Raw genomic sequence first — 47,187 nt, 5'->3', positions numbered from 1 at the left:
GGCCGTTCGTCGTTCCGACTTGAAGCGATAGGTCCGCGACCGACTAGCTTCTTTGTGGATGCGGCTGTCAAGCTGCGCCGGGTGGACGGGTACGTACGGCATGTCAAGGCAACCGTTCCGCCAAGTCGTACGGCGGAGTTGGCTGCGGTCGATCAATTGGCTGGTCGACTGTTCAGGCACATCGAGGAGACTCGGGACGAATTGGCCCGCATCCACGTTCACGGGGCGAAGAGCAAGTCGATCCAAGATCACTTTCAGCAACTGTTGTGCCGAGATCTCGGGTTCAAAGAAGAAATAGTGCTGACGCCTCAGATGGGTTTGGTAACCCAAGCGCGTCCGGACTTCTTCTATCGGATGGACGACGGCCGGGGGATCGTTGCCGAGGTTGAGAGGGGCGGCACGATCACAAACAACCACGACCTGAAGGACCTCTGGAAGGCGCATGTGGCTCCCGACGCCCATCACTTGTTTCTCGTCGTCCCGTGGAAAAACTGGCGCGAGGACGGCACTCCGCGGGAGCGTCCTTTCCAGACAGTCGCACGCCGGCTCGGGGCCTTCTTCGGAGACCCACGTCGGGAAATCGACGTGCTGAGCGCTCACGTCTTCGCCTACTGACGAGCCGCGCATTCTGGCTGACCCTCGGTGGCCTTCCGAGGGCGGAGGGGCCGAGTCTGCAGAGCGGAGGCAGGATGTCGCCCATGGCCGACGAGCAGCACGGACTGGTGTTCCCGAGCGACGACGAAGGTCGGCGCAGCACGACCGCGGTGGGGCGGGCGGTGGTGGCCGATGCGCTGAACGCCGCCGACCCGGTGGGGGCGCGGGCGGCGGAGCGGGAGACGGCGTGGCGGTCGGAGTACGTCGACTACTTCCGGCGGCTCGTCGAGGCCGGGCTCGGGGCTCCCGAGGACGCGCTCGGGATCGCGCGGGCGGGGCTCGACTCGCTGCACGGACGGATGCGGGTGCTAGGCGCCGGCGGCGAGGTGCCGCTGGCCGAGTGGCCGACGGCCGCCGAGGAGACCACGGGCTTCGAGCAGGTCGAGGTGGCCGGCACGGCCGACCCGGTCGAGGAGCTGGTGCTGCCGTACCGGGGTGACCGGCTGCGTGGCGACGAGATCAGGCGGCAGGTCGACCGGTGGGTCGAGGCGGGCGTGGTCGAGCCGTCGGTGGCCGAGGCGGTCGGCGCGGTGCTGGACAACCCCGACTGGCTGCGGCTCGAGGGGCACACGGTCGCGGTCATCGGCGCGGCGTCGGAGATGGGGCCGCTGCAGGCGCTGACCCGGTGGGGCGCGCGGGTGGCGGCGGTCGACCTGCCGAAGGCGGGGCTCTGGGACCGGGTGGCCGAGACGGCGAGCGCCGGCGCAGGCACGGTCGTCGCGCCGGTGGCCGGCGGGACGGGGGAGACGCCGGGGGCCGACCTGCTCGCCGACGTACCGGCCCTGGCGCAGTGGCTGGGGGCGCAGCCGGGGACGCTGGTGGTCGGCAACTACGTCTACGCCGACGGCGCGACCAACGTCCGCGTCAGCACGGCCGTCGACGAGCTGAGCCGCCGCCTGCTGAGCAGCCGGGACGACGTGGCGCTGGCGTTCCTCGCCACGCCGACCGACGTGTTCGGGGTGCCGTCGGACGCGGTGGCGCAGGCGACCGAGCGGTACGAGACGCGGTCGCGGACGAGCAAGACGCTCGGCCGGCCGCTGCGCGCGGCGTCGGGCGGTCGGCTGCTCCGCCGGCCCTACGCGCCGGGGTCCGAGCCGGGGATCAACGACTCGCTGGTGCCGCAGCAGGGCCCCAACTACGCGCTGGCCAAGCGGCTGCAGCGCTGGCGGGCGACGGTGGCCTGCCACGAGGGCGCGACGGTGTCGATGAACGTCGCGCCGCCGACCCGCACCCGCTCGGTGGTCAAGAACCGCGCGCTCGCCGCGGCGTACGCCGGCGCCCACCGCTTCGGCGTCGAGGTCTTCGACCCCTCGACCTCGAACGTGCTGATGGCCGCGCTGCTCGTCCACGACCTCCACACCGGCGGAGGGCCGCGCCACGAGCACCCCTGGCAGGACGAGGCGTACGCCGCGGCGCACGGCGGGCTGTGGCGCACGGCGTACGCCCCGCGCAGCGCGCTCGGGCTGGCCGCGCTGCTGGGGATGGGAGCGGCCCGGGGCTGAGCGGTGGCGGCCGCGGGGACGCGCCGCTGCGGCTGTCGGGGGACCCGTTCGCAGTGCGTCGCCGGCCGGTCACCGCGCCGCCACCCACGGCTCATCCACGGCTCACCACGGGCTCACCGGCGCCCGACAGCGTGAGGGCCATGAATCCTCTCGGGCAGGACCTCCCTCGTCGTTCGTTCCTCCGCTCCGGTGCCGTCGGCGCGGCCGCGCTCGCCGGCGCCGCCGGCCTCGACCTCCGGACGGCCACGGCCGCCACGGCGGCCCCGGGAGCGCCGGTCGCCACGCCGCTGGTGCGCGCCGGGCGACGTACGCCGATGGCGGTGGCCACCGGCGACGTGACGTCGCGCTCGGCGGTGCTTTGGGCGCGGGCGCAGCGCCCGGGCCGGCTGGTCGCGGAGGTCATGAGCGGTCGGCGCACCCGTCGGGTCCGCGGCCCGTGGGCGACGCCCGACAGCGACCTGACCGCCAAGATCGCGCTCGACGGGCTGGGCCCGGGTCGGGAGCACGAGGTGCGGCTGGCGTTCGAGGACGAGGACGGCCACCTCGGCGGCGCGATGCGGGCGAGCTTCCGCACCGCCAGCCTTCACGAGGCGGCGACGAGCTTCGTGTGGGCCGGCGACACCTGCGGGCAGGGCTGGGGGATCAACCCCGACCTCGGCGGCCTGGTCGGCTACCGCGCGATGCACGAGACCCGCCCCGACTTCTTCGTCCACGCCGGCGACACCATCTACGCCGACGGCCCGATCCAGGAGTCGGTCACCGAGCCCGACGGGCAGGTATGGCGCAACCTGGTCATCCCCGAGGTCGCCAAGGTCGCCGAGACGCTCGCGGAGTTCCGCGGCCGCCACCGCTACACGCTGCTGGACCAGAACGTGCGGGCGATGTACGCCGAGGTCCCGGTCATCGCGCAGTGGGACGACCACGAGACCACCAACAACTGGTGGCCCGGTGAGGTGCTCGAGGACCCGCGCTACACCCAGGAGCGGCGCGTCGACGTGCTGGCGGCGCGGGGGCGGCGGGCCTGGCAGGAGTACATGCCGATCGCCGACCCGCGCTCCCGCGGCGGCCGCGACCGGGCCGCCGACGACCGCGGCCACGGGTTCGCGCCGGCCCGGATCTACCGCAAGATCGAGCGGGGCGCGCACCTGGACGTCTTCTGCCTCGACATGCGCACCTTCAAGGACCCGAACACCCCGGGCCTGGAGCAGGAGCGCACCTCGATCCTCGGCACCGAGCAGGTCGACTGGCTGATCCGGGAGGTACGCCGCTCGAAGGCGACCTGGAAGGTCATCTCCGCCGACCTGCCGATCGGCGTCGTCGTCCCGGACGGCCCCGTCGACCAGGAGAGCCTGGCCAACCGCGACCCCGGGCAGCCGCTCGGCAAGGAGCAGGAGATCGCCGCGGTCCTCTCGGCGTTCAAGCGGCACGGGGTCCGCAACACCGTGTGGATCACCGCCGACGTGCACTACTGCGCGGCCCACCACTACTCCCCGGAGCGCGCCGGCTTCACCGACTTCGACCCGTTCTGGGAGCTCGTGGCCGGGCCGATCGCCGCCGGCACCTTCGGCCCCAACGAGCTCGACGGCACCTTCGGCCCCGAGGTGGTCTTCCAGAAGCACGCCGCGGCCCCCAACGAGTCGCCGCGGGCCGGCAACCAGTTCTTCGGCCACGTCGCCATCGACGGGGACGGCCTGCTCACTGCCAGCCTGCGCGACCTCACCGGCGCGGTGCTGTGGAGCAAGGACCTGGAGCCCGAGCGGACGCGCTGACCTGGCGGGGCGGTCAGCGCGGGCGGACGTCCGCGACGACCGCCTTGCTCCGCGCGGCTCGCACGCACCCGGCGACGAGGCGGGGGAGGTCCGCCGGGTCGACGAGGGCGCCGAGCCGCTCGGGCGCGACGGGCAGCCCGAGACGGTCGGCGCCCCGCGCGGCCAGCCCGTCGACGTACGGCGCGACGTCGGGCCAGACGCCCTGCACCTCGCGGACGAAGATCGCCGCGCCGGCCGGGCCGATGCCGGTGAACTCCTGCAGCGCCGCCTCCAGCGCCGGCACGTCGTCACTCTGCTCGTGCATCCGGCGCAGGTCCCCGGACCAGTCGTCGAGCACCTTCGCGGCGAGCTCGCCGAGCTGGGTCGAGGTGCGCTCGTCGTAGCGGCGGTAGCCGCCCCGCCCGAGGGCGGCCACGAGGGTCCGGCGCGCGGTGTCCCGCGTCCGCTGGGGCGTGGTGCAGCCGGCGGCGAACAGCTCGCGGGCGGCCGCCACGGCGACCTCGGACCGGATCCGCGCCGACAGCAGCAGGGTCAGCACGAGCAGCTGCCACAACGGCGCCGGCTCGTCGGCCAGCGCGATCCCGGCGTCCTCGGCGTACGTCACGCCGTGCCGGTCGAGGAGCGCCCGGACGGTCGAGCGGGGTACGTCGGGGGCGGCCATGCCGGAGCGGTACCCCGCACGCGGACCAGGGCGGCGACCGATCGGTCGCCGCCCTGGTGCGTGGGGCTGGAGCGGGTCAGCGGCGCTTGCGCACGGTAAGCGTGACCTTGTCCGAGGAGGCGCGGACGCCGGCCTTGCCGACGTACGTCACGACGAGCCGGTGCTTGCCGACGCCGAGCGGCTTCAGGGTGACGACGCCACGGCCGGCGCCGTTCAGCCGGACCGAGCCGACCGTCGCGCCGCGCTCGGTCACGCGGACCCGGCCCGTCGGGACGGTGGAGCCGGCCGCCACGGCGACGCGCACCTTGCCGCGCTGGCCCGTGCGGACCTGCTCGCGCACCAGCGTGGCGAGGGTGACGCTGCGCGCGGGCGTGTCGACCTCGGTCGGCTCGTCGCAGGACGCGGCGGAGTCGGGGTGCGCGAGCGGCGTGCAGGCGAAGGCGGTCGGGTTGATCTCCTCCGGCGCGCGCCAGACGTCGGCGGCCGCCTCGTAGTCGGAGGCGAACCCGATCAGCTTCTGCTCGGTGTAGGGGGCGCCGAGGAAGGTGATCGCCACCGGGCGACGGTTCGCGGGCGTGTAGCCGGCGGGCAGGGTGAGCGACGGGTAGCCGGCGCGCGCGCCGATCCCCGTCGTGCCGGCGTTGCTGACGATGGCCTCGACGTCGTTGCTCTCGAGCACCGCGTCGATCGCGGCCCGGGTCTCGGTGAGGCCCTGCTCGCGCGCCGCCTCGTACGCCGCCGCGGTGGCCGGGTCGGCGAGGTCGACGTCCTGGGAGGCGGTCAGGAGGGTCTGGCCGAACTTCAGCGCGACCGCGGCGTGCTCGGAGTTGTACTCGATGATGTCGGCCAGCGACGTCATCGGTGCGTCGGCGGGCAGCCGGGACAGGTAGGCGTTCAGGTCGCGGCGGAACTCGTAGGTGAGGATGCCGGGCGCGGTCGTGTTCGCCGGCGCGGTGACCTCGACCAGCTCGGCGCCCTGCGCGCGCAGCACGTCGAGCGCGGCGAGGTAGGTCTCGTTGGTGGAGGCGATGTACCCGAGGCGGACCCCCGTGAGGGCGGTGTCGTCGATGCTCGCGGTGTAGTCGACGTCGTCGTACGTCTCCGACACCTCGTCCTGGGTGGCCGGGTCCTCGGGGTCGGCGCCGGTGGTGAGGCCGGTGAGGACGGCGGCGGCGTCGTACACCGAGCGCGTCATCGGGCCGGCGGTGTCCTGGGACGCCGAGATCGGGATGACGCCGGTGCGGCTGATCAGCCCGACGGTCGGCTTGATGCCGACCAGCGAGTTGGCGTTGGACGGGCTGAGGATGGAGCCGGAGGTCTCGGTGCCGACCGTCGCCGCCGCCATCGCGGTCGACGCGGCGACGCCCGAGCCGGCGCTGGACCCGCTCGGGGTCTGGGACAGGTCGTAGGCGTTGAGCACCTGGCCGCCCAGCGAGCTGTAGCCCGCCGGCATCCCGCTGGTCATGTAGTTGGCGAACTCGGTGAGGTTCAGCTTGCCGAGGATGATCGCGCCGGCCTCCTCCAGCGAGGCGGCAAGCGGCGCGTCGGCGGCGGGGTAGGAGTTGGCGAGCGCCACGTTGCCGGCCGTGGTCGGCAGGCCGGCGACGTCGATGTTGTCCTTGACGAGGATCGGGATCCCGAACAGAGGACCCTCCGCCTGACCGGCCGCCCGCGCCCGGTCGGCGGCCTCCGCCTGGGCGAGCGCGGTGCTGGACAGCTGGCGGACGGCGTTGAGCCGCGGGCCGTGGTAGTTGATCGCGTCGATCCGCGCGAGGTAGGCCTCGACCAGGTCGACGGAGGTGAACGCGCCGGCGGTGAGGCCGGCCTGGAGGTCCTCGATGCTCGCCGTGGAGAGCTCCAGCCCGCCCGGCAGCGTGGTCGGGGACGCCGCGGCCACCGCCGTGGTCGGGGCGGGGGCGGCGCCGGTCGCGGCGGTGGGCGCGAGCAGCGCGGTGGTGGACAGGGACGCCGCGACGGCGGCGGCGCCGGCGACGCGGACGAGACGGGAGTGCTGCCGGAGACGGGACCGGCGGGGCAGAGTCGACATGGTGTCCTTCGAGACGAGGGGAGCGGCCTCCCTCGAGGCGGGGGCCGCGGCCGAAGTCGACCTGCGCCGTGTTTCCGCCAGGTCACGACGCCCGGGACCGCTCACCCGTTCGGGGGTGGCTCGCCCTCCGCGTCACCGGAGGATCCGTCGTCGATCGGGCCAGTTTTCGTGGTGAGGTCCGCTTGGAGCGGCCTGCGCCGCAGGAATTCCTTTACCTGCTGTTGACCCGCCGGACGACCGTGGCCGCTGAGGGGGCCGTCAGGGGGCCGTGGTCGGGCTGGGGACGGGGACGCTCGGCTCGGCGGGCGGGGTCGGCGTCGGGGCCTCGGGGGTCGGCTCGTCCGACGGCTCCTCGGCCGGCTCCTCGGTCGGCGCCGCGTCGGTCGGCTCGCCGGAGGGGGTCGCGCCGTCGGTCGGCTCGACGCCGTCGCTCGGCTCGCCCGGGCCCGGGGCCTCGTCGCGGTCCGGGGCGTCGTCGGACGACCCGCCGCCGGTGATCCGGGTGATCGAGGTGCCGCCGTCGGAGTCCGAGCCGCCGGTGTAGGAGGAGACCGTGCGGCCGGTGAGCGCCTCGAAGAGGCTGATCACCACCACGACGAGCAGGAACAGGCCGCCGGCGACGAGGGCGATCCGCTTCCACGGGAGCACGGCGAGCCGCTCCCGCCACGACGGGGTGGCCGCCTCGGCCGGGGTCTCCTCGTCCGAGGGGTCGAGCGCGTCGGCGGCCTCGGCCAACCGGGCCTCGGCCCGCGGCAACCGCGAGGCGTCCCCGCGCCGGGCGGCACGGCGCACCTCCTCCTGCGCCGCGCCCACCTTGTGCAACGCCTGCTCCTGGACGGCGGCGAGCCGCGCCTTCGAGCGGGCGAGCCCCTGGCTGTAGACGGCGGTGCCGACGGTCGCCGCGACCGAGCCCAGTGCGGCGCCGATGAGCGTGCCGGCGGCGCCGAGGGTCGAGAGCAGGACGGCCGTCGTGATCGCGGCGAGCGCGCCGGCGATCGTCTTGAGCCAGTCGATGTCGAGCCCGGGATCGGGTCTGGTGGTGTCCTCGTCAGCCATCCCTCTCGACGGTACCGACCCTCCCTGGGCGCCTCCGCGGCCGCCCCGCGGAGCCCTCGGGTGAGGGACGTCACGGGCGCGGCGGCTTGGTGAGAGACCTCTTGGCTGTGACCGTGGTGGGCGCCGTCCGCAGGCTCGAGCCGGGTCGGCCGCACCACGAACCTGGACCGCGCCGAGGCCCGTCACGTCGCCAGGAACCATCGACACAGGAAGCAGAGACGGGCGCGGGAGACCCGAGCAGGACGCCCACCACCGCCGCGGCGGGGGAGGGCTTGGGGTGAAGCCGAGCAGCGCTCGGCCGGGCACGGCGCCCGAATCCGACAGGACCACTTCCGCAGGCGATCGCCGAGGAACGACCCCGTGAACCATGCCTTCACCGGCACGCTGCTGCGTGCCCGCCTGCTATTCGTCGCCCTGACCGCCGCGCTGACCCTCAGCCTCGCCGTCGGCGTCAGCCCGCTCTCGCCGACGGCGAACGCCGCCCCCTCCGGCGCGTCCACGAGCGACGGCTCGAAGCTCGACGGCCAGCGCACCACCGAGCGCCAGCGCAAGACCCGCCCCACCCGCGGCGAGCGGCTCATGCGCATCGTCCGCCGCCAGAACGGCGACCCGTACTCCTACGGCGCCGCCGGCCCGCACCGCTTCGACTGCTCCGGCCTGACCCAGTTCGTCTACCGCGTCGCGATCGGCGAGCGGCTCCCGCACAACTCCGGCGCGCAGGTCGGTCGCACCCGCCGGATCAGCCGCGCGGCCGCCCGCCCCGGCGACCTGGTGTTCTTCCACGACGGCGGCAGCGTCTACCACGTCGCGGTGTACGCCGGCGGCAACCGCATCTGGCACGCGCCCGGCTCCGGCAAGCGCGTCACCCGGGCGCAGATCTGGACCCGCAGCCACTTCTTCGGCCGGGTCCGCTGACCCGCTCCTGACCGCCGGACGTACCGAACCTCCTCGACGCGCCTCCGCCCCTGCGGGGACGCGCCGCTCGGTGGCACCTCGGTACGTCCGGCGGTCGCGGCCTCGCCCGAAAGGGCGGATGCGGTCCGGCCGCACCCTGGGGTAGAGGCCGGTGTGACACCGGCACGCCGTCGGTCTCGAATGCGTAACGAACCGCCTCCGAAACCTCCGCAGTCCTTCCGGCCGGGGCCTCCCGGGTGGTCGGTGATCGCCGGTCGTGCCCCCGCGCGACCGTCTCGGAACCATCTCGGAGGAACACGTGAACCGACGCATCACCAGCGTCTTCGGCGTGGCCGCGGCCCTCGGGCTCGCGGCCACGGTCGTCCCCGGAGCAGCCACGGCGACCCCGGCGGCCCATCCCGACGCCACCACCCTGCACACGGCGGACCAGGCTCCCGGCAGCGCGCCCGGGAAGACCGGCAAGGTCAAGCCCGACGACCGCACCGACGCGCGCGAGGACAAGCGCCGGGCCGCCAAGGCTCGGGTCGCCGAGCTCGTCGCCACCGGCAAGATCAAGCCCCAGGACCGGGGCGGCTCGGACTCGGTCAAGGTCGCGCCCGGCCAGTGGGTCGAGTACGGCACCCAGGAGACCGCGCAGCTGCTCTCCTTCCTCGTCGACTTCGGCGACCAGGTCGACCCGCGCTACCCGGCCGAGCCCGCCGGGCCGCGCCACGACCAGATCGAGGAGCCGGGGGAGGGCGACAACAGCACCTACTGGCGTCCGACCTTCGACCGCTCGCACTTCATGGACATGTTCTTCCACGGCATGCCCGAGGAGGGTGGCGCGTCGTTCCGCCAGGCGTACGACGAGATGTCGTCGGGCCGCTTCGACGTCGAGGGCGACGTGAGCGACTGGGTGACGGTGCCCTACAGCTCGGCCAGCTACGGCCAGACCGAGTCCAACCGCGACATGACCCGCTTCATCAGCGACTCCGCCACCGCCTGGGTGCAGGCGCAGAAGGCCGCCGGCAAGACCGACGCCGACCTGAAGGCCTACCTCCAGCGCTTCGACGTCTGGGACCGCTTCGACCACGACGGTGACGGCGACTTCGCCGAGCCCGACGGCTACATCGACCACTTCCAGGCGATCCACGCCGGCGAGGGCGAGGAGGCCGGCGCCCCGGAGTCGGCCATCTGGTCCCACCGCTGGGCCGCCAACCCGAGCGGCCGCGTCGGCCCCGAGGGCGCCAAGCAGGGCGGCGTGCAGATCGGGAACACCGGCCTGTGGATCCGCGACTACACCACCGAGCCGGAGAACGGCGGCCTCGGCGTCTTCGCGCACGAGTTCGCCCACGACCTCGGCCTGCCGGACTTCTACGACACCGAGGGTGGGGAGAACGGCACCGCGTTCTGGACCCTGATGAGCTCCGGCTCGTGGCTCAGCCGTGAGGAGCACGGCGCGATCGGCACGCTCCCGAACTCCATGGGCCCGCACGAGAAGCTGTTCCTCGGCTGGCTCGACCACGCCACCGTCGACGCCGGCGCCACGCGCGAGCTCAAGCTCGGCCCGGCCCACCACGCCACGAAGAACCCGCAGGCGGTCGTGGTCAACCTGCCCAACGGCACGCAGGAGAACGAGATCGGCGACGCCGCCACCGGGTCGCGGTACCTCTACTCGGGCAACGGCGACGACCGGACCGCCACCGCCACCAGCCCGTCCTTCACGGTGCCGGAGGCGGGCACGCTGAGCGCGAAGGTCGACTACGCGATCGAGGAAGACTGGGACTACGCCTACGCGGAGATCTCCACCGACGGTGGTGCGACGTTCACCCCGCTGGCGACCAACCTGTCGACCGACACCGACCCCAACGCGCAGAACGACGGCCACGGGATCACCGGCAGCTCGGCGGGCCAGTGGGTCGAGCTGACGGCCGACCTGGCGGCGTACGCCGGGAAGCAGGCGCAGGTCCGGTTCCGCATGGTCAACGACGCCGGCGTGCACGAGCTCGGCCTCAAGGTCGACGACGTCGCGGTGGGCTCGGCCCTGCAGACCTCGTTCGAGGACGGCGAGACCGCGTGGACGCTCGACGGCTGGACGACGGTCGTGGACGGCAGCTACACGACGGAGTACACGCACTACTACATCGCCGAGAACCGCCAGTACGCCGGCTACGACACCACCCTCGCGGAGGGCCCGTACAACTTCGGCTGGGGCGTCACGGCGCCTGACCGGGTGGAGCGCTTCCCGTACCAGAACGGCATGCTCGTCTGGTACGTCAACAGCCTCTTCGGCGACAACAACACCAGCTCGCACCCCGGTGGCGGCCAGGCCCTCCCGGTCGACGCCGACGCCGCGGCGCTGCGCTGGTCGGACGGCACCATCGCCCGCAACCGGATCGGCTCGTTCGACGCCACCTTCGGCCTCGAGCGCACCGACGCCCTCTCGCTGCACCGCGAGACGGCTGCGGGGATGACCACCCTCGAGGTGCCCTCGGTCCAGCAGTCGCCGGTCTTCGACGACAGCGATCCGAACCGCTACTACGACGTCGCGAACCCGCAGGGCAGCGTCGTCGTCGGTGGCACCGGCACCGCCATCCGCGTGGTCAACAGCAACACCAAGCAGGGGTTCATGACGGTCCGGGTCAACTGACCCGACACCGCTCCGCACCAGGAGGGACCCGGCGCGAGGTTCGCGCCGGGCCCCTCCTGCGTTGCCGCCCGCCTGCGTGACGCGGCCTGCCGGCTGATCCTGGTCCAGACCAGTCGGAGGTCCATGTAACGGGGACCGGGGGTGGCGACAGGTGACGATCGATACACCTTCCGGAACGCCGCCCGGCCTCGGTCCCCCCTGTGGGGCCGGACGGCGATCCTCACGGAACAGCCGGCCCGCCCTCGGTCCCCCTGGAGGGCGGGCCGGCGTCGTTCCTGCCCGGGTCGCGCCGGGTCGGACGGGAACAACCGGCGCTCGGAGGCGTTGAGACCTGAGCGCCGCGGACCGTGCGCGGGCGTCGTCCACAGGGCGCGCCCGCCGATCGCGCTGGTGTCGGCGCCTCGCGGCATGATCGTCGCGACGAAGGCCGAGACCACGACGCGACAGGAGGGGCCGTGTCCCAGACGCCACTGCCGGACCTCGACGAGTCGATGGTGCTGCGCTCCTTCGACCGCGGGACGGTCGACCGGGCGCTGGCCTACGTCGCCGAGGGTCGCGTCGAGGACATCGTGCTGCGCGCGGACGACCCGGAGGAGGTCGTGCTCACCGCGAACGTCGTCGGCACGGCGCAGCGGCCCTACGAGGTCGAGCTCTGCGCGGTGCGCGCACCGGACCGGTGGGAGCTCTACAGCGACTGCACGTGCCCCGTCGGCGTCGGCTGCAAGCACGGCGCGGCGCTGGCGCTGACGGTCAGCCAGCAGCGCGAGGAGGACGTCGCACCGCAGAAGGCGCCGCTGTGGACCGCCCGGCTGGAGCGGGTGCTCGACGAGCTCGACGCCGGGCCGGCGGGCGGCCGCGCCCAGACGCTCGGGCTCGAGGTCTCCCTCGACAGCCCCGGCGGGCCGGAGCAGCCCGCCGGCGCGGGGCACCGGCGGGCGCCGTCGTGGCAGGTCCAGGCGAGCCGGGCCTCGCTGCGGATGCGTCCGCTCGCGGCCGGGGCGCGGGGGACGTGGGTCCGCCGCGGCGTCGGGTGGAGCGACCTGACCAAGGTGTCCTACTCCCGCACCTACGAGCCCGACCAGCTCGCCCCGCTCCTCGAGCTCTCCGGCGCCCGGCGCTCGCCGACCTACTACAGCGCGGGCGACTCGCCGCTCGACGACTTCGGCCCGGGCCTGTGGGCGATGCTCGAGCGGGCCCGCGCCGCGGGCGTCCCGCTCGTCGGCGGTGCCGGGATCTCCTCGGTCACGCTGCTGGACCGGCCGCTCTCCCTGACCGCCGAGCTGCGCGCCGAGCAGCCCGGTGGCTCCGCCCGGCTCGCCGTCGGCGTCTGGCACGACGATCGCTGGTGGAGCGGCGAGGAGCTGCTCGTGGTCGGCCAGCGCGGCCACGGCATCGGCCTGCTGGACGCCTCGACCCAGGAGCTCGTCCTCGCGCAGCTGGACCGGTTGGTGCCCGAGCCGGTGCGCCGGCTCCTCGAGACCCCCGACCCGCTGCTGATCCCGGCCGAGGAGGGCGAGCTCTTCGTCACGACCCACCTGCCGCGGTTGCGCCGGCACCTCCCGGTCGCCTCGACGGACGGCTCGGTGCCGGTGCCGGAGGAGCAGCCGCCGGCCCTCGTCCTCACCATCGCGTGGAAGGGCCCGGGCACGGCCGAGGTCAGCTGGGGCTGGTGCTACCGCACCGGCGAGCACGAGGTGCGCACCGGGCTCGACCCGGCCGCGGCGTCGCCCGGCGGCGTACGTCGCCACGACCGGGAGCGCGCGCACCTCGCCCGCCTCGACCTCGGCGCCACCGGCGACGAGCTGCTGCGCGGGGAGGACGGCGCGCTCGTCGGCCGCCGCCTGCTGCGCGGCAACCGCCTCCTCACGCTGGTCGGCGAGGTGCTGCCCGCCCTGCGCGAGGACCCGCTCGTCGAGGTCGAGGACGTCGGCATCCAGCCCGACCACCGGGCGGCCGAGAGCGAGCCGGAGATCCGGTTCGAGCTGGACGAGAACGCCGGCGAGGGGCGCGTCGACTGGCTGAACCTGCGGGTCGTGATCGACGTCGACGGCGAGCAGGTGCCGCTGTCGTACCTCATCGAGGCGCTGACCGACGCCTCCCGCCACGGCGAGGAGCTGGTCTTCCTGCCGAGCGGTCGCCACCTGCCGGCCGCCCACCCGGCCCTGGCCCGGCTCGCCGACGCGGTGCGCGCCGCCGAGGAGCTCGTCGAGCGCACCGACGAGGACCGGATCGGGGTCGGCACGGGTGACCTCGGGCTGTGGGGCGAGCTCGCCGAGATCGGCGTCGTCGACTCCCAGGCCGCCCAGTGGGTCGAGGCGGCGCAGGCGTTGCGCGGGCTCACCACCCTGCCCGAGGTGGACCCGCTGGGGATGGCGAGCACGCTGCGCGAGTACCAGCTCGAGGGCTTCCGCTGGCTGGCGTTCCTCCACGACGCCGGGCTCGGCGGGATCCTCGCCGACGACATGGGCCTGGGCAAGACGCTGCAGACCCTGGCCCTGATCAGCCACGCCCGCGCGCGCGGCTCCGAGCCGTTCCTCGTCGTCGCGCCCACCAGCGTGGTCCCCGGATGGGTGCGTGAGGCGGCCACCCACGTGCCCGGCCTGGACGTCCGGGCGGTCACCGCCGGTCGCCGGCGCCGCGGGCAGGAGCTCAAGGAGGTCGTCGCGGGCGCGGACGTGGTCGTGACGACGTACACCCTGCTCCGCCTCGAGGCCGACGACTACGCCGCGATGCCCTGGGGCGGGCTGGTGCTCGACGAGGCGCAGCAGGTCAAGAACCACCAGGGCAAGACCTACCAGGCGGTGCGGCTGGTCGAGGCGCCGTTCCGTCTCGCGCTGACCGGCACGCCGTTCGAGAACCGGCTGATGGAGCTGTGGTCGCTGCTGTCGATCGTCGCGCCCGGCCTCTACCCGCACCCCAAGCGGTTCGGCGAGCTCGTCGCCGGGCCGGTCGAGAAGCGGGGCGACGAGTCGGCGCTGCGCCGGTTCCGTACCCGGATCCGGCCGTTCCTGCTGCGCCGCACCAAGGAGCTGGTCGCCGCGGACCTGCCGCCCAAGCAGGAGCAGGTCCTCGACGTGGCGCTGGGCGCCAAGCACCGCAAGGTGTACGACGCGCACCTGCAGCGCGAGCGGCAGCACATCCTCGGCCTGATCGCCGAGGACTTCGACGCCAACCGGGTCGCGATCTTCCGCTCGCTGACCAAGCTGCGCCAGCTCAGCCTCGACCCCGCCCTGGTCGACCCCGAGCTCGATGCGGTCGGTTCGGCCAAGATCGACCTGCTGGTCGACCACCTCCGCGAGCTCGCCGAGGAGGGCCACCGGGCGCTGGTGTTCAGCCAGTTCACCAGCTTCCTCGCGCGGGTGCGCGAGCGGCTCGACGTCGAGGGGCTGTCCTACTCCTACCTCGACGGGCGCACCCGGGACCGCGAGGCGGTGATCGAGGGGTTCCGTGGCGGCGACGCCCCGGCGTTCCTCATCAGCCTCAAGGCGGGCGGCGTCGGGCTGACGCTGACCGAGGCGACCTACGTGTTCGTCCTCGACCCCTGGTGGAACCCCGCGACCGAGGCGCAGGCCGTCGACCGCGCCCACCGCATCGGCCAGCACTCACCCGTCACGGTCTACCGCCTCGTCGCGACCGACACCATCGAGGAGAAGGTGATGGAGCTCAAGGCCCGCAAGGCCGCGCTCTTCGCCCAGGTGGTCGACGGCGACGGCGCGATGTCCACCGCGGTCACCGCCGACGACGTGCGCGCGCTCTTCGACGACTGACGCAGCGCGGGCGCGCCCGGTGCCGCCGGCCGCGCCGCGTCGTCCGCTCCGTGCGGGCCTGCGGGTCCGTGCCGGACCATCCCGCCGGGGCGCCCACCAGCGCGCGGCCCCGGGTCAGCGGTCGACGACCTGCCGGCGGTCGTCGGGCAGCCGCCGGGTGCGGCCGGCCCGGTCCAGGTGCTCCAGCAGCGGCAGGACGACCCGCCGCGAGGTGCCCAGCGCCTGGCGAGCCTGGCTGGTGGTGAACGGCTGGGGCAGGGCGCGCAGCAGCTCGACCGCCCGGGCGTCCGCGCCCGGGAGGAGCACGACCGCGGGGGCGAGCCGGAGGAGGCGGCCCGCCTTCGCGGCGGCTGCGGTGCGGCGGGCGTCCAGGCCGAGCTCGGCGAGCCGGTCGGCCGGGGGAGCGGCGAACGGCTCGTCGGCCAGGTCGGCCCCCAGCGCCTCGAGGGCCCGCTCGAGCTCCGGCGGCAGCGCGGGCGAGGCGTCGCCGAGGACGACCCGCCCCCCGGAGACACGGGGCGCGACGGCCGCCACGACGGCGGCGGGCACGCCGAGCCGGTCGGCCACCGCGGTCACCGGCACGCCGCGGTCGAGCGGCTGGTCGGCGTCGTGGCGGCGTACCAGCTCGACCACCTCGCGCGCGAGCGCCGCCGCGCGGACCGCCGAGACCAGCGTGCCGTCGGCCTCGACCGCCCCGGCGGGCAGCGGGGCGACCGGCACGCCGAGGCGACGCAGCAGACCCGTGCTGGCCAGGCCCCTGCGGTCGAGCTCGCCGGCCAGGTCGGGCTCGCCAGCCACGTCGGCGAGCACCTGGGCTCGTGCCGCGGCCGCCCCGCGGCGGCCCAGTCCGGGCGGCTCGGGATCGAGCACCTGCAGGCCCCAGACCCGGCGCGACCCGGGGTCGCGCAGGAGGGCGCGGTCGCCGACGCGGAGCGGCACAGGCCGGGGCAGGACCAGCCGCACGAGCGCGCCCTCGTCGCCGGCGAGCGGCCGCGCCCGGACGGCGAACGACGCGGCGCCGACGTGGAGCACGGGCCGCTCGGGCATCCGTCCCTCGCCGGTCACGCGCACGTCGACGGTCGTCGCGGGGTGGTGGGCGCCGGGGGTCACCAGCACGCTGTCGCGGTCCACCCGGTCGAGGCCGTCGCCGGTCACGTTGAGCGCCACCCGCGCGACGCCGGTCGCCGCGTCGACCCCCGCCCCGAGCGACTGCACGCCGCGCACCCGCACGGCGGCGGGCGGGCCGTCGGTCCAGAGCTCGAGCGCGTCGCCGCGGCGTACCGTCCCGGCCGGCAGCGTCCCCGTCACCACCGTCCCCGCGCCGGTGATGGTGAAGCGCCGGTCCACCCACAGCCGTACGTCGCCGGCGGGGTCGGGCCGCGGGAGGCCGGCCACCATCGCCGCCAGGTGGTGGCGCAGCTCGTCGAGACCGAGCCCCGTCCGCGCGCTGACCGGCACCACGGGCGCTCCGGCGAGCGAGGTCCGGTCGACCTCGGCGCGGGCCCGCGCGACCGCAGCCGCGGGGTCGGCCAGGTCGGACCGGGTCACCGCGACGACCCCGTGGGCGACGCCGAGCGCGTCCAGCGCGGCGAGGTGCTCGGCGGCCTGCGGCATCCACGGGTCGTCGGCGGCGACGACCAGCAGCGCGGCCGGGACCGGTCCGATGCCGGCGAGCATGGTGGTGACGAACCGTTCGTGGCCGGGCACGTCGACGAACGCGACCTGCTCCCCGGCCAGCTCCGCCCACGCGTAGCCGAGCTGGATCGACAGCCCGCGCGCCCGCTCCTCCGCGAGCCGGTCGGGCTCCATGCCGGTGAGGGCGTGGACGAGCGTGGACTTGCCGTGGTCGACGTGACCGGCGGTGGCGACGACGTGCACGCTCAGCCCGCCGGCCGACCGACGCAGCGACGTACCGCCTCGGCGATCGGCCGGTCGTCGGCCGGGTCGACCGCGACGAGGTCGAGGAGCAGCCGGCCCCGCTCGACGCGACCGACGACCGGCAGCTCCTCGTCGAGCCGCAACGGCTCGGCCAGCGCGGCCGGCAGCGCGACCGCGGCGGAGGGCAGCTCCACACCGGGGGCGCCGCCACCGCCGACGGCCGCGCTCGAGTCGACCGCCTCGGCGACCCCGCCGGGCACCTCCCCGATCGCGGCCGCGAGTGCCTCGGCACGCGCCCGCAGCGCGACCGGGTCGCTCGCCAGTGCCGCCGCGACGGGCGGGACCGGTCCGGTGAGCGTCGCCTCCAGCGCGGCCAGGGTCAGCTTGTCCACGCGCAGCGCCCGCGCGAACGGGTGCCGTCGCAGCGACTCCACCAGCGCGGCCTCCCCGAGCAGCAGCCCGCACTGCGGGCCGCCCAGCAGCTTGTCGCCGGAGGCGGTGACCAGGGCGGCGCCGTCGCGCAGCGCGGCCGACGCGCTCGGCTCGTCGGGCAGCCGCGGGTGCGGGGCGAGCAGCCCGGAGCCGATGTCGACGACGACCGGCACGGGCAGGGTCGCGAGCTCGCGGACGCCGACCGAGGAGGTGAAGCCCGAGACCAGGAAGTTCGACGGGTGCACCTTGAGCACGAACGCCACGTCGTCGTCGACGGCCGCCTCGTAGTCGGCCAGCCGCACCCGGTTCGTCGTGCCGACCTCCCGCAGGCGGGCGCCGACGGACTCGAGCAGCTCGGGGATCCGGAAGCCGTCGCCGATCTCCACCAGCTCCCCGCGCGCGATGACGACGTCCTTGCTGGTGGCGAGCGCGCAGGTCGCCAGCGCCAGCGCCGCGGCCCCGTTGTTGACGACGTGGACGCCGCCCGCGTCGGGGACGGCCGCGGCGAGCGCCGCCATGGTCGAGCGGCCGCGCCGGCCGCGCCGGCCGGTGGCGAGGTCCAGCTCGACGTCGGTCGCGCCGGCGGCGACGGTCAGCGCCTCGACGGCCGCGGCGGAGAGCGGCGCGCGGCCGAGGTTGGTGTGCACGACGACGCCGGTGGCGTTGACGACGCGCCGCAGCGAGGCGGCGTACGCCGGCAGCGCGGCGTACGCCGTCGTCGCGACGTCCTCGGGTGCGACCTCGCCGGCGCGGCACCGCTCGAGCGCGCGGCCGACCGCCCGCTTGACGATCGCGTCGCCGAGACGGGCCCGGGGCTCGGCCAGCAGCGGGTCGGCCAGGACGACGTCCGTGCGGGGCGTCCGTCGTCTCGGGTCCTCGCTGTGCACCCGCTCAGCATGCCCGAGACGGCCGAACGCCCGGCCGGGTGACCCCGGCCGGGCGTTCGTGGTGCTGCTGGGTGGAGCGTCAGCTCACTTGACGACCTTGATGGTCACCTTGGTGGTGGCGGCCTGCAGGGCCGGGGTGCCGACGAGCTTCACGACGACCTTGTGGGTGCCGACGGGGAGCTTGCCGAGCTTGAGGTTGGCCTTGCTGTTCTTCAGCGTGGCCTGGCCCAGCTTCTTGGCGCCCTTGGTCGCGACGACCTTGCCGAGGGTCGGCGCGGCGTTCGAGGTGGCCGTGACGGGGACGACGACGGCCTTGCCCTTCTTGACCTTGATGGTCTTCTTGGCGACCGCGACCGAGGTGTCGGTCTGCTTGATGAAGCCGATGGTGTCGACGGTGCCCGGCGTGACGCCCTCGGCGACGGTGCAGGCCAGCTCGGCGGAGTCCTCGTCGCCCTGCTTGGTGGTCAGGGTGAAGGCGTCCGGGAGGACGACGGCGACCGGGGCGCTGGTCGGGTTCGGGGTGACGAACGTGCCGTTCTTGCCCGCACCGTTCCAGGTGGTGACGTTGTTCTCGGTGGTGAAGTCGCCGGCCAGCGGGACCGGCGCGGAGGCGGTGCCGACCTCGAAGGCGAAGTCGCGGGCCTCGGCGCCGTCGACACCGGCGGCGGCGAGGAGACCGGCGGCGTCGGCCGGGACGGTCGCCTTGGCGGTGACGTTGAGCAGGCCGGCCGGGACGGCGGCACCGGCCCAGTACTGGTCGACGGGCAGGTCGCCGGTGACGGTCAGCGGGAACGTGCCGGAGTAGAGCGTGCCCAGGCTGCAGGTGTAGTCGGTCGTCACGGTCGCGGCGTGCGCCGTGCCGGTGGTGGCGCCGACGAGGGCGGTGCCCGCGACGGCGGCGGAGGTGGCGGCGACGGCGACGCGGCGAGCGGTACGGCTGAGGTTGATCAAGATCGTTGTCCCTCCCAAGACAAGACCGGGCCTACTGCCCGGTAAGTGCGTGAGCGGATCGTAGCGCCAGATCCGTGAGGCACGTCACTCGGGGCGGAACTCCTCACCCCTGGGCGAGCAGGTCCCGGGTCGCGGCCGCGCCGGCCTCGGCGCCGTACGCCGGCTTGTCGCGGTCGAAGCGCCGTCCCTCGACCAGCGGACCGGCGTCGACCGCGTCGAAGCCGAGGGCGTCGACGAGGGTCGCCACGACCTGCTTGGCCTCCGCGTCGTCCCCCGCGATCGGGATCGCCCGGCGGTCCGGGTCGCCGGCCGGCCGCGCCGCCTCGACGATGTGGTGGGCCTGGATCGCGTTGAACGCCTTGACGACGCTCGACCGCGGCAGGTGCGCGGCGAGCCGCTCGCTCGGGGAGTCCTCGCCGCGGTCGATCGCCTCGTCGTGGCCGTCGCGCTCGAAGTAGTAGTTGTTGGTGTCGACGACGACCTTGCCGGCGAGCGGCTCGACCGGCACCTGGTCGACGGCGTGGAACGGGATGGTCACGACGACCACCTCGCCCGCCTCCGCGGCCTCCTCGGCGGTCGCGGCGCGGGCGCGCGGCCCGAGCTCGGCGACCAGGTCGGCCAGGGTCTCCGGTCCACGGGAGTTGCTGAGCACGACGTCGTGCCCCTGGCCGACCGCCTGCCGCGCGATGGCCGATCCGATGTTGCCGCTGCCGATGAGTCCGATGGTGGTCATGACGGGGGAGCGCGGGCGGCGGCCGATCTGTTCCCGCGGCGATCGGGGGTGCGGCCGCCGGCGACGTACCGGCGGGGTCGCGCCGGCGGCGTACGAGGCTTGGCGGAGGCGGACGGGAATCGAACCCGCCTGACCGAGATGCTCGGCCACTACGGTTTTGAGGACCGCGCCCGTCACCAGACGAGGAACGCCTCCGCGACGATCCTAGGCACAGCCCGTCGTCGGTCCCGTCCCCGAGGCCGGGGGTGGCCGCCCGAGGCCTGGCTTCTCAGGGGAGTCCTGCACTTCTCAGGGGAGCCCTGCACTTCTCAGGGGAGATCTGCCCCGACAAGTGCAGGAGTCACCGGTGAACCGGGGACTCCTGCAGCCCCCACCCCCGGACTAGGTTCGGCCCCATGACGACGACGGCGCCGGCGCTCCGACTCACGCAGTTCGCGTCGGGCGGGGGGTGCGCCTGCAAGGTGCCGCCGGGGGAGCTCGAGCGGGTGCTGGGCGACCTGCCGGGCGGGCGGGCCGACCAGGACGCGACGGGCGACCTGCTGGTGGGCCTCGAGGCCGGCGACGACGCGGCGGCGGTGCGGATCGACGGCGAGCGGGCGGTCATCGCGACGACCGACTTCTTCACGCCGGTCGTCGACGACGCCTACGACTTCGGGCGGATCGCGGCGACCAACGCGCTGTCCGACGTCTACGCGATGGGCGGCGAGCCGCTCGTGGCGCTCAACCTGCTGGCGTGGCCGCGCGACCGGATCCCGTTCGAGGTGGCCGCGGAGGTGCTGCGCGGCGGCGCCGACGTGTGCCGCGCGGCCGGTGCGCACCTCGCGGGCGGCCACAGCATCGACGACCCCGAGCCGAAGTACGGCCTGGCCGTCACCGGCCTCGCCCACCCCGACCGGCTGCTGCGCAACGACGCCGCGAGCCCCGGCGTACCCCTCACGCTCACCAAGCCGATCGGTCTCGGTGTGCTGAACAACCGGCACAAGGCGACCGGTGAGGTCTTCGAGCAGGCGGTCGCGGTGATGACCACGCTCAACCGCGACGCCTCCCGCGCGGCCCTCGCCGCGGGCCTCACCGCCGCCACCGACGTCACCGGCTTCGGGCTGCTCGGGCACCTGCACAAGATGGCGCGCGCCAGCGGCGTCACGGCGGTGGTCGACGCGAGCGCGGTGCCGTACGTCGACGGCGCCCGCGAGGCGCTCCGCGACGGGTTCGTGCCGGGCGGCAGCCGCCGCAACCTCGACTGGGTGCGCCCGTTCCTCGAGGCCGGCGTCGACGAGGACGAGCTGGTCCTGCTCGCGGACGCCCAGACCTCCGGCGGCCTGCTGGTGGCCGGCGAGCTGCCCGGCCACCCCGTCATCGGCGAGCTGGTGCCGGCGCGTGACGGCGTCACGGTGCAGGTGCGCTAGCCCGCGAGGTCATCCGCCGAGGATCGCGGTGAGCGCCCTGCGGTGCCGGGTGTACGCCGCCCGGCCGGCGCGGGTGATGCGGTAGGACGTCGTGCCGCCGCGGCCGCGGCCGTCCTTGGTGACCGAGACGTAGCCGGCCTTCTCCAGCGCCGACATCTGCTTGGACAGGTCGGAGTCGCTGACCTGCAGGTGCTCGCGCAGGAACGGGAACGTCACGGTGCTGGCCGTGGACAGGACCGCCATGGCGGCCAGCCGCTTCGGGGCGTGGATGACCGGGTCGAGCTCGTCGAGCCCGCCGGTCACGCGAGCCGCTCCCGCACGCGCGTCGCGGCGGCGGCGTACGACTTCTCGTGCAGCCACAGCCCGGTGGTCGCCAGCACGAACATGAGCGCCGAGGCCCAGCCCCAGCCGACGGCGTGGCCGGTCGCCCACACGGCGCCGAGGACGAGCGCCGCGCCCACGAAGTAGACGGCGAACATCGTGCCCATGCCCCGCGGCGCCCGTCGCAGCATCGAGGGCATCACACCGCGGTAGCGGGCGTACCAGCCGCAGAAGGCGCCGAGGCCCACGAGCAGCACGACGAGCAGCCCGAGGGCGAGCGGCAGGTGGTCGTCGGTGAGGCCCTGGAACCCGGTGATGCCCGCGAACCAGGCGCCGGCGGCCGGGAAGTACCACCCCGGCGTCGGCGGGTAGTCCACGTACGGCGCCGCCTCGGCGCGCTCGAGCGTGCGGAGAAGGTCGGCGTCACGGTTGCTTTCCATGCCGGAAAGTTATCGGATGACTTTCCGATCTGGCAAGTGATCCGGTGGGACGGTTGACCGTCGGACGAGCGGGGTACTGTCGCCGCACCGAGGGAGGTGCTGTGGCGAAGACGAACCTGGGCTGGCCGGTGCTCCGGCAGCTGCTGGGGAGCGACGTGCTCGGCCGCGGTGTCGCCGCGCGGTCCAAGCAGACCGACGCCACCACCGCCCGCACCGAGACCGCCGACCGGGTCGCCAAGAGCGTCTGTCCCTACTGCGCGGTGGGGTGCGCGCAGAAGATCTTCGTCAAGGACGAGAAGGTCGTGCAGATCGAGGGCGACCCCGACAGCCCGGTCAACCGCGGCCGGCTGTGCCCCAAGGGCGCGGCCAGCAAGAACCTCGTCACCAGCGAGCTGCGCCAGACCAAGGTCCGCTACCGCCGGCCGTACGGCACCGAGTGGGAGGACCTCGACCTCGACGTCGCGATGGAGATGATCGCCGACCGGGTCGTCAAGGCGCGCAACGACACCTGGCAGGACCTCGACGAGCGCGACCGCAAGGTCCGGCGCACGATGGGGATCGCCAGCCTCGGAGGGGCGACCCTCGACAACGAGGAGAACTACCTCATCAAGAAGCTGTTCACCGCGATGGGCGCCATCCAGATCGAGAACCAGGCGCGGATATGACACTCCGCCACGGTCCCCGGTCTGGGGACCTCGTTCGGGCGCGGCGGCGCCACAGGATTCCTCCAGGACCTGTCCAACGCTGACTGCATCGTCATCCAGGGCTCCAACATGGCCGAGGCCCACCCCGTGGGCTTCCAGTGGGTCATGGAGGCGAAGGCCCGCGGGGCGAAGATCATCCACGTCGACCCGCGGTTCACGCGGACCAGCGCGCTCGCGGACACGTTCGTGCCGCTGCGTGTGGGCAGCGACATCGCGTTCCTCGGCGGGATCATCAACTACGTCCTGGCCAACGAGCTCGACTTCCGCGAGTACGTCGTGGCGTACACGAACGCCGCGACGATCGTCAGCGACGAGTTCGCCGACACCGACGACCTCGACGGCCTCTTCTCCGGCTTCGACCCCGAGACGCGCACCTACGACCCCGAGTCCTGGCAGTACGCCACGCAGGAGGACGACGGCGAGGAGCGCCAGGACCACCAGATGCAGCGGGAGACCGCCGCCGGCATGCAGCACGAGACGCACGGCATGAGCGTCGACGGCGACGTGCAGCGCGACGAGACCCTCCAGCACCCCAACTGCGTCTACCAGGTGCTCAAGCGGCACTTCTCCCGCTACACCCCCGAGGTCGTGGCCAGCACGTGCGGTGTCAGCGAGGAGCAGTTCCTCGAGGTCTGCCGGGCGTGGACCGAGAACTCCACCCGCGACCGCACCACCGCGCTGGTCTACAGCGTCGGCTGGACCCAGCACAGCGTCGGCGTGCAGTACATCCGCACCGGCGCGATCCTCCAGCTGCTGCTGGGCAACATGGGTCGTCCCGGCGGCGGGATCATGGCGCTGCGCGGCCACGCGAGCATCCAGGGCTCCACCGACATCCCGACGCTGTTCAACCTGCTGCCCGGCTACCTGCCGATGCCGAACGCCGAGGAGCACCAGTCCCTCGAGCAGTGGGTCGACGCCGTCCGGCACCCGGGCGCGAAGGGCTTCTGGTCCAAGGCCGGCGCGTACGGCATCAGCATGCTCAAGGCCTGGTGGGGCGAGCACGCGACCGCGGAGAACGACTACTGCTTCGACTACATGCCGCGCATCACCGGCGACCACGGCACCTACCGGACCGTGCTCGACATGATCGACGGCAAGGTCAAGGGATACTTCCTGCTCGGGCAGAACCCCGCGGTCGGCTCCGCGCACGGCAAGGCGCAGCGCCTCGGCATGGCGAACCTCGACTGGCTGGTCGTCCGCGACCTGTTCGAGATCGAGAGCGCGTCGTTCTGGAAGGACTCGCCCGAGGTCGCGACCGGGGAGATCGTGCCGGAGGAGTGCCGCACCGAGGTGTTCCTCATGCCGGCCGCCTCGCACGTCGAGAAGGAGGGCACCTTCACCCAGACCCACCGCATGCTGCAGTGGCGGGAGAAGGCCGTCGAGCCGCCGGGTGACTGCCGCAGCGAGCTGTGGTTCTTCTTCCACCTCGGCCGGATGATCCGGGAGCGGCTCGCCGGGTCGACCGACGAGCGCGACCGGCCGCTGCTGGAGCTCACCTGGGACTACCCGCTGCTCGGGGAGTCGCAGGACCCCGACGCCGAGGCGGTCCTCAAGGAGATCAACGGCTTCGAGGTGGCGACCGGCCGGCCGCTGTCGACCTTCACCGAGATGGCCGACGACGGCTCGACCGCCGGCGGCTGCTGGATCTACACCGGCGTGATGAAGGACGGCGTCAACCAGGCCGCCCGCCGCAAGCCCGGTCGCGAGCAGGACTGGGTCGCGGCCGAGTGGGGCTGGACCTGGCCGGCCAACCGGCGCACGCTCTACAACCGCGCCTCGGCCGACCCCGAGGGCCGCCCGTGGAGCGAGCGCAAAGCCTACGTCTGGTGGGACGAGGAGCAGCAGCGGTGGACCGGCCACGACGTGCCCGACTTCGAGGTCACCAAGCCGCCGTCGTACCGCCCGGAGCAGGGGGCGGACGGCATCGCGGGCATCGCCGGCGACGACCCGTTCATCATGCAGGGCGACGGGAAGGGCAGCCTCTACGTCCCGCAGGGGCTCATCGACGGGCCGATGCCGACGCACTACGAGCCGGTCGAGTCGCCGTTCCGCAACCCGATCTACGGCCAGCAGGCCAACCCGACGCGCAAGGAGTACCCGCGCCAGGACAACCGGTTGAACCCCAGCCCGCCCGAGGACGGCAGCGAGGTCTTCCCCTACGTCTTCACCACCAGCCGGCTCACCGAGCACCACACCGCCGGCGGGATGAGCCGGTACGTCGCCCGGCTGGCCGAGCTGCAGCCGGAGATGTTCGTGGAGGTCAGCCCCGAGCTGGCCGCCGAGCGCGGGCTGGAGAACGGCGGCTGGTGCCATGTGGTGACCGCCCGCGCGGCGGTCGAGGCGCGGGTGCTCGTCACCGAGCGGCTCAGCCCGCTGCGGGTCGAGGGCCGGACGGTGCACCAGGTGTGGCTGCCCTACCACTGGGGCACGGGCGGCCTGGTGACCGGCGACTCCGCCAACGACCTGTTCGGCATCTCGCTGGACCCCAACGTGCTGATCCAGGAGAGCAAGGTGGGCACCTGTGACGTCCTCCCGGGCCGTCGGCCCACCGGCCGCGCGGTGGTGGACCTCGTGACGTCGTACCAGCGGCGCGCCGGCGTCCACGACGACCACACCGTCCCCATCGTCACGACCGGGCCCGGCGCCGCGGGCGACGACGAGGGCGACCCGACCGGCGGAGGAGGAGGCGCATGAGCTGGACGATCAGCGAGAACTCCTTCTGGGGGCCGCTCGACCCGGCCGCCGACGCCGGCTACCCCGAGGACCGGCCGAAGCGGAAGGGGTTCTTCACCGACACCTCGATCTGCATCGGGTGCAAGGCCTGCGAGGTCGCCTGCAAGGAGTGGAACGACGTGCCGTCGGACCACTTCGACATGACCGCGACCTCCTACGACAACAGCCACTCGCTCAACAGCAACCAGTGGCGCCACGTCGCGTTCATCGAGCAGCCCAAGCGGCTGGTCACCGAGGGTGGCGGGCAGGACACCGGCCTGCGGGGCACCGTCGACCTCGGCATGCCGACCGTGCCGCCGACCGGCGCGGCCGAGCAGCTGGCCAACGGTGCCGACGACCGGCCGGACTTCCGCTGGCTGATGTCCTCGGACGTGTGCAAGCACTGCACCCACGCCGCCTGCCTCGACGTGTGCCCGACCGGGTCGCTGTTCCGCACGGAGTTCGGCACCGTCGTGGTGCAGGACGACATCTGCAACGGCTGCGGCTACTGCGTGCCGGCCTGCCCGTACGGCGTGATCGAGCGGCGCAAGGGCCCCGACGGCGCCAAGAACGTCGGCATCGCCCAGAAGTGCACGCTCTGCTACGACCGGCTCGACGCGGGCAAGACCCCGGCCTGCGCGCAGGCCTGCCCGACGCAGTCGATCCAGTACGGCGACGTCGAGGAGCTGCGCGAGCGGGCGAACAAGCGCGTCGAGCAGCTGCACGACGCCGGGATCATGGACGCCCGGCTCTACGGCAACGACCCCACCGACGGCGTCGGCGGCACGGGCGCGTTCTTCCTGCTGCTCGACGAGCCCGAGGTCTACGGCTTCCCGCCGGACCCGGTCGTCACCACCAAGGACCTGCCGTCGATGTACAAGCACGCCGTCGCCGCCGCGGGCACCCTGCTCGCGGGCGCGGCGGTCGCCTTCCTGGGAGGCCGCCGGTGACCACGGGGCGCGAGGTCGGTCCGGAGGGCGACCCCAGCGAGGACGCGCACACCCACGACCAGGTCAACGCCACGACCGACCCGCTCGCCGGTGGTGGCGACAACGCCGTCGGCCGCGAGGGGCTGCAGGGCGTCCGCTCGCAGACCAACGCGACCGTCGGCACGCGCGGCGGCCGGCGGGGCAGCGGCGAGGGCGGCTCCGGTCGCCGGCGAGGCGGCCGGCGCGGCGGGGGCCGCGGCGACCGGTCGATGGTCCCGGAGGCGGAGTTCACCTCCTACTACGGCCGCCCGATCGTCAAGCCGTCGCCGTGGGAGGCCGACATCCCGGCGTACCTCTTCGCCGGTGGTCTCGCCGCCGGCTCCTCGATCCTCGCGGCGGGCGCCGACCTCACCGGCCGCCCGACGATGCGGCGGTCGGGCCGGCTGGTCTCGATCGGTGCGCTCGGGTTCTCGATGGTCGCGCTGGTGCACGACCTCGGCACGCCGAGCCGGTTCTACAACATGCTGCGGGTCGCCAAGCCGACCTCGCCGATGTCCATGGGCACCTGGATCCTCTCCGCGTACGGCGCGTTCGCGGGCGCCGCGACCGCCGCCGAGGCCGCCCGGATGCTGCCGCCCCGCTGGCGCACGCGCGGTCCGCTGCGCCGTCCGCTGGCGCTGCTGCCGTACGTCGACCGGCCGGCCGGCGTGCTCGCCGCCGTGGTCGCGCCGGCGGTCGCGTCGTACACCGCCGTCCTGCTCTCCGACACCGCCACCCCGTCGTGGCACTCCGCCTACCGCGAGCTGCCGTTCGTCTTCGTCGGCTCGGCCGCGGCCGCCTCCTCGGGGATGGCGATGATCACCGCTCCGACCTCCGAGGCCGGCCCGGCCCGGCGGCTGGCCGTCGCGGGCGCGGCGTTCGAGCTGGTGATGGAGCACCGCATGGAGCAGACGATGGGCATCACCGCCGAGCCGCTGCACCAGGGGCAGGCCGGCCGGCTGATGCGGGCCGCGAAGGCGCTGACCGTGGCCGGTGCCGCGGGTTCGCTCCTCGCCGGCCGCAGCCGCGCGCTGTCGGTGCTCTCGGGGGCCGCGTTGATGGCGGGCTCGGCCTGCACCCGGTTCGGGGTGTTCGAGGCCGGCCAGGCCTCGGCGAAGGACCCGAAGTACACCGTCGTCCCGCAGCGCGAGCGCCTCGAGCGCGAAGGCCCCGTCCGCCACCCGGGCTGACCTGCCCGCGAGGGGTGCGCGCCACCACTCGACGAGGGTCAAATGTCGACCCCGTGGCGCTGGTGTGCCCAGGGATCGGGCACCGTTGGGGCATGACCCTGACTCGGGACGACCTCACGACCGCTCCTCCGGCCACGCCCTCGGCCGCGGAGCCGGAGACGACGGCGGGTGGCACGGTCGAGAAGGTGTACCCCGGCGGGCTCACCGCGGCCCAGGTCGAGGAGATCGGCCGGGAGCTCGACGCGATCCGCCAGGAGGTCCTCGACGACCGCGGCGAGGTCGACGCGGCGTACATCCGTCGCGTGATCCGCGCCCAGCGCGCCCTCGAGCTCGGCAGCCGGGTCGTGCTGCTCGCGGCCGGCCGCAACAAGCTGGCGTGGGTCATCGGGACGGTGGGCCTGACCACCGCCAAGGCGCTGGACAACATGGAGATCGGCCACAACGTCCTGCACGGCCAGTGGGACTGGATGCGCGACCCGAAGATCCACTCCTCGACGTGGGACTGGGACCACGCCTCGCCGGCCGCGCAGTGGAAGCGGGCGCACAACGAGGTCCACCACCGATACACAAACATTCTCGGCCGCGACAACGACCTCGGGTACGGCATCCTCCGCGTCGACGAGGCGCAGCAGTGGCGCCCGCGGCACCTGATCCAGCCCGCGTGGAACTTCGTGACCGCCTGCATCTTCGAGTACGGCATCGCGATGTACGACCTCGACTTCGGCGAGCACCTGCGCGCGAAGAAGAAGATGCCGCCGGAGAAGCGGGCCGAGGTCGTCGCCGCCCTGCACAAGGTGCGCAAGCAGGTCACCAAGGACTTCGTGGTGCACCCGGTCCTCAGCGGCAAGGGCTGGAAGGCGACGCTCGCCGCCAACGCCGTCGCGGTCCTCGGCCGCAACATCTGGAGCCACTCGGTCATCATGTGCGGCCACTTCCCCGAGGGCGTCGAGACCTTCGAGGAGGCCGAGCTGGACGAGAACGAGACCCGCGCGCAGTGGTACCTGCGCCAGATGCTCGGCTCGGCCAACATCTCCGGCTCGAAGTTCATGCACCTGATGACCGGCAACCTGTCCCACCAGATCGAGCACCACTGCTTCCCGGACCTGCCCAGCCGGCGGTACGGCGAGATCGCCCCCCGGATGCGCGCCGTCTTCGAGCGGTACGGCCTCAGCTACAACGCCCGCCCGCTGCCCCAGCAGGTCGCCAGCGCCTGGCACAAGGTCGTCCGGCTCTCGCTGCCCAACGGCTGGCTGGCCGAGACCAACCGCCACAACCTGGGCCGCCAGCTCCGCAAGCTCGCCCGCCCCGAGCCGGCCGCGCTGCCCGCCTGACCGGACCGGCGGGTCAACGGTCGCGGACCGGTGCCACCTGACGGCACCGATCCACGAGCGTGAGGTCGGTGGCTCGCACGGGTCCGTGGCTACGCCGTGCGGTCGACCGCCACCGTGCCGGGCACGACGACCTCGGCGTCGACGCCGAGGAGCAGGTCGCCGGTGCCGACGTCACGAGGGCGGTACGCCGCCAGCGCGGCGAGCACGCGGCTACCTCGCTTGCCGGTCACCGGGTCGAGGTCGACGACGGCGCAGCGTGGCACGCGGGAGGTGATCCGCACGCGGGCCGGCCCGAGGTCGACCTCGTCGCCGACCCAGGAGTCCTCGGCGTGCGGCTCGTCGGCGTCGACCACGAAGGTCGGCCGGAACCGCGCGGCGAGGTCGGCCATCGGGAGGCCCGTCCGCGACGCGAGCTCGCGGAGCGTGCCGGTCGCGACGAGCGTGACGGCGCCGGCGTACACGACCCCGCCGGGAGGTGCGGCCGCGAGGCGGACCGGCTTCCCGAGGTGGGACGAGAGCAGCGCGGAGTGCGGGCCGTCCAGCAGGTCGAGCGCGACCGGCCGGCCCCAGTAGTCGCAGGTCAGCGACTCGCCCCTGGGCAGCACGGGCCCGGACGCGACGGCGCCGGAGGGCAGCGAGATCGCGAGCCCGTCGGGGGAGGGGACGGCCGAGACGGCGACGAGCGACGGGTGCTGGACAGTGCGCAGCACCCGCCGCTGCTCGACGTCGACGAGGCACCAGGCGCGGTCGCCCACCGGCCCGCGCGGGGACAGCGTGACGGCGTCGTACGCCTGGTGCCGGGTGCCCTTGACCGGCGCGAAGCCGGCCCGGACCACCCGAGGGGCGGGCCGGGCCGGGGCGCCGATGGTGCTCAGGGCAGCGGGTCGACTTCCGCGTGGTCGCCCACGGCCGCGGCGAGTGAGCGCAGGTGGAACGTCGCGTCGCCGAGGAGGTGGTCGAGGGCGGTGAGCCGGCTGGTGTAGGCACCGATGGAGTACTCCGCGGTCATGCCGATGCCGCCGTGGAGCTGGATCGCCTCCTGGCCGATGTGCCGCCCGGCCCTGGCGACCTGCAGCGACGCGCGCTGCGAGGCCTCGGCGATCTCCGCCGGCGACCCCGACCCGACGACCATCGTCGCCCACACGGCGAGCGACTTGGCCAGCTCCAGCGAGATGTACATGTCCGCCGCGCGGAACGTCAGCGCCTGGAAGGTGTTGAGCGTGACGCCGAACTGCTTGCGCGAGGTGAGGTACGCCGAGGTGGTGCGCAGCGCGGTCTCCATCGCGCCGACGGCCTCGTTGCACGCCATGATCCGGGTCAGGTCGGTGACGGTGGCGATGGAGGCGGCGACGTCCGCGCCCGGCTCGCCGAGCGGCGTGGCCGCGGTGCCGTCGAAGGTCACCTTCGCCGCGCGGCCGCCGTCGTGCGTGGCGTACCCGGTGCGGGTCAGGCCCTCGGCGTCGCCGGCCACCAGGAACAGCCCGGTGCCGCCCTCGGGCAGCATCGCGCTGACCACCAGCACGTCGGCGCGGGCGCCCTGCGGCACCGGCTCCTTGGTGCCGGTGAGCGTCCAGGCGTCGCTGTCCACCGAGGCGGTGACGGCCGTGGCGTCGTTGGTCCAGCGGCGGCCGGGCTCGGCCAGCGCCGGGGCCAGGACGCTCTCGCCGGCGCTCAGCGCGCCGAGCACCTCGGCCCGCTGCTCGGCGGTCCCGACCGCGCTGACCAGGCCGCCGGCCCAGACCACGGAGGTGAGGTACGGCTCGGGGGCGACGACGCGACCGAGCTCCTCGGCCACGATCGAGATCTCGACCGGGCCGGCGCCCACGCCGCCGTCGTCCTCGCTGAACGGCAGGCCGAGCAGGCCCATCTCCGCCATCCGGCCCCACTGCGCCTCGTCGAAGCCGGGGTCGGCGGCGACCGTCTGCCGCCGCTGCTCGTAGTCGGAGTAGGCCTTGCCGACCAGGCCGCGGACGGCCTCGCGCAGCGCCTGCTGCTCCTCGTCGTAGGTGAAGTCCATGGTGAAGTCCCTTCCCGTCCCGCTCAGAGACCGAGGATCGTCTTGGCGATGATCTGGCGCTGCACCTCGTTGGAGCCGCCGTAGATCGAGGCCTTGCGGAGGTTGAGGTACGCCGGGGTGGCGCGGCGCGACCACCACGGGAGGTCGGAGTCGTCCCCGGCGCCGGAGGCGAGCGAGGCCGGGCCGGCGAGGTCGACGACCAGCTCGGAGACCGCCTGCTGCAGCTCGGTCCCCTTGAGCTTGAGCACCGAGGAGGCCGGGTGCGGCTTGCCGTCGGCGGAGTGGGCGACCACGCGCAGGGCGGTGAGCTCGAGGGCGAGCAGCTCGTTCTCGAGCTCGGCGACCCGGCTGGCGGTGAGGAGGTCGTCGAGCTGGCCGGTCTCGCGCGCCCACTCCTTGGCCTGGGCCAGGACCCGCTTGGTGGCGCCGACGGGGGCGACGCCGACCCGCTCGTTGCCGAGGAGGAACTTCGCCTGGGTCCAGCCGGAGTTCAGCTCGCCGACCATGTTCTCGGCCGGCACGCGGACGTCCTCGAACCACACCTCGTTGACCTCGTGGCCGCCGTCGATGAGCTCGATGGGGCGGACGGTCAGGCCCGGCGAGGTCATGTCGATGAGCAGCATCGAGATGCCCGCCTGCTTCTTCACGTCCGGGTCGGTGCGGACGAGGGTGAAGATCCAGTCGCCGTACTGGCCCAACGTCGTCCACGTCTTCTGGCCGTTGACGACGAACTCGTCGCCGTCGCGGACCGCGGTCGTGCGCAGGGAGGCCAGGTCGGAGCCGGCGTCGGGCTCGGAGAAGCCCTGCGACCACCAGATGTCGAGGTTCGCCGTCGCCGGGAGGAACCGCTCCTTGATCTCCTGGGAGCCGAAGTGGGCGATGACCGGTCCGATCATCGAGGCGTTGAACGCCAGGGGCGCCGGCACGTCGGCGCGCTGCATCTCCTCGTGCCAGATGTGGCGGCGCAGCGGGGACCAGTCCTTGCCTCCCCACTCGACCGGCCAGTTCGGGACCGCGAGGCCGTGGGCGTTGAGCACCCGCTGGCTCTCGACGATCTGGTCCTTGGTCAGCTCGCGGCGGTTCGCGACGGCGTCGCGGATCTCCTGCGGGACCTCGGTGGTGAAGAACGTCCGCATCTCGTCGCGGAACGCGGCGTCCTCGGCGGACAGCTCCAGCTGCATCGGCAACCCTCCCGGCTCGGCGGCACGGTCGTCCGACCGCGCGCGTGCCACCGTAGCCGGGCGCCCCGACCGCGCGCGTCGTGCCGGGCGCCCAACAGTGACGGTCAGCCGATGTCGACCATCCACTGCACGCCGTACCGGTCCTTGAGCTGGCCGAACACGTCGCCCCACATCTGCTTCTCCAGCGGCACGTGCACCTCCCCGCCCTCGGCGAGCGCGTCGAACCACCCACGCAGCCGCGCCTCGTCGTCGCCGCTCAGCGTCAGCGACACCGTGGCGTCGCCGGGGGAGAGGGTGGTCCCGGGCGGGAGGTCGGAGGCCATGAACATCAAGCCCTCCTCGGTGCGGAGCATCGCGTGCATGACGCCGTCGGCGCCGTCGCCCTCCATGCCGTACTCGGCGAACGTGCTGAGGGTCAGCTCACCGCCCAGCACCGACTGGTAGAAGGTCATCGCCTCGCGGGCCGTGGCGTCGAAGTGCAGGTAGGGGCTCAGCTGGACGGGCATGGGGACCTCCGGGTGGGGGACGGGGTGTGTACGTCGCTCCGACCGGTGCCGGGGCGCGGACTCATCGGCGGCCGCCGCTCGAGGTTTCGGCCGGTCGGGGAGGATGGGGGCATGGCTTCCTCCCTGGACTCCCGCACCCTCGGACGCACCGGCCGCGACGTCTCCGTCGTGGGCCTCGGCACCTGGCAGCTCGGAGCCGACTGGGGCGAGGTGAGCGAGGCCGACGCCCGGGCGGTGCTCGAGGCGTCGGTCGAGGCGGGCGTGACGTTCTTCGACACCGCCGACGTGTACGGCGACGGCCGCAGCGAGCAGGTCATCGGCTCCTTCCTGCGCGACCACGACGGCATCACGGTCGCCACCAAGATGGGCCGCCGCGTCGACCAGGTCCCGGAGAACTACCGCCTCGACGCGTTCCGCGAGTGGACCGACCGGTCCCGCCGCAACCTCGGCGTCGACACCCTCGACCTGGTGCAGCTGCACTGCCCGCCGAGCGCGACGATCGACGACGACGCGACGTACGACGCCCTCGACACGCTGGTCGCCGACGGCGCGATCGCGGCGTACGGCGTCTCGGTCGAGACCGCCGACCAGGCGCTCTCCGCCATCGCGCGGCCGGGCGTCGCGAGCATCCAGATCATCCTCAACGCCTTCCGGCTCAAGCCGCTCGACCGGGTGCTGCCGGCCGCGCAGGAGGCCGGCGTCGGCATCATCGCGCGCGTGCCGCTGGCCTCCGGCCTGCTGTCGGGCAAGTACGACGAGCACACGACGTTCGCCGACGACGACCACCGCACCTACAACCGCGACGGCAGCGCCTTCGACCGCGGCGAGACGTTCTCCGGCGTGGACTTCGAGTCCGGCGTGGCGGCCGCGCGGGAGTTCACCCGGCTCGCCGCCGAGCACGGCCCGGAGGGCGCGACCGCCGCCCAGGTCGCGCTGGCCTGGGTCTGGCAGCAGGCCGGCGTCAGCACGGTGATCCCGGGCGCCCGGAACCCCGAGCAGGCGCGCGCGAACGCCGCCGCCGGCTCGCTCCCGCCGCTGTCGGAGGACCTGCTCGCGGGCGTGCGGCGGCTCTACGACACCTACTTCCGCGAGGCGGTCCACGACCAGTGGTGAGGCTGCTCCTGCTCCCGCTCCTCCTCGTCGGGCTGCTCGGCCTGGGCGCGTGCGCCGACGACACCAGCGAGGTCGAGCGGCTGATCCACCGCGGCGCGACGGTGGTCGACGTCCGCACGCCCGAGGAGTACGCCGCCGGGCACGTCGACGGCGCGATGAACCTCGACCTCGCCGCCGATGACTTCCGTGACCGGGTCGCCGAGCTGCCGCGCGACCGGTACTACGTCGTCTACTGCGAGTCCGGCGCGCGGGCCACCCGGGCGATCGAGGTCATGCGCGGGCTCGGGTTCGGCAGCGTGGTCAACGGTGGCGGCTACGACGCGCTCGTCGACCTCGGCCTGCCCACGACGGGCTGAGCCGGCCGGTGATGCTCCGATGATGCTGACGGAGTCCGTGGCCGTCCGGTGCGACTACTTCGACACCGGGCGATGCCGGTCGTGCGCGCTGCTCGACCAGCCCTACGACGCCCAGCTGGCCGACAAGCAGCGCGAGGTCGCCGCGCTCCTGCCGACGCCCGCCGCGGGGTGGTCCGAGCCGGTCGCGTCGGCCCCGGCGGGGTTCCGCAACAAGGCCAAGATGGTGGTCGGCGGGACGGCCGCCGCGCCGACCCTCGGCATCCTCGACCAGACCTTCACCGGCGTGGACCTGCGCGAGTGCCGGCTCCACACGAGCGGTCTCCACGACGCACTGCCGGTGCTGGCCGACTTCGTCACGCGCGCCGACCTGACGCCGTACGACGTCGGGCAGCGGCGCGGCGAGCTCAAGCACCTGCTGGTCACCGAGTCGCCGGCCGGCGAGCTGATGGTCCGGTTCGTGTGCCGCTCCCAGGAGCCGGTCGCACGGCTGCGCAAGCACCTGCCCTGGCTGCTGGAGCGGCTGCCGGTCGCCGTCGCCACGGTGAACCTGCAGCCGGCGCACAAGGCGGTGCTGGAGGGGGAGCGGGAGATCGTGCTGACCCGCTCGGCCACGCTCGCGATGCCGCTGGGCACGTCCTTGGGCGCGGTCACGCTGCACCTGCGGCCGCGCAGCTTCTTCCAGACCAACACCGCGATGGCGCTCGCGCTCTACGGCGAGGCTGCGGCGTGGGTCGACGAGCTCGCGCCGGCGTCGGTGTGGGACCTCTACTGCGGCGTGGGCGGCTTCGCGCTGCACCTCGCCGCTCCCGGCCGGACCGTGACCGGCGTGGAGATCTCGAACGAGGCCGTGCGCTCCGCCGAGCACAGCGCCGCGGCGGCCGGCCTGGACGACGTCCGCTTCCTGGCCGGCGACGCGACGACGTACGCCGTCAACGCGGCGGCGGACGCGCTGCCCGACCTCGTGGTGGTCAACCCGCCCCGCCGGGGGATCGGCGACCAGCTCGCCGGCTGGCTGGAGAGCTCCGGCGTCCCGCACGTGCTCTACTCCAGCTGCAACGCCCGCACGCTCGCCGCCGACCTCGCGGCGATGCCGTCCTACGCCCCCGGCCGGGGGCGGCTGCTCGACATGTTCCCGAACACCCGCCACTACGAGGTGCTGGTCCTGCTCTCCCGCCGGTGACGCACGACTCGCTCTGGGCGGCCACGGACGACCCGCTGGAGGTGGCTGGGCGGGGGTCCGTAGATTGGGTCGACGTGGCCGAGGACTACTGCGAGCTGTGCGACCTCCCGCTGAGCCAGTGCGTGCACGGGCGGCCCGAGCCGAAGCCGGTGCCGGTCGAGAAGGCCACCCCGGTCCGCACGCGGACCGCCGCCGCCCGGGTGCCCGGGACGCCGGCGAAGAAGGCGGCGCCGCGCAAGTGGACCTCGCCCGAGGAGCTCAAGGCGCCGATCGTCGCCCTGCTCCAGGAGAGCGGCGGAGAGCTCGCGGCCGACGAGGTGTTCCCGGCGCTCGAGGAGCGGCTCGGCGAGGCGCTGCGCCCCGGCGACCGCGACGCCTCGCCCACCGGCGAGCCGCGCTGGCAGCTGGCCGCGCGCAAGGCCCGCCGCGCGCTCCAGGACGAGGGCGTCATCGAGCCCGGTACGCCGGGCGTGTGGCGCCTGCGCTGACCCGACCGGGGCCCCCGGGTCCTCAGCCGAGCGAGCTGAGGTCGGGCGGCACGTCGACGGCGTGCTCCTCGAGCAGCTCGATCCGCACCACCTCCAGCGCGCGCTCGTTGGTCGCGGCGAGCACCACCGGCGCGGCCGCGCCGGCCTGGTAGGACTGCAGCCACCGGCCCGCGACCACGCACCACGGGTCGCCGGGGTGCAGCCCGGGGAAGTGCCACTCCGGCCGCGGCGTCGTCAGGTCGTTGCCGACCGAGCGCTGGTGCTCCAGGAACTCGGTGGTCATCACCGCGCACACCGCGTGCAGCCCCACGTCGTCGGGTCCGCACGAGCAGTGCCCGTCGCGGTAGAAGCCGGTCAGCGGTTCGGTGCCGCAGGGCACCAGCTCCCCACCCAGCACGTTGCGCTCGCCCATGGCGCTCAGCGTAGGACCCCCGCGGTGCGCTCCCGCACCGAAAACGCGTCGACAGCGCCCGCGTGCCGCGCCACGATGACGCCCATGACCACCGCCGCCACGCGCCCGCAGCCGCGCGCGTCCTGGCGCGCGCTCAGCCCCGAGCAGAAGCAGGCCCGGCTCCGCCACCTCCGCGAGCGCCAGCAGCGGCAGGTCGAGCTCGAGATCCGCCGGCTCGGCCCGCTCGTCTGACGCCCGCCCCGTCGGGCACCGTCGAGCCATGTGCTTCTCCCTCGAGGCCGACCTCGTGGCCGGGGCGGCGCTGCTGCCGGTGGGTGCGCTGGCGCTGCGGGAGGTGCGCGCGGCCCGGGAGCTGCCCTTCGCCGCCCTGCCGCTGGTGCTGGCGACCCACCAGCTGGTCGAGGCGGTCGTCTGGGCCGGCGTGGAGGGGCACGTCGCGGCAGGCCCGGCGCACGCCGCCGCCGTGGCGTACGTCGTCGTCGCGCTCCCGCTGCTGCCGACCCTGCTGCCGGTCGCGGTGCTGCTCCTCGCGCGGCCCGGGCGGCGCCGGTGGGTCGCCCCGTTCCTCGCCCTCGGGGTGGTGGTGACCGCGCACCTGGCACGGGTCGTGGCCGAGAACGGGGTCCGGGTCGAGGCGCACCCGCACGCGCTGGTCTACCGCATCGGGCTGCACGACGCCGAGCTGTGGACCGGGCTGTACGTCCTGGCCACCATGGGCGCCTGCCTCGTGGCCGGTCACCGGGTGGTCGTGGCCTTCGGGCTGGTCAACCTCGTCGGGCTCACCGTCGTCGCGGTGGCCTACCGCGAGGCGTTCGCGTCGCTGTGGTGCCTCTACGCGGCGCTGTCGTCGCTGCTCGTGCTGGTCCACCTCGCGCTCCGGCCGGAGGTCGACCCGGCCAGCGCCGCCCGCGACCCGCAGCGGAGCGGGGTGTGACCGGCGCCCGGCTGGTGACCACCCGCGTGCCGCGCGAGCCCGAGGCCGTCGTGCTCGCCCTGCACGGCGGCGACGTCCGCCCCGGCGACCCGCCGGTCAGCCCGTGGCAGCTCTCGGTGCTGCGGATGGTGCCGGTCGCGGCGCGGGTCGCACGCGCCGGCCGTGGTCGCCTCGCCGTCCACCGCGTGCTCAACGCCCGGCGCGGCTGGGGTCGCACCGGAACGCCGGTCGACGACGCGCGGTGGGCGATGGAGCAGGTGCGGGAGCGGTACGGCGACCTGCCGATCGGCCTCGTCGGCCACTCCCTCGGCGGGCGGGCGGCGCTGCTGGCCGGCGCCGAGCCGGGCGTGGCCGCGGTGGTCGCGCTCAACCCGTGGCTGCACCCGGCCGACGACGTGGACCTTTCCGGGCGGCGGGTGCTGGTCGTGCACGGGACCGAGGACCGGGTGGCCACGCCGGAGCGGGCGCGGCTGGTCGTCGAGCGGCTGCGGCGTCGGGCCGACGTGGAGTGGCGGGACGTGCCGGGGGCGGGCCACGCGATGCTGCGGCACGGGCCGGTCTTCGAGCGGGCGGCCGCCGAGCTGCTCACCGCGGCGCTGCTGCGGCGCGGCGTACGGTGAGGCGCATGAGCCACCTGCTGGTCGTCATGGGCGTCTCGGGCTCCGGCAAGTCGACCGTCGGCGCCGCGCTGTCCCAGCGCCTGCGGGTGCCCTTCGCGGACGCCGACGACTTCCACCCCGAGCCCAACATCGCCAAGATGTCGCGCGGCGAGGCGCTCGACGACTCCGACCGCTGGCCGTGGCTGGAGGAGATCGGTCGCTGGCTGGCCGACCACCCCGACGGCGGCGTGATGAGCTGCTCGGCGCTGCGGCGGAGGTACCGCGACCAGCTGCGGCACCACGCCCCGGCCACCACGTTCGTGCTGCTCGAGGGCAGCCGCGAGGTCATCGAGCGCCGCCAGGCCGCCCGGCCCGGCCACTTCATGCCGGCCTCCCTGCTGACGTCGCAGTTCGCCACCCTCGAGCCGCTCGAGCCCGACGAGGACGGCATCGTGCTGGAGGTCGACCAGAGCGTGGACGCGATCGTGCAGGGGTACGTGGACGTCGTCGAGGGAAGGGAACGCCGATGACCGCCACCGTCGCCTCCGTCGCCTCCGGGGCCCAGCTCGTCGTGCTCGCCGCCGAGGAGCTCGCCGAGCCGGTGGCCGCCGGCTGGCGCCTCGTGACCGCCGCGCTCGTCGCGATCGCGCTGCTCGTCGTGCTCATCACCGTGGTCAAGCTGCACCCGTTCCTCGCGCTGATCCTCGGCGCGTTCACCGTGGGCATCGTCGCGGGGGAGAACGTCCTCGCGGTCCTGGAGTCCTTCACCACCGGCTTCGGCGACACCACCGCCGGGGTGGGCATCCTCATCGCCCTCGGGGCGATGTTCGCCAAGCTGCTGGCAGACTCCGGCGGCGCCGACCAGATCGTCGACACCATCGTCGGCCGCAGCGGACCACGGACGCTGCCGTGGTCGATGGCCGCCGTCGGCGCGCTCATCGGCCTGCCGATGTTCTTCGAGATCGGCCTCGTGCTGTTGATGCCGGTCATTTACCTCGTCGCCCGCCGCGCGCAGGTCTCGCTGATCACCGTCGGCATCCCCGCCCTCGCCGGCCTGTCCGCCATGCACGGGCTGGTCCCGCCGCACCCCGGACCGCTGACGGCGATCGACTACCTCGGTGCCGACCTCGGCGTCACGCTCGCCCTCGGCGTGCTCGTCGCCGTCCCGACCGTCATCGTCTCCGGGCCGCTCTTCGGCTCGATCGCCGGACGCTGGGTGGTGCTCCAGCCGCCGGACCGCTTCGACGTGCGCGACGACGAGGAGCGGGGCACGGCGGGCGACCGCCGGCCCACCTTCGCCGTCACGCTCCTCACCGTGCTCACGCCCGTGGCGCTGATGCTCGGCAAGGCGCTCGCCGACATCTTCATCGAGGACGAGGAGCAGCCGCTCCGCCAGGTGCTCGACGTCCTCGGCGAGCCGCTCGTCGCGCTCCTGCTCGCCACCCTGCTCGCCATGGTCACCTTCGGCACCGCCCTGGGCACCTCGGTGCGCGACGTCGGCCGGATCATCGAGTCCTCGCTGCCGCCCATCGCCGGGATCATCCTCATCGTCGCCGCCGGCGGTGGCTTCAAGCAGGTGCTCGTCGACACCGGCATCGGCACGCTGCTGGCCGACTGGGCCCGCGACGGCAACATCCCGGTGCTGCTCCTGGCCTGGGTGCTCGCCGTCCTCATCCGCCTGGCCACCGGCTCGGCCACCGTCGCCACCATCACCGCCAGCTCGCTGATGATCGGCCTGGTCGACGGGCTCTCCACGGGGGAGACCTCGCTCGTCGTGCTGGCCGTCGGGGCCGGCTCGGTGTTCTTCTCCCACGTCAACGACGCCGGGTTCTGGCTGGTCAAGGAGTACTTCGGCATGAGCGTCGGCCAGACCATTAAGACCTGGTCGCTCATGGAGACGGTCCTCTCGGTCTCCGGCCTCGTCTTCGTCCTGCTGCTCTCGCTGGTCATCTAGGCCCGCCCCGGTCCGGACCACCCCGGAGGTCGGGTGTCTGCGACAGCAGGTACGGGTACCGCCGGCTCATGTCGATCCTCACCCTCGCCACCCGGACCGCGTCGGTGGTCCGGCCGCAGGCGGTGCCCCTGCGCGGGCGCCTGTTCCGCCGCGGGCTGGAGCAGCCGGTCGGGCACGCGTGCTTCGACGAGCCCGGCACCGACGACGTGGTCGTCACCGAGTCGCGCGAGGCGGCCCTGCTCGGCCCCCAGGCGCCGGTGCGCGGCCTGACCGTCCAGGTCCCCATGCCCGAGGGCGAGGACCTGACCCTGGTGCTGGCGGCCACGACGTGGAGCCGCGTGAGCCGGCGGGTGCGCCACGGGCTGCCCGGCCAGGAGTGGACGATGACCGGCGTGCTGGCGGCTCCCGGTGAGGCCGAGGACGGCGAGCCGCTGCTCGTCGCGGCCCGGATGGTCGGCGGTAGCACCGCCGAGCTGGCCGTGGCCCGGCAGGGGGAGCCGTGGCAGGAGTTCGGGTGCCTGATCATCAGCAGCCAGGTGGCGGCCTGACCGCCGCACCGGCGCCCCGCCCCGACCGCACCACGGACGCCGGGGAAGCCCGCGACGCCCACGGCACCCTTGAAGGGCGCGACGCGCGTGACACCGAGGAGCGGCTGCGCTCCGAGCACGCCCTGGTCAGCCGTCGGCTGGCCGCGCTGCGCGGTGACTACGCCGGGATGGTCGAGGCCTCGCGGGACACCAACGCCGACGACGAGCACGACCCCGAGGGCGCGACGATCGCCTTCGAGCGGTCCCAGCTGGACACGCTCGTGCGCCAGGCCTCACGCCGCCTGGCCGAGATCGAGGCCGCGCTCGCTCGCCTCGGCACCGCCACCTACGGGCTCTGCGAGGGCTGCGGACGCCCCATCCCGGCCGAGCGGCTCGAGGTCCGCCCCGATGCCCGCCGCTGCGTCGCCTGCGGATGAGACCACCTGCGGACGAGAGGGCTCGCGGACGAAAGGGCTCGCGGATGAGAGGGCTCGCGGATGAGAGGGGCAGTGCCGTGGACCTGGTGATCATGGCCGACACCCACCTGCCCAAGCGCGCGCGGGACCTGCCCGCCGAGCTGTGGGAGGCCGTCGACGCGACCGACGTCGTCGTCCACGCGGGGGACTGGGTCGACGAGGCCACGCTCGACCGGCTCGAGGAGCGCTCGGCCCGGCTGGTGGCCTGCTGGGGCAACAACGACGGCCCGGGCCTCCGCGCGCGGCTCCCCGAGGTCGCCCGGGTCGAGCTCGACGGGCTCCGCCTCGGTGTCGTCCACGAGACCGGTGGCAAGCAGGGCCGCGAGGCGCGCGCCGAGGCGGCGTACCCCGACCTCGACGTGCTCGTCTTCGGCCACAGCCACATCCCCTGGGACACCACGACCCCCGGCGGGCTCCGGCTGCTCAACCCCGGCTCGCCCACTGACCGGCGGCAGCAACCGCACTGCACCTACCTGACCGCCCGCGTGCGTGACGGCGTCATCGGCGACGTCGTCCTCCACCGGCTCCCACCCCGGACCACTTCCCGGACCACTTCTCGGACCACTTCTCGGAGGCCCTCGTGACCGCTCCCAGCACCGTGACCGCCCTGCCCGCCCGGATCGGCGGAGCCGTCATCGCCACCGCCGTCCGCGGCCTCGCGGCCGCTCGCCCGGCGGAGAAGCCGATGCACCCCGTCGGACGCGTGCTGCGCGGCACGCTCGAGCGCCACGGGCTGCAGCCGGGCATCGGGGTGCCGTTCGTCGACGAGGCCGGCACCGACGACGTCCTCGCCCGGGAGTCGAAGGGCATCGGGCTGCCCCCGGGCCTCCCCGACATCCACGGGCTGGCGATCAAGGTGCCGCTCGACGGAGCGAGCGCCGACGACGTCGCCGCGGACCCGGTCGAGGGCGGCGGGCGGCACGCCGACGTCCTGCTGTCGACCAACGGCTGGGGTCCGCTGAGCCGCTTCCTGGTCGTGCCCTCGCTCGGGATGACCACCCGGCCGCTGACCACCCTGTTCCCCTACCGGGGACCGCGCGGCCCGGTGCTCCTCGGGGCGCGGTACGTCGCCGAGCACCGCGTCGAGCTGGCGGTCGCCGGTCCGCGCTCGGACTGGCGGGTCTTCGCCGACCTGCACCTCGAGGCGCCCGACCCGGAGACGGGACAGGCCGACGACCCCGACCTGGAGTTCGACGCGATCCTCAACGAGCTGCCCGGCCTGCCCAACTACGACTGGGTGCGCCGGGTGCGTGCACCGTCGTACGCGATCGCGCGCCGGTCGCGCCGCTCGAGCGACCAGCAGTAGCGGCTGCTCGGCACCAGGTCGAGGCCGCGGTCGGCACCGAACCGCGACACGCTCGCCATCATCCGCTCCATCCGCGAGCGCAGCTCGGCGTCGTCCCCACCGCTGCCGTAGAACGCGTGCAGGTCGGTGGTGGCGGCCATCGGGAACAGCTCCTCCACGACGGCGCTGACGTACGGCGCATCCGTCGTCACGGGGGCCAGCACGACGTTCTGCACGTAGCCGAAGGTGCCCTGGGTCTCGATGGCCACCGGGGTGTGGTCGACCAGCCACCGGTGCCGCCACTCGGCCTCGTCGAGGTCCTCCGGACGACGCAGCACGGCCACGTTGGCCAGCGCGTCGGTGCGCACGCCGTCGGGCACCGACGGCGGCTCGAGCGGGCGGCGCTCCTCGACCTCGTAGCCGCCGAGCGACACCCCGGTCCCGGAGAGGGCCGCCGCGAGCGCGTCGAGGACGGGGGCGACCTCGGCACCGACCTGCGCGCTGAGCTCCGCCCACACCGACACCACCGCCCGGACCGGCCCGGTGGGCGAGGCGATCCGCATCGCCGCCGCGACGTCCCCGTCGTCGACGTTGACGTGCAGGCGCGTCGCTCCGACCGCGGCGAGCTCGTCGCGGAGGTCGTCGGCGAGCAGCGCGTCCCGCAGGGTCGGGGCGGCGGCGTCGTCGCCACCGGCGAGGAGGAACACCAGCTTGGTCACCGGCGGACGGTAGCCACTCCTAGGTGGTCACGGGAAGGGCCGCCTCGTCCATCGGCACCGCGACGACGTCCTCGTCGGTGGCCAGGTGGACCACCTCGGCGGGCATGCCGGCGGTGCGGGCCGCGGCGTACAGCGCCGCCGCCCAGGCGCGGTCGTCGTCCTCGATGCCGCCGAGTCCGGGGCGGGAGCGCAGGAAGGCGACGCGGACGCCGGGCAGGGAGTCGGCGCGCAGGTGCGCGAGCAGCGCGCCCAGCTGCCGGGCGATGTCGCCGGGCGGCGGTCCGGCGCAGTCGTCGATCTCGGTGAGCGGCGGGAAGGGCCGGCGGTCCGGGCCGACGAACATCAGCCAGGTGCTGGTGCGGGTCCAGCCGAGCGGGCGCATCAGCGTGCGCCAGGCCCGCTCGACGTCGGTCTGGGTCTCGATCACGGGTGCGTAGGTCATGGCGCCGACCCTGCTCCGGATCGCCGACGGGCGCCCGCGCGGTCGCGACGGCTGTGGACGACGGCCCTCGGGGGCCGATCTGTGGACGCGGGGCGGGCTCAGCGGACCGAGCGGTAGACCTCGAGGGTGCGCCCGGCGATGGCGTCCCAGCCGAAGGCCGACCGGGCGCGATCGCGGCCCGCGCGGCCCATCGCGGCGGCGCGGGCGGGGTCGGTGGCGAGCTCGGTCAGCGCGGCGGCCAGGTCCGCGACGTACCGGTCGGGCTCGACGGGCGTGCCCGTGCCGTCGGTCGCCTGCTCGATCGGCACGAGCAGCCCGGTCTCGCCGTCGACGACGACCTCGGGGATCCCGCCGGTCGCCGTGGCGACGACCGCGGTCTCGCAGGCCATCGCCTCCAGGTTCACGATGCCGAGCGGCTCGTAGACCGACGGGCAGGCGAAGACGGTGGCGGCGGTGAGCAGGGCGACGACGTCCGCGCGCGGCAGCATGTCGCGGATCCAGACCACGCCGGTCCGGGTCGCCTGCAGGTCCGCGACGAGCGCGACGACCTCGGCCTCGATCTCGGGGGTGTCCGGCGCGCCCGCGCACAGCACCACCTGCACCTCGGGCGGCAGCGCGGCCACGGCGCGCAGGAACCACGGCAGCCCCTTCTGCCGGGTGATCCGGCCGACGAAGACCACCGAGGGCCGGTCGGGGTCGACGCCGTGCGCGCGGACCCGGTCGGGGTCGTCGACCGGCGACCAGAGCGCGGTGTCGATGCCGTTGTGGACGACGTGGACGCGGTCGGGGTCGACGGCCGGGTACGCCGCCAGGACGTCTGCCCGCATGGCGTGGGAGACCGCGACGACGGCCGCCGCGGACTCGTACGCCGTCCGCTCGGCCCAGCCCGACACGGCGTACCCGCCCCCGAGCTGCTCGGCCTTCCACGGCCGCAGCGGCTCCAGCGAGTGGGCGGTCACCACGTGCGGCACGCCGTGCAGCAGCCCGGCCAGGTGGCCGGCGAGGTTGGCGTACCAGGTGTGGGAGTGCACCACGTCGGCACCCGCGCAGGCGTCGGCGATCGCCAGGTCGACCCCGAGCGTGCGCAGCGCCGCGTTCGCCCCCGCGAGCTCGGCCGGCTCCGCGTACGACGACGTCCCCGGCTCCTCGCGCGGCGCTCCGAAGGCGTGGACGTGGGCGTCGACGTCGTCGCGGCGGCGCAGCGCACGGACCAGCTCGGCGACGTGCACCCCGGCCCCGCCGTAGATCTCGGGCGGGTACTCCTTGGTCAGCACGTCGACTCGCACGCACCGAACCTACTCGGGTGGGTCTACGGTGACGGCATGCGAGCCACGTCACGCAAGAAGGTCCTGGCCATCGTGCTCGCGGGCGGGGAGGGCAAGCGGCTGATGCCGCTCACCGCCGACCGCGCCAAGCCGGCGGTGCCGTTCGCGGGGATCTACCGGCTGATCGACTTCGCGCTCTCGAACGTCGTGAACTCCGGCTACCTCAAGGTCGTCGTGCTCACGCAGTACAAGTCGCACAGCCTCGACCGGCACGTCACCCAGACCTGGCGGATGTCGACGATGCTCGGCAACTACGTGACGCCGGTGCCGGCCCAGCAGCGCGTCGGCAAGCACTGGTACCTCGGCAGCGGCGACGCGATCTTCCAGTCGCTCAACCTCATCCGCGACGAGAAGCCCGACATCGTGGTCGTGGTCGGCGCCGACCACGTCTACCGGATGGACTTCTCGCAGATGGTGGCCCAGCACTGCGAGTCGGGTGCGGCCTGCACGGTCGCCGCTATCCGGCAGCCGATCGGGCTGGCCGACCAGTTCGGCGTGATCGAGGTCGAGCCGTCCGACCCGGGCCGCATCCGCGCCTTCCACGAGAAGCCGACCGACCCCATCGGGCTGCCCGACGCGCCCGGCGAGGTGCTCGCCTCGATGGGCAACTACGTCTTCGACGCCGACGCGCTGGTCGACGCGGTGACGCGCGACGCCACGACGACCGGATCGCAGCACGACATGGGCGGCGACATCGTGCCGGCGTTCGTGCGCCGGTCGCAGGCCGGCGTCTACGACTACAAGGACAACGTCGTGCCGGGCGCCACCGACCGCGACCGCGGCTACTGGCGCGACGTCGGCACCATCGGCTCGTTCTACGCCGCGCACATGGACGTGGTCTCCCCGCTGCCGGTCTTCAACCTCTACAACTTCGACTGGCCGATCTACACCTCCTACGGCCCGCAGCCCCCGGCGAAGGTCGTGCAGGGCGCCGACGGGTCGCCGGCCCGGGTCGACGAGGCGGTCCTCTCGCCCGGCACGGTCGTCAGCGGCGGCACGGTCACCCGCTCGGTGCTCTCGCCGGCCGTCGGCGTCGCCGCCGGCGCCGTGGTCGAGGGGTCGGTGCTGATGCAGGGCGTGCAGATCGGCCCGGGCGCGGTCGTCCGCGGCGCGATCCTGGACAAGAACGTCGTCGTCCCGGCCGGTGCGCGGGTCGGTGTCGACCACGACGAGGACCGGGCGCGCGGCTTCCACGTCGAGGACGGGCTCGTCGTCCTCGGCAAGGACCACCCGTTCCCCGACGCGCAGGCCTGAGACGTCAGCCCGCGGGCGGGAGGATGCCGGCGGCGCGCGCGGGGGCGGCGTACGCCTCGGCGAGCGAGGCGACGGTCTCGTGCGCGTTGAGGCCGCTGGGGTTCGGCACCACCCACAGGTCCGCGCCGGCCAGCGGCTCGGGCTGGCGGCCGGGGACGGCCTTGGGCAGCGAGAAGGCGGCGCGGTACGCCGTGACGCCGGCGACGGCGACCACGTGCGGGCGGGCGCGGCGCACGGTCTCGACGAGCGCGAGCCCGCCGGCGCGGTACTCCTCCGCCGACAGCTCGGAGGCCTTCGCGGTCGCGCGCCGGACGACGTTGGTGATGCCGATGCCGCGCGAGCGGAGGTGGTCGCGGTCCTCGTCGGTCATCCCGGCGGCGGGGTCGATGCGCCGCTCGACGATGCCGGCAGCGAGCAGCGCCGGGTAGAACCGGTTGCCCGGGTGGGCGAAGTGCGTCTGCGTGGCCGCGGTCCACAGGCCGGGGTTGATCCCCACGAAGAGCAGCCGCAGCACCGGTCCGTCCGGGCCGGGCAGCAGGTCGGGGACCTCCCGGTCCCGGAACGACTCCAGCTCCGCGCGCGTGAAGGACCGAGGCACGTCCCCGAGCATGCCAGCGGCGGCTGGAACGCTGCGCCCGTGGGTACCGTCGGAGCCGTATGCGACGTCATCTCGGAACCCTCGCCCTGTCCACCGTCCTCGCCCTCGTGGCGGGCTTGACCGCCGCGTGCGGGGAGGCCGAGGGCGACCCTCGGGACACCACCGTGGCCGGCACGCCCAGCCCGACCCAGGAGACCGTCGACCCGCTCGACGCCGACGGCGTCGAGAGCGTCGAGGTCAAGCTCGTGCGCGGCGCCGACGTGGGCGGCACGGTGACCGAGGAGGCCGTCCCGGTGACCGAGGAGGCGGACCTCGACGCCTTCCTCGAGCAGTTCGACCCCGCCTTCGCCGAGCGGCTCCGCTCGCGCGTGGGCCAGCTGGTGCTCGGTGAGAGCCAGGGCGTGCTGGCCCAGGTCGTCACGGTCGGGTGCGCGTCGCCCACGTCCGCGACGCTGCGCAACAACGACATCCAGGTCGAGGTGCCCAAGGCCACCGAGGAGTGCCGCGCGCCGGTCACCACCGTCGCGCTCGCCGTCGCCTGAGGCGGGGAAGGACAGGCCCGGCTCAGCCGGCCGGCGGCCGGTACCGCACCTGCAGGCCGTTCGCGACCTGGCGCAGGTGGCCGTCGGAGGGGGTGTTGACGACACCGAGCCGGCCGTCGGCGCCGCGGGTGACCATCGTGGTCGAGCCGCCGCCGTCGAGGTTGAGCGCCTCGTCGGCGCCCAGGTCGATCATCGCGGCCGCCAGCTCGACCATCGTGGCGCCGCGGCTCCACGTCTGGCGCCCGTCGACGACCAGGACCAGCACCTCGCCGGTGTCGCGGTCGATGCCGATCGCGGTGCGCGGGTGCATCTCGCGGTCGTCGACG

At 74.2% G+C, this 47,187-nt stretch carries 45 protein-coding genes, 1 tRNA gene and 1 pseudogene (1 of these 47 running past the window's edge); 27 read left to right on the top strand and 20 right to left on the bottom strand.

From position 1 onward, the window contains the following. From QWY28_RS01075 to QWY28_RS01065, 3 genes are all read left to right on the top strand, one after another. Positions 1-615, top strand: a 615-nt coding sequence (locus QWY28_RS01075; protein ID WP_300950453.1) for a hypothetical protein, incomplete at its 5' end; no start/stop codon positions are given. An 83-nt stretch (positions 616-698) separates the two neighbouring features. Beyond that, entirely contained in the window at positions 699-2,156 is a 1,458-nt protein-coding gene (locus QWY28_RS01070) for a hypothetical protein (protein WP_300950452.1), read from the top strand. A 140-nt stretch (positions 2,157-2,296) separates the two neighbouring features. After that, positions 2,297-3,925 (top strand): alkaline phosphatase D family protein, encoded by a 1,629-nt coding sequence (locus QWY28_RS01065; protein ID WP_300950451.1) that lies wholly within the window; start codon positions 2,297-2,299, stop codon positions 3,923-3,925. A gap of 13 nt (positions 3,926-3,938) precedes the next feature. Here QWY28_RS01065 and QWY28_RS01060 read toward each other — a convergent pair whose 3' ends face one another. The 3 genes from QWY28_RS01060 to QWY28_RS01050 form a co-directional block, all read right to left on the bottom strand. After that, a complete protein-coding gene (locus tag QWY28_RS01060; RefSeq protein WP_300950450.1) occupies positions 3,939-4,586 on the bottom strand; it encodes an HhH-GDP family DNA glycosylase in 648 nt (215 codons plus the stop codon). Positions 4,587-4,662: 76 nt separating this feature from the next. After that, positions 4,663-6,633: an amidase family protein gene (locus tag QWY28_RS01055; RefSeq protein WP_300950449.1), complete on the bottom strand. Its 1,971-nt coding sequence runs from the start codon at positions 6,631-6,633 to the stop codon at positions 4,663-4,665. 258 nt (positions 6,634-6,891) lie between these two features. Next, complete coding sequence (locus QWY28_RS01050) at positions 6,892-7,689, bottom strand: hypothetical protein (RefSeq protein ID WP_300950448.1); 798 nt, start codon at positions 7,687-7,689, stop codon at positions 6,892-6,894. Positions 7,690-8,049: 360 nt separating this feature from the next. On the opposite strand from QWY28_RS01050, the gene QWY28_RS01045 reads away from it, so the two are divergent. The 3 genes from QWY28_RS01045 to QWY28_RS01035 all read left to right on the top strand — a co-directional run bounded on the left by QWY28_RS01045 (position 8,050) and on the right by QWY28_RS01035 (position 15,000). Further along, positions 8,050-8,604 carry a C40 family peptidase gene (locus QWY28_RS01045; protein ID WP_300950447.1) on the top strand — a complete coding sequence of 185 codons (555 nt, stop codon included), beginning with the start codon at positions 8,050-8,052 and terminating at the stop codon, positions 8,602-8,604. Between the two features lie 298 nt (positions 8,605-8,902). Further along, positions 8,903-11,233 carry an immune inhibitor A domain-containing protein gene (locus QWY28_RS01040; protein WP_300950446.1) on the top strand — a complete coding sequence of 777 codons (2,331 nt, stop codon included), beginning with the start codon at positions 8,903-8,905 and terminating at the stop codon, positions 11,231-11,233. A 455-nt stretch (positions 11,234-11,688) separates the two neighbouring features. After that, positions 11,689-15,000 (top strand): DEAD/DEAH box helicase, encoded by a 3,312-nt coding sequence (locus QWY28_RS01035; RefSeq protein ID WP_300950445.1) that lies wholly within the window; start codon positions 11,689-11,691, stop codon positions 14,998-15,000. A 114-nt stretch (positions 15,001-15,114) separates the two neighbouring features. Here the strand turns inward: QWY28_RS01035 and QWY28_RS01030 are convergent, their stop codons facing one another. The 5 genes from QWY28_RS01030 to QWY28_RS01010 form a co-directional block, all read right to left on the bottom strand. After that, positions 15,115-16,878 (bottom strand): selenocysteine-specific translation elongation factor, encoded by a 1,764-nt coding sequence (locus QWY28_RS01030; RefSeq protein WP_300950444.1) that lies wholly within the window; start codon positions 16,876-16,878, stop codon positions 15,115-15,117. 2 nt (positions 16,879-16,880) lie between these two features. Next, the gene (selA, locus tag QWY28_RS01025) at positions 16,881-18,197 is read right to left on the bottom strand and encodes an L-seryl-tRNA(Sec) selenium transferase (protein ID WP_300950443.1); all 1,317 of its coding nucleotides are present in this window, start codon (positions 18,195-18,197) and stop codon (positions 16,881-16,883) included. Between the two features lie 84 nt (positions 18,198-18,281). After that, positions 18,282-19,148, bottom strand: coding sequence for a hypothetical protein (locus QWY28_RS01020; protein WP_300950442.1), 867 nt, complete (start codon positions 19,146-19,148; stop codon positions 18,282-18,284). Between the two features lie 103 nt (positions 19,149-19,251). After that, complete coding sequence (locus QWY28_RS01015) at positions 19,252-19,881, bottom strand: NADPH-dependent F420 reductase (protein WP_300950441.1); 630 nt, start codon at positions 19,879-19,881, stop codon at positions 19,252-19,254. A gap of 100 nt (positions 19,882-19,981) precedes the next feature. Next, positions 19,982-20,076: transfer RNA gene (locus tag QWY28_RS01010), tRNA-Sec, on the bottom strand. A 200-nt stretch (positions 20,077-20,276) separates the two neighbouring features. Here QWY28_RS01010 and selD point away from each other — a divergent pair. Next, entirely contained in the window at positions 20,277-21,287 is a 1,011-nt protein-coding gene (gene selD, locus QWY28_RS01005) for a selenide, water dikinase SelD (RefSeq protein ID WP_300950440.1), read from the top strand. Between the two features lie 9 nt (positions 21,288-21,296). On the opposite strand, the gene QWY28_RS01000 is transcribed toward selD, so the two are convergent. Continuing rightward, positions 21,297-21,590 carry a winged helix-turn-helix domain-containing protein gene (locus QWY28_RS01000; RefSeq protein WP_300950439.1) on the bottom strand — a complete coding sequence of 98 codons (294 nt, stop codon included), beginning with the start codon at positions 21,588-21,590 and terminating at the stop codon, positions 21,297-21,299. Next, on the bottom strand, positions 21,587-22,048 hold the full coding sequence (locus tag QWY28_RS00995) for a hypothetical protein (protein ID WP_300950438.1): 462 nt from the start codon (positions 22,046-22,048) through the stop codon (positions 21,587-21,589). Before QWY28_RS00995 ends, QWY28_RS01000 begins: the two co-directional genes overlap by 4 nt. Positions 22,049-22,149: 101 nt before the next feature. Here QWY28_RS00995 and QWY28_RS24735 point away from each other — a divergent pair, with 101 nt between their 5' ends. The 5 genes and pseudogenes from QWY28_RS24735 to QWY28_RS00975 all read left to right on the top strand — a co-directional run bounded on the left by QWY28_RS24735 (position 22,150) and on the right by QWY28_RS00975 (position 28,953). Further along, on the top strand, positions 22,150-22,713 hold the full coding sequence (locus tag QWY28_RS24735; protein ID WP_500690663.1) for a hypothetical protein: 564 nt from the start codon (positions 22,150-22,152) through the stop codon (positions 22,711-22,713). Between the two features lie 12 nt (positions 22,714-22,725). Further along, positions 22,726-25,446, top strand: a pseudogene (fdh, locus tag QWY28_RS00990) (formate dehydrogenase); the annotation flags it as partial. Continuing rightward, on the top strand, positions 25,443-26,414 hold the full coding sequence (locus tag QWY28_RS00985; RefSeq protein WP_300950436.1) for a 4Fe-4S dicluster domain-containing protein: 972 nt from the start codon (positions 25,443-25,445) through the stop codon (positions 26,412-26,414). The pseudogene fdh and the gene QWY28_RS00985, both read left to right, overlap by 4 nt. Continuing rightward, positions 26,411-27,622, top strand: a complete 1,212-nt coding sequence (gene nrfD, locus QWY28_RS00980; protein WP_300950435.1) for an NrfD/PsrC family molybdoenzyme membrane anchor subunit — start codon at positions 26,411-26,413, stop codon at positions 27,620-27,622. The genes QWY28_RS00985 and nrfD overlap by 4 nt, the downstream gene beginning before the upstream one ends. Positions 27,623-27,714: 92 nt before the next feature. Continuing rightward, positions 27,715-28,953, top strand: coding sequence for a fatty acid desaturase family protein (locus QWY28_RS00975; protein WP_300950434.1), 1,239 nt, complete (start codon positions 27,715-27,717; stop codon positions 28,951-28,953). An 89-nt stretch (positions 28,954-29,042) separates the two neighbouring features. Here QWY28_RS00975 and QWY28_RS00970 read toward each other — a convergent pair whose 3' ends face one another. The 4 genes from QWY28_RS00970 to QWY28_RS00955 all read right to left on the bottom strand — a co-directional run bounded on the left by QWY28_RS00970 (position 29,043) and on the right by QWY28_RS00955 (position 32,657). Further along, entirely contained in the window at positions 29,043-29,789 is a 747-nt protein-coding gene (locus QWY28_RS00970) for an MOSC domain-containing protein (RefSeq protein ID WP_300950433.1), read from the bottom strand. Between the two features lie 35 nt (positions 29,790-29,824). Continuing rightward, positions 29,825-30,970 (bottom strand): acyl-CoA dehydrogenase family protein, encoded by a 1,146-nt coding sequence (locus QWY28_RS00965; protein WP_300950432.1) that lies wholly within the window; start codon positions 30,968-30,970, stop codon positions 29,825-29,827. 23 nt (positions 30,971-30,993) lie between these two features. Continuing rightward, positions 30,994-32,151, bottom strand: coding sequence for an acyl-CoA dehydrogenase family protein (locus QWY28_RS00960; protein WP_300950431.1), 1,158 nt, complete (start codon positions 32,149-32,151; stop codon positions 30,994-30,996). A gap of 104 nt (positions 32,152-32,255) precedes the next feature. Next, entirely contained in the window at positions 32,256-32,657 is a 402-nt protein-coding gene (locus tag QWY28_RS00955) for a VOC family protein (RefSeq protein ID WP_300950430.1), read from the bottom strand. Between the two features lie 111 nt (positions 32,658-32,768). Here QWY28_RS00955 and QWY28_RS00950 point away from each other — a divergent pair, with 111 nt between their 5' ends. The 4 genes from QWY28_RS00950 to QWY28_RS00935 are packed head-to-tail and all read left to right on the top strand — an operon-like array spanning position 32,769 to position 35,794. Next, entirely contained in the window at positions 32,769-33,770 is a 1,002-nt protein-coding gene (locus QWY28_RS00950) for an aldo/keto reductase (RefSeq protein WP_300950429.1), read from the top strand. Continuing rightward, a complete protein-coding gene (locus QWY28_RS00945; RefSeq protein ID WP_300950428.1) occupies positions 33,767-34,126 on the top strand; it encodes a rhodanese-like domain-containing protein in 360 nt (119 codons plus the stop codon). The genes QWY28_RS00950 and QWY28_RS00945 overlap by 4 nt, the downstream gene beginning before the upstream one ends. A gap of 22 nt (positions 34,127-34,148) precedes the next feature. After that, positions 34,149-35,306: a 23S rRNA (uracil(747)-C(5))-methyltransferase RlmC gene (gene rlmC / locus QWY28_RS00940; RefSeq protein WP_300950427.1), complete on the top strand. Its 1,158-nt coding sequence runs from the start codon at positions 34,149-34,151 to the stop codon at positions 35,304-35,306. Next, complete coding sequence (locus QWY28_RS00935; protein ID WP_300950426.1) at positions 35,303-35,794, top strand: hypothetical protein; 492 nt, start codon at positions 35,303-35,305, stop codon at positions 35,792-35,794. The genes rlmC and QWY28_RS00935 overlap by 4 nt, the downstream gene beginning before the upstream one ends. Before the next feature lie 22 nt (positions 35,795-35,816). Here the strand turns inward: QWY28_RS00935 and QWY28_RS00930 are convergent, their stop codons facing one another. Continuing rightward, on the bottom strand, positions 35,817-36,206 hold the full coding sequence (locus QWY28_RS00930) for a DUF2237 family protein (RefSeq protein ID WP_300950425.1): 390 nt from the start codon (positions 36,204-36,206) through the stop codon (positions 35,817-35,819). An 84-nt stretch (positions 36,207-36,290) separates the two neighbouring features. Between QWY28_RS00930 and QWY28_RS00925 the strand changes: the two genes are divergently transcribed. From QWY28_RS00925 to QWY28_RS00885, 9 genes are all read left to right on the top strand, one after another. Then, a complete protein-coding gene (locus QWY28_RS00925) occupies positions 36,291-36,437 on the top strand; it encodes a hypothetical protein (protein ID WP_300950424.1) in 147 nt (48 codons plus the stop codon). A gap of 28 nt (positions 36,438-36,465) precedes the next feature. After that, positions 36,466-37,140 (top strand): DUF6629 family protein, encoded by a 675-nt coding sequence (locus QWY28_RS00920; RefSeq protein ID WP_300950423.1) that lies wholly within the window; start codon positions 36,466-36,468, stop codon positions 37,138-37,140. Further along, positions 37,137-37,760 (top strand): alpha/beta hydrolase, encoded by a 624-nt coding sequence (locus QWY28_RS00915; protein ID WP_300950422.1) that lies wholly within the window; start codon positions 37,137-37,139, stop codon positions 37,758-37,760. The genes QWY28_RS00920 and QWY28_RS00915 overlap by 4 nt, the downstream gene beginning before the upstream one ends. 5 nt (positions 37,761-37,765) lie before the next feature. Continuing rightward, positions 37,766-38,269, top strand: coding sequence for a gluconokinase (locus tag QWY28_RS00910; protein WP_300950421.1), 504 nt, complete (start codon positions 37,766-37,768; stop codon positions 38,267-38,269). Further along, positions 38,266-39,693 (top strand): GntP family permease, encoded by a 1,428-nt coding sequence (locus QWY28_RS00905; RefSeq protein ID WP_300950420.1) that lies wholly within the window; start codon positions 38,266-38,268, stop codon positions 39,691-39,693. The genes QWY28_RS00910 and QWY28_RS00905 overlap by 4 nt, the downstream gene beginning before the upstream one ends. A gap of 68 nt (positions 39,694-39,761) precedes the next feature. Continuing rightward, positions 39,762-40,241, top strand: a complete 480-nt coding sequence (locus QWY28_RS00900; RefSeq protein ID WP_300950419.1) for a hypothetical protein — start codon at positions 39,762-39,764, stop codon at positions 40,239-40,241. Beyond that, a complete protein-coding gene (locus QWY28_RS00895; protein ID WP_300950418.1) occupies positions 40,208-40,657 on the top strand; it encodes a TraR/DksA family transcriptional regulator in 450 nt (149 codons plus the stop codon). Before QWY28_RS00900 ends, QWY28_RS00895 begins: the two co-directional genes overlap by 34 nt. Before the next feature lie 77 nt (positions 40,658-40,734). Beyond that, on the top strand, positions 40,735-41,280 hold the full coding sequence (locus QWY28_RS00890; protein WP_300950417.1) for a metallophosphoesterase family protein: 546 nt from the start codon (positions 40,735-40,737) through the stop codon (positions 41,278-41,280). Next, positions 41,277-42,002 carry a hypothetical protein gene (locus tag QWY28_RS00885; RefSeq protein WP_300950416.1) on the top strand — a complete coding sequence of 242 codons (726 nt, stop codon included), beginning with the start codon at positions 41,277-41,279 and terminating at the stop codon, positions 42,000-42,002. Before QWY28_RS00890 ends, QWY28_RS00885 begins: the two co-directional genes overlap by 4 nt. Here the strand turns inward: QWY28_RS00885 and QWY28_RS00880 are convergent. The 3 genes from QWY28_RS00880 to glgA all read right to left on the bottom strand — a co-directional run bounded on the left by QWY28_RS00880 (position 41,924) and on the right by glgA (position 44,428). Beyond that, complete coding sequence (locus QWY28_RS00880) at positions 41,924-42,700, bottom strand: hypothetical protein (protein WP_300950415.1); 777 nt, start codon at positions 42,698-42,700, stop codon at positions 41,924-41,926. The two genes, QWY28_RS00885 and QWY28_RS00880, sit on opposite strands and share 79 nt — an antisense overlap. A gap of 19 nt (positions 42,701-42,719) precedes the next feature. After that, positions 42,720-43,142, bottom strand: coding sequence for a hypothetical protein (locus QWY28_RS00875; RefSeq protein WP_300950414.1), 423 nt, complete (start codon positions 43,140-43,142; stop codon positions 42,720-42,722). Between the two features lie 98 nt (positions 43,143-43,240). After that, positions 43,241-44,428: a glycogen synthase gene (glgA, locus tag QWY28_RS00870; RefSeq protein ID WP_300950413.1), complete on the bottom strand. Its 1,188-nt coding sequence runs from the start codon at positions 44,426-44,428 to the stop codon at positions 43,241-43,243. Positions 44,429-44,464: 36 nt separating this feature from the next. Between glgA and QWY28_RS00865 the strand changes: the two genes are divergently transcribed. Then, positions 44,465-45,721, top strand: a complete 1,257-nt coding sequence (locus QWY28_RS00865) for a glucose-1-phosphate adenylyltransferase (RefSeq protein WP_300950412.1) — start codon at positions 44,465-44,467, stop codon at positions 45,719-45,721. A 4-nt stretch (positions 45,722-45,725) separates the two neighbouring features. On the opposite strand, the gene QWY28_RS00860 is transcribed toward QWY28_RS00865, so the two are convergent. Further along, positions 45,726-46,319, bottom strand: coding sequence for a mismatch-specific DNA-glycosylase (locus QWY28_RS00860; RefSeq protein WP_300950411.1), 594 nt, complete (start codon positions 46,317-46,319; stop codon positions 45,726-45,728). Positions 46,320-46,378: 59 nt separating this feature from the next. Here QWY28_RS00860 and QWY28_RS00855 point away from each other — a divergent pair, with 59 nt between their 5' ends. Beyond that, positions 46,379-46,861 carry a hypothetical protein gene (locus tag QWY28_RS00855; RefSeq protein WP_300950410.1) on the top strand — a complete coding sequence of 161 codons (483 nt, stop codon included), beginning with the start codon at positions 46,379-46,381 and terminating at the stop codon, positions 46,859-46,861. A gap of 22 nt (positions 46,862-46,883) precedes the next feature. On the opposite strand, the gene QWY28_RS00850 is transcribed toward QWY28_RS00855, so the two are convergent. Beyond that, positions 46,884-47,187, bottom strand: the end of a protein-coding gene (locus QWY28_RS00850) for a phosphodiester glycosidase family protein (protein ID WP_300950409.1). It continues 956 nt past the right edge of the window; only the last 304 of its 1,260 coding nucleotides appear in the window; its start codon lies off the right edge, out of view — the gene reads right to left on this strand; the stop codon is at positions 46,884-46,886.

Source organism: Nocardioides oceani (assembly GCF_030412965.1).
GTDB lineage: Bacteria > Actinomycetota > Actinomycetes > Propionibacteriales > Nocardioidaceae > Nocardioides > Nocardioides oceani.
This window is presented reverse-complemented; position numbering and strand designations above follow the sequence as displayed.

What these genes read in the sequence shown, in the direction of transcription:
- QWY28_RS00900 (WP_300950419.1), top strand. Translation starts at nt 39,762, where the DNA reads ATGTCGATCCTCACCCTCGCCACCCGGACCGCGTCGGTGGTCCGGCCG.
- QWY28_RS00910 (WP_300950421.1), top strand. Translation starts at nt 37,766, where the DNA reads ATGAGCCACCTGCTGGTCGTCATGGGCGTCTCGGGCTCCGGCAAGTCG.
- selD (WP_300950440.1), top strand. Translation starts at nt 20,277, where the DNA reads ATGACGACGACGGCGCCGGCGCTCCGACTCACGCAGTTCGCGTCGGGC.
- QWY28_RS00985 (WP_300950436.1), top strand. Translation starts at nt 25,443, where the DNA reads ATGAGCTGGACGATCAGCGAGAACTCCTTCTGGGGGCCGCTCGACCCG.
- QWY28_RS00865 (WP_300950412.1), top strand. Translation starts at nt 44,465, where the DNA reads ATGCGAGCCACGTCACGCAAGAAGGTCCTGGCCATCGTGCTCGCGGGC.
- QWY28_RS01015 (WP_300950441.1), bottom strand. Translation starts at nt 19,881, where the DNA reads ATGACCACCATCGGACTCATCGGCAGCGGCAACATCGGATCGGCCATC.
- QWY28_RS00875 (WP_300950414.1), bottom strand. Translation starts at nt 43,142, where the DNA reads ATGACCTACGCACCCGTGATCGAGACCCAGACCGACGTCGAGCGGGCC.
- rlmC (WP_300950427.1), top strand. Translation starts at nt 34,149, where the DNA reads ATGCTGACGGAGTCCGTGGCCGTCCGGTGCGACTACTTCGACACCGGG.
- QWY28_RS00950 (WP_300950429.1), top strand. Translation starts at nt 32,769, where the DNA reads ATGGCTTCCTCCCTGGACTCCCGCACCCTCGGACGCACCGGCCGCGAC.
- QWY28_RS01055 (WP_300950449.1), bottom strand. Translation starts at nt 6,633, where the DNA reads ATGTCGACTCTGCCCCGCCGGTCCCGTCTCCGGCAGCACTCCCGTCTC.
- QWY28_RS01070 (WP_300950452.1), top strand. Translation starts at nt 699, where the DNA reads ATGGCCGACGAGCAGCACGGACTGGTGTTCCCGAGCGACGACGAAGGT.
- QWY28_RS00960 (WP_300950431.1), bottom strand. Translation starts at nt 32,151, where the DNA reads ATGCAGCTGGAGCTGTCCGCCGAGGACGCCGCGTTCCGCGACGAGATG.
- QWY28_RS00995 (WP_300950438.1), bottom strand. Translation starts at nt 22,048, where the DNA reads ATGGAAAGCAACCGTGACGCCGACCTTCTCCGCACGCTCGAGCGCGCC.
- QWY28_RS01060 (WP_300950450.1), bottom strand. Translation starts at nt 4,586, where the DNA reads ATGGCCGCCCCCGACGTACCCCGCTCGACCGTCCGGGCGCTCCTCGAC.
- QWY28_RS01065 (WP_300950451.1), top strand. Translation starts at nt 2,297, where the DNA reads ATGAATCCTCTCGGGCAGGACCTCCCTCGTCGTTCGTTCCTCCGCTCC.
- QWY28_RS00905 (WP_300950420.1), top strand. Translation starts at nt 38,266, where the DNA reads ATGACCGCCACCGTCGCCTCCGTCGCCTCCGGGGCCCAGCTCGTCGTG.
- QWY28_RS00965 (WP_300950432.1), bottom strand. Translation starts at nt 30,970, where the DNA reads ATGGACTTCACCTACGACGAGGAGCAGCAGGCGCTGCGCGAGGCCGTC.
- QWY28_RS00920 (WP_300950423.1), top strand. Translation starts at nt 36,466, where the DNA reads ATGTGCTTCTCCCTCGAGGCCGACCTCGTGGCCGGGGCGGCGCTGCTG.
- QWY28_RS00930 (WP_300950425.1), bottom strand. Translation starts at nt 36,206, where the DNA reads ATGGGCGAGCGCAACGTGCTGGGTGGGGAGCTGGTGCCCTGCGGCACC.
- QWY28_RS00925 (WP_300950424.1), top strand. Translation starts at nt 36,291, where the DNA reads ATGACCACCGCCGCCACGCGCCCGCAGCCGCGCGCGTCCTGGCGCGCG.
- QWY28_RS00855 (WP_300950410.1), top strand. Translation starts at nt 46,379, where the DNA reads ATGCGACGTCATCTCGGAACCCTCGCCCTGTCCACCGTCCTCGCCCTC.
- QWY28_RS00975 (WP_300950434.1), top strand. Translation starts at nt 27,715, where the DNA reads ATGACCCTGACTCGGGACGACCTCACGACCGCTCCTCCGGCCACGCCC.
- QWY28_RS00955 (WP_300950430.1), bottom strand. Translation starts at nt 32,657, where the DNA reads ATGCCCGTCCAGCTGAGCCCCTACCTGCACTTCGACGCCACGGCCCGC.
- QWY28_RS01050 (WP_300950448.1), bottom strand. Translation starts at nt 7,689, where the DNA reads ATGGCTGACGAGGACACCACCAGACCCGATCCCGGGCTCGACATCGAC.